We start from the raw sequence: 56,633 nt of genomic DNA, 5'->3' as shown, positions 1-56,633 counted from the left end.
GATCATCCGACCGTTATGGGGTTCTGTCCAGAGGGCGCTTTCGTGACCGTCACCACTTCGGCACCAATCCGTAACTTACGGTCGCGTAGGTAGCATTGCGCCATGACTTCCGCGCCCGACGCCGCCGAGAGCCAGTCCCCCTCCGCGCCGCCCGCAATTGCGGCGGTCGCCGCCGTGGCCGCGCCCCTCAAGCCCAGACTCCGCGGCTGGCTGCACGCCGGGATGTTCCCCGCCGCCCTCCTCTCCGGCGTCCTGCTCACCGCCCTCGCCGACAGCCCCCGCGGCCGTCTGGCCTGCGCCATTTACACGCTGACCGCATGCCTGCTCTTCGGGGTCAGCGCCCTTTACCACCGCGGCAATTGGGGCCCGCGGACCGATGGCGTGCTGCGTCGGCTCGATCACGCCAATATCTTTCTGATCATCGCGGGCACCTATACGCCGCTGACCATGCTGCTGATGCCCGGCTCCCGCGGACAGGCGCTCCTCTGGGCCGTCTGGGCGGCCGCCCTGGCCGGAATCCTCTTCCGGGTCTTCTGGGTCGGCGCCCCACGCTGGCTCTACACCCCCTGCTACATCGCCATGGGCTGGGCCGCCGTCTTCTTCCTGCCCGATTTCCTGCGCACCGGCGGCGTCGCCGTCCTCGTCCTCGTCATCGTCGGCGGGCTGCTCTACAGCGCCGGTGGCGTGATCTACGGCCTCAAGCGCCCCAACCCCTCACCTCGGTGGTTCGGCTTCCACGAGGTCTTCCACTCCTTCACCCTGGCGGCCTTCGTCGTCCACTACGTCGGCATCTCGCTGGTGGCTTATACGCACGCCTGAGGACCCCGGCCCGCGCGGCCGGCCGCCCGATATCCCCGCGCCCCCATGGCCGCGGCCTTCCCGGCCGCGGCCATGTGCCGTTTCGAGACCCTCACCGCACACGCCCCCACCCCCCGTACATCACGCACGGTAATCATTCCCACGCCCCAGCGTGACACACCCCACTGACAGCGAGGGCTGCGAGTCCGGAGAGCAGGGAGCGCTCTGGCCGCCGGAGCCGCGATCCGGGGCGCCGTCCCCGTACGGCCCCGGCCGTGGCCTCCCGGGCGCCCGATGCCTGACAATGCTGCGCATGGTCTCCGCACGTACCCCTGCCACCGCGCCGCCCGGAACACCGAAGATCGGGCTGCGGGAGCGGAAGAAGATCCAGACCCGGGACGCGATCCGGCGGGCCGCCTACCGGCTCTTCGAGGAGCAGGGGTACGACGCGACCCCCATCGACCAGATCGCCGAGGCCGCCGATGTCTCGCCGAGCACGGTCTTCCGCTACTTCCCGACCAAGGAAGACATCGTGCTCACGGACGAGTACGACACCGTGTTGGAGGCCGGGCTGCGGGCCCGCCCCACGGACGAGCCGATGGTCGAGTCGATGCGGCGGGTCACGGTCGAGGCGCTGCGCGAGCTCACCGCCACGGACCGCGGCGAACTCGTCCAGCGCACCCGGCTGATCCGTGACGTACCCGCCATCCGGGGCCGTACGGCGGAGAACACCGCCCGCGACACCGCGTTGATCAGCGCGGTGCTGGCGGAGCGCACCGGCCGCCCGGCCGACGATCTGGAGCTGCGGGTGATCAGCGCCGCGCTCCTGGCCGCGCTCCAGGAGGCGATGCTGAGCTGGATCGCGGGCGGTGAGCGCGCCGAACTGGAGGCGCTGATCCACCGCACGATGGATGTGCTGGCACGGGGCCTCACGCTCTGAGGGCGGGGCGGGCCGGGGCCGGCGCGGTCTCCAGCCGGAAGAGCCGGCCGCTGTCCGCCCCGGCACGTCCCGCGGCGCCCGGCTCGGTCGGCTCGGCCGGCTCGCCCGGCTCCGTCACCTCGGCCTCCGGTTCGCCCAGGCGGGCCGCGAGCCGTGCCCGTAGGTGCGACAGCCGCGCGATACGGGCGTCCAGGTCCGCGAGCCGGCGCCGGGCCACCGCCTCCGCGGCCGGACTGCCGCCCGAGCGGGGCGCTTGCGGAAGGAGATCCGGCATCCCGTCGGCCGGCATCGTGCGCAGCAGATGGGCGAAGGCCCGCACATCACCGACCGTCAGCCCCGCGTCCCGCAGTTCGCGCACCGCCCGCAGCCGGCGGATGTCCTCGTCGTCGTACACCCGGTGGCCGGACGGTGTCCTCCGGGCCGTCACCAGTCCCCGCTGCTCGTAGTAGCGCAGCGCCCGCGGTGTCATACCGGCGGCCGCCGCGGCGTCCCCGATGCGCATCTCCCCCTCCTTCGCCGCTGTGTTCAGCCCAACCGCACGGGGCGCGGCCGGCCGTTGTCGCGCGGGGCCCCGTCGTTGTGGCCGCCGCCGTCGTCGTCGTTGCGTCCCGTCGTCGTTCCGCGCCCCCCCGTGGAGCACGGCCGTCTTCCGCGTCTCCCCGTTCAGTACGTCCTCCTACCGCGGCTCCCCGTTCAGTACGTGCTCGATTCCTGCCGCCCCATGGAGCAGTTCTTCGTCCGTGCCGGATCCGCCGATGAGTTGGAGTCCGAGCGGCAGCCCGTTGGCGGCGCGCCCGGCGGGCAGGCTGAGGGACGGCAGCCCGGCGTTGCTCCACGGCAGGCACATGATCGAGGTGCCGGTGGTGGTGAGGCCGTGGGGCGCGGGGCCGGTGGCCGAAGGGGCGATCCACAGGTCGACACCCGCCGCGGCCCGGTCCGCCGCGAGCCGGGCGCGGAAGGCGCGCCGCCGTTCCCGGGCCGCCTCGTAGGCCGCGTCCCCGATCGTCCGGCCCTCCTGGATGGCCGCTGTGGTCTGCTGCCGGTAGCGGTCGCCGAAGCGGGCGAACCAGTCCTGGTGCGCACGGGCGACTTCGTAGCGGTTCATCGTGTACAGCTGCTCGACGATCTGCTCGAAGTCGTCCATCACCGGCACCTCGTGGACGGTGTACCCGGCGGACCGCAGCAGTTCCTGCTGCTCCTCGAAGGCGCGCAGCGCCGTGTCGTCCGCGCGCTCCAGGTAGGGACCGGTGGGCACGCCCAGCACCGGGCGCGGCCCGGGCCCCGCCACGGCCTCCGGTCGCCACCCGTCGACCAGCACCGACGCCGCCAGGGCGACACCCGCCACGTCCGTGGCGTAGCAGCCGAGGGTGTCGAAGCTCGCGGCGTTGGGGATCACCCCGTCGACCGGTATCCGCCCGTAGCCCGGCTTGAAGCCGACCACTCCGCAGTACGCGGCGGGCCGGATCATCGAGCCGACGGTCTGTGTCCCGATGGCCAGCGGCACCATCCCGGCGGCGACCGCGGCCGCCGAGCCGCTGCTCGAACCGCCGGGCGTATGCGCGGGGTTGTGCGGATTGCGGGTCGGGCCCGGGGCCGTGACCGCGAACTCCGCGGTCACGGTCTTGCCGGCGATCAGCGCACCGGCGGCGCACAGCCTGCCGACGACGGTGGCCTGCGGGCCGCCGAGCGCCTCGGGCGGCAGCGCCGAGCCCGCGCGGGTGGGCAGCCCGTCGACCCGCACGATGTCCTTGACGCCCACGGGGACGCCATGGAGCGGGGGCCGGCCGGCGGGGTCCCGCACACCGGCGGCCGCCCGCCGCGCCGCCTCCAGGAGCCGCGCACGCCGCGCCTCCTCCGGCACGAAGGCCCGCACCTCCGGATCAGCGGCGTCGATGCGGTCGCAGGTGCGGTGGACCGCATCGACGGGGTCGTCGGCGCCGGCCCGCAGCGCCGCGGCTTCCTGGACGAGGGATCGCTTCCCGAGCAAGGCCGTCACTCTGCGAGGCTACAACCGGCCTCTGACAGTGGCGGGTTGACCGGGCTCCGCCCACGACGTCCCGGGACCGCGCCTCACAACTCCACGAGGACGGCGCCCAGATGGCGCCCCTCGGTCAGCTCGCGCAGGGCCCGCGGCGCCTGCTCGATGCCGTGCAGCCGGGAGTGCGGGAAGGTGAGGGTGCCGTCGCGCAGCCCCTCGCCGAACCGCCGGTTCCACTCCGGGATCACGTCCAGGTGGTCGTACAGGGCGACACCGCGCAGGGTGACGCTGCGGGCGAGCAGCGCGAGGGTGTCGATCTCGACGGTGTGGGCCGCACTGTCTTCGGACAGCTGGCTGGACAGCGCGCCTACGAGGGCGAGCCGGGCACCCCGGTTGGCGACGGCGATGGCGGCCCGCAACTGCTCCCCGCCCACGTTGTCGAAGAGCGCGTCGATGCCCTCCGGGGCCGCCGCCCGCAGTTGCTCCTCGATGGGGCCGGCGCCGCGGAGCACCACCGCGTCATAGCCGAATTCCTTGATCAGCCGGTCCGCCTTCTCCTGCGATCCGGTGCTGCCGATGACCCGGGCGGCGCCGCGCAGCCGGGCGATCTGGCCGGCCAGGGAGCCCACGCCGCCCGCCGCCCCGGTGACGAAGACGGTGTCCCCGGCGCGCACTTCGGCACCGCGCACCATGCCCATCCAGGCGGTGGGCCCCTGGGAGAGGTAGGCGGCCGGGTCGGGCATCAGGCCGGGGTCGCACCGGTGTACCCGGTCGGCGTCCAGCAGGGCGTATTCGCGCCAGCCGAGATGGTGTTCCACCAGGTCGCCGGGCGCGAGGCCGGTTCCCGGGGCGGCGACCACCTCGCCGAGGGCGGGTCCGTTCAGCGGCTCGCCGATCCCGAAGGGGGGCATCGGCACGGCGCTGGTCTCGTCCATCAGCGTGCGCATCACGGCGGCGACGCCCATCACGGTGTTGCGTACCAGCACCTGGCCGGGTCCGGGTTCCGGGACCGGCACCTCCACGACCTCGAAGAGGTCATCGGTGACCGGCCCCTGGGGGCGGGCGGTCAGGCGGACTTCGCGGTGTGTGCGGTGTGTCATGCGGCGAGGCTAGAACTTGACGCGCACGTCAAGGGCAACTCCGTCACTGGCCCTTGGACCCGGCGGCACCCCCCTGGACCCAGAGGCGGCCCCCTGGGAGGGCTGCTGTGCCATACCTCCCAGGGGGCCGCCGCCACGGAAGCGCCGTGAACCGTGCGCCGGGCCGGGCCGGTTCACCGGCGGGTGCTCACCCCTGGAGCCGCTCGGTCAGCTCCTCCGGGTCGGTGGTCGGCTGCTCACAGGTGAAGTGACGGCAGACGTAGGCGGCCGGCCGGCCGTCCACCAGGGGGCGGTCCTGGAGGAGCGGTACCTCGTCGGCCCCGGGGACGCCCAGCGCGACGACCGCCCCCGGGGCCGTGCCGAGCAGCGCGGCCCGGTGCAGCGCGACGGTGGCCGGCTCGCCCTGCGGGCCGACGACCGCGACCTCGCGCGGCCCGTCCAGTGCGGCCTCGGCGACGGCCAGGCCCCATCCGATGAAGCGCGGGGCCCGCCCGGCGAGCGCGGTGACGATGCCCAGGGCCCGCTCCGCGGCGTCCCGGTGGAGGCCGCTGCCGGTGAGTGCCGCATACGAGAGCAGGGCTCCGGCCGCCGCGGTCCACCCGGACGGCGTCGCGTTGTCGGTCGGGTCCTGGGGGCGGCGGATCAGTGCCTCGGCGTCGGCCGCGGTGTCGTAGAGCGCGCCGTCCTCGGCGGTGAACTGGAGCAGCACGGTGTCCAGGAAGAAGCCGGCGAACTCCACCCAGACGCCTTCCCCGGTGACCGAGGCCAGGGTGAGGAAGCCCTCCGCGACATCGGCGTAGTCCTCCAGCACACCGGAGTTGGCACCGGGGGTGCCGTCACGGGAGGTGCGGTGCAGCCGGGCGTGCCAGTCCATGTGCACGCGGACCAGCAGGTCGGCGGCGTCGGTGGCGGCCTGGATGAGGTCCGGCCGGTCGAAGTAGGCACCGGTTTCGGCGAGCGCGGCGATGGCCAGCCCGTTCCAGGAGGCGACGACCTTGTCGTCCCGCCCCGGGCGCGGCCGTTCCTCCCGCGCCGCGAGCAGCCGCCGTTTGACGGAGGCGACCCGTTCGGCGTCCACCAGGACCTCGGTGTCCGGGAGTTGGAGGACCGAGGCGCCCTCCTCGAAGGTGCCCTCCTCGGTGACGCCGTAGTACGTGGCGGCGAACTCCGCGTCCTCGTCGCCCAGTACGGCGCGCAGCTGCTCGGGCGTCCAGACGTAGTAGGCGCCCTCGACGTGCTTTCCGGTGCCGTCATCGCTGTCCGCGTCCAGTGCGGAGGCGAAGCCGCCCTGCTCGGTACGGAGCTCGCGGACCATGAAGTCGGCGGTCTCGACGGCGATCCGGCGGGCCAGGTCCGAGCCGGTGGACCGCCACAGATGGGCGTAGGTCCGGCACAGCAGGGCGTTGTCGTAGAGCATCTTCTCGAAGTGCGGCACGGTCCAGGTGGCGTCCACCGCATAGCGCGCGAAACCGCCGCCGAGCTGGTCGTAGATGCCGCCGCGGGCCATCGCCGCGCCGGTCGCCTGCACCATTTCCAGGGCCCCGGCGGACCCGGTGCGCGCGTGGTGGCGGAGCAGGAATTCCAGCACCATGGACGGCGGGAACTTGGGCGCGCCGCCGAATCCGCCGTGCACCGCGTCGAATTCACGGGTCAGCCCCATCAGGGCGCCGTGCAGCTCCTCCGGACGCGGCGGCCGCCGGTCCGCGGGCAGCGCCCCGGTCAGGGAACGTCCGGCCAGGTCGGCGACGATCCGGCCGGCGACCTCCCCGACCTCGTCGCGGCGGTCCGCCCAGGCATTGCGCACCCCGTCGAGGATCTGTCCGAAGGACGGCATGCCGTGGCGGGGCTCGGGCGGGAAGTACGTACCGAAGTAGAACGGCTCGGCATCGGGCGTCAGGAAGACGGTCATGGGCCAGCCGCCCTGCCCGGTGGCGGCCTGCACGGCCTCCATGTAGACGGCGTCGACGTCCGGGCGCTCCTCGCGGTCGACCTTGACGGCTACGAAGTGCTCGTTGAGCAGCTCGGCGGTGGCCGGGTCCTCGAAGCTCTCGTGCGCCATCACATGGCACCAGTGGCACGAGCTGTAGCCCACGCTGAGCAGCACCGGCACACCGCGCCGCCGGGCCTCCTCGAACGCGGCGGCGGACCAGGGCCACCAGTCGACGGGGTTGTCGGCGTGCTGGAGCAGATACGGGGACGTCTCATGGGCCAGGCGGTTCGGCATGGGGCCATCCTCTCCCAAGGGAGGCCGGTGAGCCGGGAGCGGAGGGAGTTGTCCACAGCCCTGCCGGAATCCGCGCGGACGCGGAACACTGTGCGTATGGCGACGATCACCGCCGGCTCGTGGAATGCCGCACCCCGCGAGGACGAGCACTGGCGCAATTTCGCCGGGGAGTCCGGCGACCCTCTCGCGGGCAAGGGCAACGGCGGCGGAGCGCTGTCCTTGCGGGGGGGGCGGGACGGTTCAGGGAATTTCCTTGTCCGCCCTTCCCTGCGCCCGGAACGGGACCTCACCTACCATGCGACACACGGAAGATTCCAGAGGAAATTCCGCCTTCCTTCCTACCCCCTCCCTCCGCAGAGGAATTTATTACCAAGACTTCGACGGCAGCCCGTGCTAGCGTCTTCATCGCTTGCAGTTGACCCAAGAATTCACCCCCACGGGAAAGGCCAGCGATGAAGATATTGAATATCGCACGTTTCGCCGTCGTCGCCGCATTCGCTTCCGCAATTGGCCTCGTCAGCCCTGGTGCGGCGTCCGCCGGCGACGGGGCCGTCAACTGGAAGAGCAAGGAACTGGGGCAGTGTCTGAGCTGGAACTCGGACGGTACCACCACGACCGCGAAGTGCACATCCGCCTACAAATGGAATGACATCGAAATCTCGCCCGGAATATGGGAAGAGGCTGCCTTCACGAGCGGTAGCCGGTGCCTGGATTACGGTAGCGACTACAGCTCCGCCATCAAGCGATGCAGCGGCAATTCCGGGAACACCCGCCAGCAGTGGCGTGAATTGAAGTACGCGAAGGGCTGGATGCTCAAGAACGTTTACTCCGGGGAATGCCTCGCCGCCCTGACCATTCAAAAGGTACGGACCGTCCCTTGCAATAAGAACGATTCCGCCCAGTACTGGGTGTAATCCTCCGCGACGGCGCGGCACGGCACAGCCCGGCAGCCGGAATCCACGCCGCAGATGCCGGCGCAAGCAGGACCCCGTGGGGCGGTGCCCCACGGGGTCCTGGCGTATGGAGCTGCTCGGTGACCCGGGCCCGGCGATCTCCGCGTCCCTCTGCTCTTGGCGCGCGTGCACCCGCTACTCCTGGTCAACGCCCCTTAAAGAACTGCGGGGTTGAGTCGACCGGGTGGTCGGCGTGCTGGAGCGGATACGGGGAAGTCTCATGGGCCAGGCGGTTCGGCATGGGTCCTTCCTCCTCCCAAGGGGGCCGGTGAGCCGGGAGCGGAGGGAGTTGTCCACAGCCCTGCCGGAATCCGCGCGGACGCGGAACACTGTGCGTGCGGCGACGATCACCGCTGGAGACTGCTGGAACTGCTGGAGGGGGATGGGCATGCCGGGCTCACTGGCTGTGCTGCGCGACGGCCATCGGGCGGAAGCGGAAGCGCTGTTGACCAGGGCGGTCGAGGAGGAGGTACGGCGCTCGGGCGGCCGGCTCGACGGGGACACGCTGCTCAGCAGGGCGCGCTCGGCGCTGGAGGAGCTGGCGGGCAGCGCCACCGAGGAGTACTCCGCGTATGTCCGGGCGCTGGACGAGGCGGCCGCCGGTCAGCCCTCGCTGGGCCGGCGGCTCTCCCGCAAGGAGCTGGGGACCCCCGCGGTGGCGACGGCCGCGGCGGCGGTGGCGGCCTGCGGCGCGGACCTCGCGTACGGCACGGGCGCGGGCGCGGCGCTGGGCGTAGGGGCGGTCGTGCTGGTCGCGGGGGCGGCGGCCACGGTCCTGAAGCTGACGGCGGGACACTGGCCGGCGGCCCACCAGGAGGCCGGGAAGCGCGGCCAGCCGGGCGGCGCCCAGCAGCTGCGGCTTCAGTGGCTGACGGCGCTGGAGGTGCGGGGCATCCGGCCGTTCCTGGACCAGCAGCGGATGCTGACGGCGGCGGCCCGCGGCGGCGGCGCGGCGTCCCCGCCCGCCGCCTCGACGCCCACCCGTGGGCCGCAGTTGCGCGGCGGGGACCGCAGCGCGGCGGCGCGACAGCGGTCCGTGCTGGAGCATTCCTTCGCCCAACTTCCGCGCCCGGACGGCCCGTTCGCGGGGCGGCGGGCGGAGCTGACGCAGATCGCCCAGTGGGTGCAGGCGGCCCGTGCGAGCACGGAAACCAAACCGACCGTGGTGGTGCTGCACGGCGAGCCGGGGTCGGGCCGCACGGCGCTGGCGGTGCGGGCCACCCACCAGCTGCGCGATCAGTTCCGTGGCGCGTGTGTGGTGGATCTGCGCAGTGACACCCCCGGTGAGGTGCCGCTGCCCACCCGGGACGCGCTGCTGCATCTGCTCAACCGCCTGGGCGCGCCGCGCGAGCAGCTGCTGTTCCGCGAACGGCCGTCCCAGGAACAGCAGGTCAAGCGGCTCAGCGAGCTGTATCACCACCATCTGACCGGCCTGCCGGTGACGGTGCTGCTGGATGACGCCGCGGATCCGGAGCAGGTGCGCACGCTGGTGCCGGAGCGGTCCGACAGCCTGGTGCTGGTCACCTCCCGTACGCCGCTGGAGCTGCCCGAGGACCTCCAGGCGTGGGTGCATCAGCTGCCGGTGGGGCCGCTGGACGCCGCGGGCACCGAGGAGCTGCTGCGGGCCACCGCCGCGGGTGGCGGCGAGGCCCCGGACGCTGCGGGCCCGTATGACGCGCGGGCGGTCGACGAGATCTCCGGGCTGTGCGCCGGGCTGCCGCTGGCGCTGCGGGTGGCGGGCTCCTCGCTCGGTACGCGCACCCCGGCCGCGCTGGCCACGGATCTCGCGGCCCATGAGGAGCGGTCACCGGTGGAGCGGGCCTTGTGGCTGCGCTACTCCGACCAGTCGGAGACCGCCCGGCGGCTGCTGCGCCGGCTGGCGCTGGTGGGCCGGGCGAGTCTGGGGGCGGCGGCCTCGGCGGCGCTGCTGGGCGTCGAACAGGCCGAGGCGGCCCGGCAGTTGACGACGCTGGCCCGCGCGGGGCTGATCGAGCATGTCCGCGGCGAGCGCTACCGCCTGCATGCCCTGGTGCACCGCTTCGCGCACGACCGGCTGGTGGACGAGGAGGAGCCGGGCGAGCGCGGCGCGGCCCAGGAGCGGCTGATCCGTGCCTATGCGGAGCTGGCCGACTCGGTCATCCGGCTGGTCGACGGCCGGACGTCCACCCGTGCCGACCGCTTCGGATCGCACGGCTTCACCTCCCTGGACGCGGCCCTCCAGTGGCTGGACGACGAGACCAGCTTCATCACCTCCGCGCTGCGCCATGCCGATCAGGGCGTGGACCAGGCGGCCGTCTCGCATCTGCTGGGCGCGCTGGCCGACTACTGCCTGCTGCGCGGCGATCTCTACCGGCTGGGCGAGCTGAGCGAGCTGACCCGGGCCGTCGGGCAGGGGCTGCTGGTCCGCTCGGTGCAGTGGCGCACGGGTGTGGCGGCCCGGCAGCTCGGCGAGCTGGACAAGGCGCGGACGACCCTGTCGTCGGTGGTGGACCTGTATTTCGAGGCACAGCATCCGGCGGGTGCCGCCCGTGCGCTGCGCGATCTGGGCATCACGCTCCAGCAGCAGGGCCATCTCACCGACGCCTCGGCAAAGCTCCGGGAGGCGCTGGAGCTCCAGTCCGGCGCGGATATGCACGGTGACCGGGCATGGACGCTGCACGCCCTGGCCGCGGTGGAGCGGGACCGCGCCCGGCTCGCGGACGCCGTCGCCATGCTGCGCGAGGCGCTGGAGCTCCACGAGGAGAGCGAGAGCGTGCACGGCCAGGCATGGGCGCACTTCCAGCTCGGCCAGGTGCATCTGCGCAGGGGCGATGTGCCGGCCGCGGAGCATGCCCTTCAGGCGGCGATGGAGCTCTACGGCCGGACGCACGACGAGCGCGGCGAGGCATGGGCGATGACGCAGCTGGCGCGCGCCCGGCTGGTGGACGGCGATCCGGGACCCGCGGTGGACCAGCTGCGGCAGGCGCTGCCGCTGCACCACCAGCACGAGGACGCCCGCGGTGAGGCTTGGACGATGTACTACCTGGGCCAGGCGCTGGAGGAGCGCGGCGAACGGGATGCGGCGCTGCGCCAGCTGGAGCGGTCCCGGACGATGTTCAGCCGGATGCAGGACGGCTACGGACTCGCCTGCGCCCGGCACCACTCGGGCCGGGTCACCCGCGATCTGCGGGCCGAGCAGACCGGCTCGCTGCGCAACAGCGGCTTCGCCCGGCAGCTGCTTCAGGATGCCCGTAAGGACTTCCAGCGGATCGGGGTGCCCCACGGGGAGGCGTGGTCCTGCCTGGAGTTGCTGATCATCGACGCCGGCAACGGCCGGGCGGCGCAGGCACTGGAGCTGGCCGACGAGGCGGCGCGGCTCTTCGCCGGCTACGGCGACCGGCGCGGTGAGGACTGGGCGCGGTTCCTGCGCTGCACGCTGCTGCCGCTCGCCTCGCCGGGCGGTTCCGTGGTGGGCGCGGCCGTCGCCCAGGAGGAGCTGGCGCAGCTGGTCCGGGAGAAGCATCCGACCCGCGACGCCAAGCTGGAGGACTGCGCAGAGGCGTTCGCGCTGCTGCTGGAGCGCGGGGTGGAGCCGGAGTCGGGCTGGCAAGCCTGGCGGCTGGGCATGGTGCCGAACCGCCACGCACGCGAGGTCATGGGCGTGCTGATCGACCCGGCCGGCGCGGAGTGACGGCCGGCGGGCCGGGGGCGGTGCCCGGTACGCAGGGAGCGATGCCGGGTACGCAGGGAACGCCGCCCGGTACGCCGGGGCGCGCCGCCGTGGCCGTGCGCGCTGACGCCCCGACGGCGCACGGGCCCGGCTCGCCGGCCGCTCGGACCGACGAGCCGCCGGGCCGGTCAGCCGGCCGTGTCCATCAGCCGGCCGTCGACCGCCACCCGGTCTCTGCGGACCACCGGGGCTCCACGGAGCGGCCGGTCCACTCGGAGCGGCCGGCCCGTGGGCCGAGCGGTCCTCGCGGTGGGCGGACCGGCGGGCCCCGCGCTCAGCCGGTCTTCGGCTCGGCGGCCGGTGCGGTGGCGGAGGCGGTGGTGCCTGCCTCGCCGCCCTCCGGCTGCTCGTCGAAGTCCACCTTCTTCATGTGCTTGTTCATGGACTTCATCAGCAGCCACACGGCGCCGCCGATGACCGCGAAGACGATGAAGCCGAGGACGCCGGGGGTCACCTTGTTCTTGTCGAAGCTGTCGGCAAGGGTGACGAAGTGCGTCAGGGCGAGGGTGCTGGTCGCGCTCATCATGGGGTCAATTGTTGCGGATGCCCGCGAAGAGGTCGTCCTCGGGGAGGGAAGTGTCCACGAGCGACTTCGCGAGCTCGTACTCCTCCGTCGGCCAGACCTCGCGCTGGATGTCCATCGGCACCCGGAACCACCCGCCGTCGGGGTCGATCTGGGTGGCGTGGGCGATCAGCGCCTTGTCACGGATCTCGAAGAACTCATCGCACGGGACATAAGTGGTCAGCGTGCGCTCACGCTGCTCGAACTGCTTCCAGCGCTCCAGCCACTCGCCGTAGGGCGAATCCATCCCGCGCGCCAGCAGCGCCTCGTGCAGCGCGACCGTACGGGGGCGGTTGAAGCCCTGGTTGTAGTAGAGCTTCTGGGGCTGCCAGGGCTCACCGGCCTCCGGGTACTTCTCCGGGTCGCCGGCCGCCTCGAAGGCCACCATCGTGATCTTGTGGGTCATGATGTGGTCCGGGTGCGGATAGCCGCCGTTCTCGTCGTAGGTCGTGATGACCTGCGGCTTGAACTTCCGGATCAACCGGACGAGGGGCTCGGCCGCCGCCTCGACGTCCTGCAACGCGAAGCAGCCGTCGGGCAGCGGCGGCAGCGGGTCGCCCTCGGGCAGCCCCGAGTCGACAAAGCCCAGCCACTCCTGCTTGACGCCCAGGATCTCCCGGGCCTCGTCCATCTCCTTCTTCCGTACCTCGTGGATGTTCTCCTCGATATACGGATCGCCCTGGAGTTTGGGGTTGAGGATGGATCCTCGCTCACCGCCTGTGCAGGTGGCGACCAGCACGTCCACCCCCTCGGACACGTACTTGGCCATGGTGGCCGCACCCTTGCTCGACTCGTCGTCGGGGTGGGCGTGAACCGCCATCAATCGCAGCTGCTCAGTCAAGACTCGATCCTCAATGAAGGGCCGGAGAAGATGCCTCCTATAGTGACCGAAGCGAGGGGGCGCTGTATTCCCAGGGGCGGGGACCCCCCGGGGGTTCATGAGTGAGGTCCCCGTATCCAGGAGGATTGATCATGACCGCGGTGCGCGACGGGCTCCCCGACGGACGCTACGGCCGTTCCGCGGATCAGCGCGCGGACCGCAAGCTCAAGATCATCGGCGCGGTGCTCGGTGCCGCGCTGCTGGGCGTGATCGGCTGGTCCGGCATCTCCTACATCACGGGCCAGGACCTCAGCGGCCGCGTGATCGCCTGGGACGCGGTCTCCGACCACGCCGTCAAGGTCCATCTCGAGGTCGTCAAGGACACCGACGCCCAGGGCGTGTGCACGCTCCGCTCGCAGGCCGAGGACGGCTCCGAGGTCGGCCGTAAGGACGTCACCGTCGACCAGCGCACGGGGCAGGTGGACACCGAGGTCACGCTGCGGACGACCAAGCGGGCGACCAACGCCGTACTCGTCGGCTGTACGGCGTCCGGCACACACTGACCAGCCGGGTCAACCGCACCGCCCGCCCCACCCGTACCACCTGGGGCCACGGCCGGCACGGGGCGTGTCGTGACCGCCTCTGACCAGGGGTGATGCGCTGCTGTGGGGTCGCTGTGAATTTCCTCTTCCCCGTTTTGTGCCGGAATTGTTAGGCTCGTGGTTTCGCCCACCTGTGAAGGCGCAAACCTTCCTGGTAGGGCGTTTGATTTATCCCCAGTACCGACGAGGAGCACCTGTGACCCAGACCAGCGAGAACGTCACCTGGCTTACCCAGGAGGCGTATGACCAGCTCAAGGCCGAGCTGGAGCACCTGTCTGGTCCCGCACGCGCCGAGATCACCGAAAAGATCGCGGCCGCCCGCGAGGAAGGTGACCTGAAGGAGAACGCCGGGTACCACGCGGCCAAGGAGGAGCAGGGCAAGCAGGAGCTGCGCGTCCGCCAGCTCACCCAGCTGCTCCAGACCGCGAAGGTCGGCGAGGCCCCGGCCGAGACCGGCGTCGTCGCTCCCGGCATGGTCGTCACCATCGCGTTCGACGGGGACCTGGACGACACGCTGTCGTTCCTTCTGGCCTCCCGGGAGTACGCGAGCTCGGACATCGAGACCTACTCCCCCCAGTCGCCGCTGGGCACCGGCGTGAACGGCAAGAAGGTCGGCGCCGAGGCGGAGTACGAGCTCCCCAACGGCAAGAAGGCGACCGTGAAGATCCTCGACGCCAAGCCGTACACGGGCTGAGGCCGAGACACCGCAGACATCGAAGCGGCCCGGAGCGTGATGCTCCGGGCCGCTTCGCCGTCCCGTACGCCGCGCGGGTCCGCCGTGCCGCAGCCGGCCGGCTTCCCTGCGCCGTACGCCGCAGCACCCGCCGAGGGCCGTCCCGCCCGCTGCCGTCCCGCCCGCTCAGGCCGCGGCCGACCGGTATTTGCGGACGGCCAGCGTCCGGAAGACCGCGATGATCACCAGGGACCAGATCACCGAGGCGATCACCGGATGCTCCATCGGCCAGGCCCCGGTCACCGACTTCGGCACCCGGGGGATGGTGTTGCCGAACAGCTCCCGGGCGGCGGCCACCGTCGCACTGAACGGGTTCCACTCCGCGACATGCTGGAGAAACGCCGGCATGCCGTTGACCGGCACGAACGCATTCGAGATGAAGGTCAGCGGGAAGAGCCAGATCAGCCCGCCGGAGGTGGCCGCCTCGGGCGTGCGCACCGAGAGGCCGATGAGCGCGCCGATCCACGAGAAGGCGTAGCCGAGCAGAAGCAGCAGCGCGAAGCCGGCCAGCACCTCGGCGAGGCTCTCGTGGGTGCGCCAGCCGATCAACAGCGCGACGACCGCCAGCACCACCAGTGTCAGCGCGGTCTGTACGAGGTCGGCGAGGGTCCGGCCGGTGAGCACCGCGCCCCGGGACATCGGCAGCGACCGGAACCGGTCGATGAGGCCCTTGTGCATGTCATCGGCGATACCCGCGCCGGCACCGGCCGTGGCGAAGGTGACCGTCTGCGCGAAGATCCCCGCCATCAGGAACTCGCGATACGCCTGGGCGTCGCCCACGGGGGCGCCGGGGATGTTGATGGAACCGCCGAAGACGTAGGTGAACAGCACCACGAACATGATCGGCTGGATCAGCCCGAAGATCACTACTTCGGGAATGCGCAGCATCCGTATCAGATTGCGCTTCGCGACCACCAGGGAGTCGCGTACGGACCGGCTGAAGCCGCCGCGCGGCCGCGGGGGCCGGACGGGGGCGGTGTCGGCCGCCTCGGTCACCGTGGTCACTTCACGCCCTCCTTGTCGGTGGTCACGTCCCCGTCCGGGGCGTCGGCCGCCGCTGCGGCCTTCCCGCGCTTCTTCTGCCGTCCGACGGAGCCCCCCTCGCCCGAGCCGGCATCCGCGGCGTCCGCGCCGTTGCCGTTGCCGTCCGCCGTCTCGGCGGCGTGGCCGGTCAGCGAGATGAACACATCGTCGAGGGTCGGGCGGCGCAGCCCGATGTCATCTATCTCCACACCGCGCAGGTCCAGTTCGCGGATGACCTCGGCGAGCAGCTTGGCGCCGCCCGTCACCGGGATCGTGAGCTTGCGGGTGTGCGGTTCGACGGTGCCCTCGCCCTTGCCGAAGCCGCGCAGGACCTCGTCGGCGACCGTGAGGTGCTCGGGGGCGTGCACGACGACCTCGACGCGCTCACCGCCGGTACGCGCCTTGAGCTGGTCGGAGGTGCCGCGGGCGATGACCTTGCCGTGGTCGACGACGCAGATGTCGTGGGCGAGGCGGTCGGCCTCCTCCAGATACTGCGTGGTGAGCAGCAGGGTCGTGCCACCGGCGACCAGTTCCTGGATGACGTCCCACAGACCCTGGCGGTTACGGGGGTCCAGGCCGGTGGTCGGCTCGTCCATGAACATCACGGGCGGGCTGACGACCAATGCGGCCGCGAGGTCGAGCCGGCGGCGCATACCGCCGGAGTAGGTCTTGGCGGTGCGGTCCGCGGCATCGCCGAGATGGAAGCGTTCCAGCAGTTCAGCGGCTCGCCGCTTGGCGTCGCGGCCGCTCATCTGGTAGAGCTGGCCGACCATCATCAGGTTCTCGCGGCCGGTCAAGTACTCGTCGACGGCGGCGAATTGGCCCGACAGACCTATGGAGCGCCGCACTTTGTCGGGGTGGGCCAGCACATCGATCCCGGCGACCACCGCCTTGCCCCGGTCGGGCTGGAGCAGGGTCGTCAGGACCCGTACGGCGGTGGTCTTGCCGGCACCGTTGGGGCCGAGCATTCCGAGGACGGTTCCTTCGGGGACGTCGAGGTCGACGCCGTCCAGTGCCCTCACGTCGCCGAAGGTCTTGACCAGACCTTCGGCGTAAATGGCGCCTGGCATAGGGGTACTCCCATGGCTTGGGTCAGTTCCAGGTCGAATATACGGTTGGCGGTCTATGCCTGCTCTGTGGGCATTTGTCCGCAACGGGACGCCATGACGCACCGGCACCCCGTAGCCGGGATGGTACGGCAAAGACGCGATACATCGCGATACAGTTTTCTGATTTTCGCGCGCAGCGGTGGAGGAAAGCGGGGGGAAACAGACGTTCGCCGACGCGTGTGGGGCGCCACGGTATACCCGTGACGCCCCATGGCCCCATCCCTTTTGCCGCATCCTTCGCGGCCGGCTCACTCCGTGACGAAGTACCCCGCCTCGCGCAGCGCCGCCCGCAGTTCGGCGCAGTGCGCCGGCCCCTTGGTCTCCAGATGCAGCTCCACCTCGACCTCGGTCAGACCGAGCCGCGGATCCGTGCGCACATGGCCCACATCGAGGACGTTCGCATCGGCCACCGACAGCACCCCCAGCAGCGTGGCCAGCGCCCCCGGCCGGTCCGTCAGCCGCAGCCGCAGCGAGAGATAACGGCCGCCGGCCGCCATCCCGTGCCGCAGGATGCGCTGCATCAGCAGCGGATCGACATTGCCGCCGGACAGCACCGCGACCACCGGCCCCTCGAAGGACTCCGGGTCGGCGAGCAGCGCCGCCACCGGGCTCGCCCCGGCCGGCTCCACCACCAGCTTGGCCCGCTCCAGACACAGCAGCAGCGCGCTGGAGAGCTGGTCCTCGGTGACCGTACGGACCTCGTCCACCAGCTCCTCGACCATCCCGAAGGTCACCTCGCCGGGCCGCCCGACCTTGATGCCGTCGGCCATCGTCGACAGCCCCTCGATCGCCACCGGACGCCCGGCCGCCAGCGACGGCGGATAGCAGGCCGCGCCGGCCGCCTGCACCCCGATGACGCGCACATCCGGCCGCAGCGCCTTCACCGCGAGCCCGATCCCGGCCACCAGCCCGCCGCCGCCGACCCCGACGAGGATGGTCCGTACCTCCGGGCACTGTTCGAGGATCTCCAGCCCGACCGTGCCCTGCCCGGCGATGATGTCGTGGTGGTCGAAGGGGTGGATGAAGACCGCACCGGTCTCGCGCGCGTAGTCCTGGGCGGCGGCCAGCGTCTCGTCCACCACATGGCCCTGGAGCCGTACCTCCGCCCCGTATTCACGGGTCGCGGCGACCTTCGGCAACGGGGCGCCGACCGGCATGAACACCGTCGAGCGCACCCCCAGCAGGGAGGCCGCCAGCGCCACCCCTTGTGCGTGGTTGCCCGCGCTCGCGGCCACCACACCGGCCGCCCGCTCCTGCGCCGAGAGCCCGGCGATCCGTACGTACGCGCCGCGGATCTTGAAGGAACCGGTGCGCTGGAGGTTCTCGCACTTGAGGTGCACGGGCGCGCCGACCAGCCCGGACAGATAGCGGCTGCCCTCCATCGCGGTGGCCCGGGAGACACCGGAGAGCATCTTGTGCGCCGCACGGATGTCATCGACCGTGATCGCGGCCGCCGGACCCTCCGCGGGGGGCGCGGTGGCGGCGGTCTCCTGCGGCGTACGCGGCGTGTGGTCGGCCATGCCGCCAGTCTCGCAGTTCGCCCACCGGAGAGCCTTTTCTGCCCGAATGGTGATCAGACGCGCGGCGGGCGAGGGTACCGCGGTGCCCGGACGACCGCCCGGGGGCTACGGGGCGTTATCGGAATGGGCAGCACAGGTACGCTCCGCGCCGGGTCCGCGTACGCTGTCCTCCCATCCATACGCACTTCCACCGAAGCGAGCTCCCGGCCATGCCCACCTCTTCGGACATGACGACCCACACCGACCCCGCTCTCCTCGACGCGCTACAGCACCAAGTGGCCGTCTTCGCCCGCCGCGCAGAACAGAGCCGGCTCGGCGGTGTCGGACAGGCGCGCAACTCCATGGACCGCGCCGCGTATCTGCTGCTCAACCGCCTGGACCAGGAAGGCCCGATGGGCGTCAAGGCCCTGGCCGCCGGTATGGGCATCGACTCCTCGACGGTCACCCGGCAGGTCGCCCCGCTGGTCGACTCCGGTCTGGTCAGCCGCGCCACCCACCCCGAGGACGGCCGCGCCGTGGTGCTCCAGCTGTCCGAGCGCGGGCAGGCCCGTCTGGAGGAGGTGCGCACCTCGCGCCGTGCGCTGATGGCCCTGGTGACGGAGCAGTGGTCCGAGGAGGAGCGCGCCGCCTTCACCACCCTCCTGACGCGCTTCAACGCCTCCCTCTGCGACATCACCGCGTCCTTGACGCCGGCGGGCCCGACGTCCTGACGCCCGCGCCCGCCGGTTGACCTGACGCGGGCCCGGCTTCCGCGCCCGCGGGCCGGATTCCGCGCCGCGGGCCCGTCCCGCCTCTTGACCGGCCGACCGCACTGCCGTGCCATAGGAGCCCAGGAGGTCGGGCGTCCGTCATCCGGGAGGCGCGATGCGAGAGCGGCGGTCGGAGCAGGAGCGCCGCCACGCCCGGGAGTTCGAGCGGTTCGTGGCGGGCGCTGCGGGCCGGCTGCTGCACACCGCCACCCTGCTGACCTGCGAGCCCGCCGACCGGCCCGCCCCGGCCGCCGAGGAGTTGCTGCTCCGCGCGCTGTCGCGGACGTACGCCGACTGGGACCGGCTGCGCGGCGACGATCCGTACGCGCACACCCGCCGGGCACTGGCCGCCCTCCCCCGGGCTCTCAAGGAGCGGGGCGCTGCCCTCGTCGCGCACACCGCCCGGCGCCACCGCCGGCCGCGCGGCGGGCTCCTGGACCGGCTGTCCCCGCAGGAACGGCTGGTCCTCGTCCTGCGGTTCCACGAGGACGTGGCCGAGGAGCAGACCGCCGCCCAACTCGGCCTGCCCGCCGAGCGGGTGCACGCGCTGTGCCTGCACGCCCTCGGGGAGATGCGCAGCCGCCGCCCCGGACCGGCCCCGTTCCCGGAAGCGGACTCCGTACCGGCACCGGGAACCACACCGGAATCCGCGGCCATCAGTCCCCCCGACCGCAAGGAGACCGAGGTACGGCGGATGCTGGCCGGGCCGCATCCGCTCGTACCGGCCGATCTGGCCGCGCGCGCCACCGCCCGCGGCCGCCGCCTCATGAGCCACCGCAGGCGGGCGCGGCACCTCGGCCGGCTGCTCGCGCTCCTCGTGCTGGCGGTGCTGTTCTGGGCGGCCGCGACCCAGCCGTGGCTGCCCCCGCCGGCCCACACCACCCCTCGCGTGGAGGGGTGGTGAACGGCAGAGCCGGCGCGCGTCCCGTCAGCCCAGCGCCTGCGTGAGGTCGGCCAGCAGGTCGTCGACGGACTCGATGCCGACCGAGAGGCGCACGAGGTCGCCGGGGACCTCCAGCAGCGACCCGGCCGTCGAGGCGTGCGTCATCCGCCCCGGGTGCTCGATCAGCGACTCGACGCCGCCCAGCGACTCACCGAGGGTGAACAGCCGCGCCCGGTTGCAGACCTCCACCGCCTCCTGCTCGCCGCCCGCGACCCGGAACGACACCATGCCGCCGTAGGACCGCATCTGCTTGGTGGCGATGTCGTGGCCCGGGTGCTCGGCCAGCCCCGGGTAGTACACCTGGGTCACCTTGTTGTGGGAGCTCAGCAGCTCCGCGATCCGCTCCGCGTTGGCGCTGTGCCGGTCCATGCGGACGGCGAGCGTCTTGATGCCGCGCATCACCAGCCAGGCGTCGAACGGGCCGGAGACCGCACCCATCGCGTTCTGGTGGTAGGCGAGTTCCTCACCGAGGGTGTCGTCGTTGACGACCAGGGCGCCGCCGACCACGTCCGAGTGCCCGCCCATGTACTTGGTCGTGGAGTAGACCACCACATCGGCGCCGAGGGCGAGCGGCTGCTGGAGGTAGGGGCTGGCGAAGGTGTTGTCGACAACGAGCTTGACGCCGGCGTCCCGGGCGACGGCGGCGAGCGCCGCGATGTCGGTGATGCCGAGCAGCGGGTTGCTCGGCGTCTCCACCCAGATCGCCTTCGTACGGGGCCGCAGCGCGGCGCGCACGGCCTGCGGGTCGGAGGTGTCGGCCACCGACCACTCCACGCCCCAGCGCTCGACGACCTTGGAGATGAGACGGAACGTGCCGCCGTAGGCGTCATTGGGGATGACGACATGGTCGCCGGGGGTCAGCAGGGTCCGCAGCAGGCAGTCCTCGGCGGCGAGGCCGGAGGCGAAGGCGAGGCCGCGGCGGCCGCCGTCCAGGGCGGCGAGATTCTCTTCGAGGGCGGTACGGGTCGGGTTGGCGCTGCGGCTGTACTCGTAGCCGCCGCGGAGCCCGCCCACGCCGTCCTGCTTGTACGTGGATACCTGGTAGATGGGAGGCACCACCGCGCCGGTCGCCTCGTCAGGCTCCTGACCTGCGTGGATGGCACGGGTCTCGAAATGCTGGTGGCGCTCTTCGCGCTTGTCGCTCATGCCTGCCGAGGGTAGTCGTCCGCGCAACCGAACTTTCCGGAACTTTCTGGTTGGCTGGATAGTGGATACGTACGAGGATCCGCACAGCGGTTCCCGTCACCGCCCGCCGCGCACCGCCCCTCGCACCCGTCGCCCACCTCTCCGCCCCACCGCAGCTCCCAGGCAGCCGTTACAAGAATTTCAGGTACAGGACACCCCACATGGACGCTCTGCTGGTTCTCTTCGCCGCGCTCGCGCTCGGCGGCCTCGTCTTCCTGCCCTGGATGCGACGCCGACGGGCCGTACAGCACACCCGGCAGGGCCTGGTGGTGGCCTCCGACCCGATGGCGGGCTACGGCTTCGTACCGCTGGAGGAGCTCGACGTCCGGCTGCCCGGCCCGGACCAGGAACTGGCCGACGCGCTCGCCGAGATGCGCCGCACGCACGACTGGCGCCCGGCCGCCGAGCTGCTGAAGTCCACCGGCGACGACTGGGAGCGGCGCTGGCAGCGGGTGCAGACGCTGGCCGGTGCCGCGGCCTTCGAGCTGGCCGCGGAGGAGGCGTCGGAGCAGCAGCGGCGCGGTACGGGCCCGGGGTACGGCGACGGCGGGCGGACCGGCGGGATCTGGCTGCGCACCTGGCGCTCGGAGGCCCCCAAGGACCCCGGCGGCGCCCAGACGCACGCCCAGTTCCTCGTCGTCCAGGCGCTGCGCGACCCGGGTTCCCAGGACTTCCGGATGATTCTGGAGGAGGCCCGTACGGTCTGCCGGGAAGCGGCGCTGCTGGCCCCCGGCAGCCCGATCCCGTACATCACCGAGCTGGCGATCGCCCGCGGCCTGCACGACCGCCCCGCCGACTACGAGGAGCTCTGGTCCAAGGTCGCCCAGCGAGCCCCGCAGCACATGGGCGCCCACCTCGCCGCGCTCCCCTACTGGTCACAGAAGTGGCACGGCTCCCGCGAGCAGGCCGAGTCCTTCGCCGAACGCGCCGCGGCCGCCGCCCCCAAGGGGACCCTCCTCCCGGCCCTCCCCCTCTTCGCGGTCTACGAGCACCTCCCCGAGGCCAACATGGTCCGCAGCCTCTACCAGAGCGCGGTCGTCGAGCGCGCCATCGAGGGCGCCCACTTCGCCCTGCGCGAAGCCCCCGCCGACCACCCCATGGCCCCGCACGTCCGCCATCTCCTGGTCTGGTTCCTGGTACGCGCCGAACGCTACGCCGAGGCCATGGAACAGCTCCGCCTCGTCGACGGCCACGTCGGCGCCGTCCCCTGGTCCTACGGCCACAGCCCCGCCGCCGAATACGCCGCCTACCGCGCCCTGGCCATCGCCGGCTGGGAACAGCTCGGCGGCACCTCCGCGGGCTTTCCGCCATCCGGGAGCTGACCCCGCCGGCCGGAATGCCCCCCGCTCCGCGGGTGTTCCCCTGAGTGCGGCCTGACCGCCCGCCGTCACCGCACACCGCACACAACGGACCGCCGACCGCCGACCGCCGACCGCCGACCGCCGACCGCCGACCGCCGACCGCCGACCGCCGACCGCACAGCATCCCCGCCCCAGCCAGGTCGTCCCTCCCCTCCTCCCACAGGAGCCTGATCCCCATGCTGTTCTCCCGCTTCAAGAACCAGCTCCCCACCCCGGAGGAGGCACTCGAAGGCCGCCCCGAGCGGGCCTTCGCCGTCCCCGACCGGCACACCGTCCTCGGCAACCCGCTGCTCGGCCCGTACCCGGACGGCCTGGAGATCGCCGATTTCGGGCTGGGCTGTTTCTGGGGCGCCGAGCGGAAGTTCTGGCAGACCGAGGGCGTCTGGACCACCCTCGTCGGCTACCAGGGCGGCCACACCCCGAACCCCACCTACGAAGAGGTCTGTAGCGGCCACACCGGCCACACCGAGGCCGTCCGCGTCGTCTACGACCCCAAGGTCGTCCCGTACACGACCCTCCTGAAGCTCTTCTGGGAGTCCCACGACCCCACCCAGGGCTTCCGCCAGGGCAACGACGTAGGCACCCAGTACCGCTCCGCCATCTACACCCACTCCCCCACCCAGCAGCAGACCGCCGAGTCCTCCCGCGACGCCTACCGCCCCGTCCTCCACAACGCCGGCCACGGCGACATCACCACCGAAATCCTTCCCGCCACCGGCCGCCCCTTCTATCCGGCGGAGGCGTACCACCAGCAGTACCTGGACAAGAACCCGACGGGTTACTGCGGGATCGGGGGGACGGGCGTGAGCTGCCCGGTGGGCGTGGCTCCGACGCCGGAAGTCACGGAGCAGTAGAACGCTCCCGCCAAGCCGGTCCAAGCGCGGGAGCCACATTGCCTCTCCCTCACTCGTTCGAGCGGAGGGAGAGGACTTGTGCCGGATAGGCTGACGCACGGGATCAGAATCACGCCCATGGGAGTAGCCATGACCGCCTCCGCCGCTGGGCAGCCACTCATTCCCCAGCCCCCTGCCACGGTTGCCGCACTGCGGCAGGCGATCAGTCAGATCGCGCCCGCAGCGCTGCCGGCCTTCACACGGGAGTTGGATCAAGCTGCCGACCAGTCCCGGCAGGGCTCCGACCTGGCACCGCTCCAGCGGTTCATCGCCCAGTGGGCCGCGTATGTCCACATCCAGCGTCAGCCCGATGCGGCAGCGGTCCTCCGCCGGTGGGAGAACACTGCCGGATCGGGCGACGCCGCTCAGGCACGGCGGGCCGCCTCCGAGATCGGCCGGATCCTGGACGAAGCCCACGCCGCCATCGGCCTCCCGGCCCGGTGACCGCTGACTGGCGCTGGGAGTCGGGGGGGCTGCGCCGCATGGACGCCGCCGGCGGCTGGTCCTACTTCCTTGTGGCACGGCGCGCAACGCTCATCATCATCGTCCGCATCATGCCGCCGTTCGACGCTCTGTAAGCGTCGCCACTGAAGCATCTTGCGTGCCTGGGGTCACTTGGCACGCGAGCCCCGTAGGGACGGGGATGAGCTGCCTGGTGGGCGTGGCACCCGCCGACGGATGAGCCTCGGACTCGACCGCGAGCACCTCTCCGCACTGTGGCAGCGGCAGTGGCCCATGGGACCGCCCATCGCCCACGAGCCACGCGCTGCCGCAGGGCCGTCCCTGAAGTAGCGCGCGAGACTCCGGCGGGGACGGCAAGCATCGTCCCCGCTCGTCACAGTGCGGCGGAACAGCACCACTCCGTTCCAGGGCGAAATCCGTGGCCGGAGCGGTCCTCGCCGTCGTCACGCACCGCCTTCTCCCGGTAGGGCGAGATCCCGGGCAGTCTCGATACGAGTGCGTTCATATTCCGCAGGGTCGAGAATCTCCCATGCCGCCTGGCCGATAGCCAGAACCCCGCGGGCCGGCAGGGGCACGTCACCGATGCGCGGGTTCTCCCTCAGCTGGACTGGGCGCCCGATGTCGACGCCGTCGAATAGGGCATGCGAGTCGTCGACGAAATACATCCGCTGTGGCATGAGCGTTCCGGTGTGACCGCTCGGCATCATGCCGGACAGCTGGAGGTCCCCCATTCCCCATGCACGGGCCAGGCGCTCGCGAGCCCGCACCAGGAGTCGAGGGCGCCAGGTGGCGAGCGGCAGCGCCCCACTGATGCCGTTGAGGAAACTGAGGAGTCGTGTCGCAGAGGCGGTGAGGGTCCAGTCCAGGGAGGGAGAATCCATCGTCACCCGCAAAGTGGCAGGGCCCGTCCACGTGAGCCCGATCCGGCCATATCCGGTGTGGTCGCAGGCCGCGCCGTAGTACCTGGGGCATGCGGTGTGCAGTCGTGGCCCGTCGACGTAAATCGACCAGCTGCCGTTCGGGTCGCGATGCCACAACGTGCGGTAGGGGCCGAAGGAGTTCTCCGGGAAGACGCGCAGGGCGAGGACATGACCGGAGTCAAAAGGCAGCCCGAAGACACCCCAGCCCTTGACGTATTCGTGCCGAGGCCATGGTGCCTGGCCCCGTACAGGCGGGATATCGGACAGCGCGGAGGAAAGGTCGAGCATCTCCATCACCCCGGCGAGTTCGGCCTGTGCCCCAGCTCAAGGATAAATGGGCCACGACCGGATCCGCTCGGGTTGCCACCGCCGCGCCGATGTCATCGCAAGGTCCGCGTGCGCAGGGTCCTGCCGGTCATCACCCGCCACGGCCCCCATGGCAGCGCCTACGGCTCCGCCTAACGGCTGGTCGTCGGCGCACCGCCGCGCAATTGGGACGTGTCGGCCAGCCTGCAGAATTGCAACTATCACGGCAACCACCGCCACCAGCAGCACCTTTCAACCAGCAAAAACCCGAACGGGTACTGCGGGATCGGGGGGACGGGTGTGAGCTGCCCGCCCTGCCACCGGACAGCCGCTCATGCCTCCGATCCTTTCGTATCGAACACGTATACCCGGACGGGATCGAGGTGGAGCTCGTACGGGCCCATGCAGTCAGCGGCGAGGGTGGCGACGAGGGCTCCGCACCCACAGGCCATGTTGCGGCCCCCGGTGCCGAGCGGACCGCAACAGCCCTGGTGCCGGCCACTCTGCTCCAGCCGTCGCAGAGCCGGCACGTCGTCGGGATGCACGACGACCGTGTTCCTCGTGCCGGCCGACGTCCAGTCGGTCAGCTCGGGCGGCATGAGCAGTTGGCGCGGATTGTGCGGCCGAGGCTCGCCTGCCGGCGGGACGAAGGGTGCGCCCCACGGCTCGGGATCCATCGCATAGTGCCCTCGTGGCACAGCGGAGGGTGCGAGACGTGTCGCCTTGTCCCGATCGACGTCACGACCCGAGACCTCCGGCACGAAGGGCAGCTTCACCAAGTCCGAAGTGAGTTCGGCTCCGCACCTCGCGCAGAAGAAGACCGTCATACAAGCCGTTGTAGCGGACACGCGCCGGCCGGCGCATCCTCGATCCCGACGAGACAGCGGCACCGAAGCGGGCAGTCCCTCGCAGGGACGGAGAGCACCAGCAGTACCTTTCGGACGCCAAAACCCGGGCGGGTCCTGCGGGTACCGCGGGACCCGGGGGAGGGCTGTCCTGTCCCGTCGGCGTGGCCAAGGCCGACGGCTGACGTCGCCGTGTGGGCTTTGGAAGAGCGCCGGCGGGTCCGGCTCGGCGAAATCGGTAGCCAGCAGCGGCCTGGAGTCGCGGAAGCCGCGGGTGCTACGGAATGAACAAATCGGCCAGATAGGTCGGCTTGGCCTCTATCTCCGCATAGCGGCCGGTCTCCTTCGACCAGGCGACGTTCCCGGCGGTGAGTGCATGGAAGTCCCTGACGCAGCGGAGCGCGTCGGCGATGACGTCGTCGGCGAGGCCGGAACGCGCCAGTCGCTCGGGCAGGACCTGTTCGAGATCGAGGATGCGCTGGACGTATCCGGCCTGCATCACGGCCACTCGCTCCACCGCCTCCTGGAGGCTGCACCGGTGGTGGTGGCAGATCACCGTGACGGCGTTGAACGCGTAGTCGTGGGCGCGTTCTTTGGGCAGCGAGTAGAGATCGTTAATGCAGGCGTTCGCGTAGATCACTGCCTCTCGCATGTCCGCGAAGGCTGGATTCGCATGCAGTTGGTCGGGCAGGTCCACACCGATACCGATTTCCACCAGGTCCAGGACCGCATCGAATGCGAATGAGGCACGACGGTGGGCGAGATATTGCTGCAGGCCGGGTACACGCCCTTCCTCCCGGTGAATCATATCGGCTCGGTAACTGTCGAAATACCACAACAGGTGCGGGACAAATCTTCGTTGCCATGCGGAGGAACGGACGGCCACGGTACGGCGCCACAGATCGGCCAGGGAACGCGCCAGTCGCCCACTCGCGACGTTTCCGTCGAATACGGCGAACAACGGACCGAACGCGTCCCGCCACCGCTCGGGTTGGTAACCGCGCACCGGGTCGTCGTCGAACTGGTCGTCCAACTGGAACAGCCACGCGTTCCACTGGGTGATCAGTGTCAGCGCCGCCTGTGAGGCGTTGGGGCACAGCCACGCGGTGAGCCGGTCCACACGAGTGCGCTGCACATGCCGGCGCGCCTCTTCGGTGGGCACCAGACCGAACTCGTCCAGCCACGCGTCAGCGGCCGCGGTGGCCTCCTGGAGTTCCGGATTGAGCACTGCCCGTACGGGTATGTAAAGGTCCGGTATTCGGAAATTTTCCATACGTCAGCTCGCTCTCGGTAATTCTCTGCCATTCGCGGCATCCAGCGACATTGCCGATGCGGCATGCCAAGGCCCGCATGGAGCATGACCAGGCAGTCCCAACCACCGATGTAAATTACCCTGCCGGTCGATGACGTTCGACAGAGGTCTCGTTTCTTTGGCCTCGTCGTCTTGCGCGGGCAGTACCGCGGACGGGAAATTCGATGGGTCGTCGTGGAGGCAAGTGGCGTGCGATCCCGGACAGTTGAGGATATTTCCGGTCGGGCCTGGGTCAGCTGCGGCGGTCGGGCTTGTCCAGCCGGGCCAGGAGCAGCGCGACGTCGTCACCCAGGCCGTGCGCCTCCTGCGTACCGGCGAGGAGGGCATCGACAACGGTCTCCAGGTCCGCTGTGGGAGCCCCTCGCAGACCTTTGAGAAACCTCTCGTAGCCCTGGTCGATGTCCTTGTTCACGGCCTCGAGGAGGCCGTCGGTGGTCAGCGCGAGCACGCTGCCCGGAGCGATGCGCAGGCGGGTGGTCGGGTACCGCTGCTCCCGGTCGATCCCCAGAGGGAGGCCGCCGGGGACCTCCAGGAGGCGCGGCGGCTTGCGGGGGGGTGATCAGCGCTGGGGCCGGATGGCCCGCCCGGCACACCTGGAGCCTCCCGTCGGAGGGGGTGAGCGCGATGTAGCAGCACGTGGCGAACAGGGCCCTGTCCGGGTCGGTGTTCAGCTCGGCCAGCAGGCGGTTGGTGCGTTCCAGGACGGCCGCAGGCGGGTGCCCTTCGTTCGCGTAGGCGTGCACGGCGGTGCGCAGCCGCCCCATGAGAGACGCGGCGTGAACGCTGTGTCCCTGCACATCTCCGATGACCAGAGCCACGCCGCCGTCGGGCAGGCTGATGGCGTCGTACCAGTCCCCGCCGATCCACATGCCGGAGGTGGCGGCCTGGTAGCGGGCGGCGATGGTCACACCCGGCACCGTGAGCGGCCCGCGCGGCAGCATGCCGCGCTGGAGCTCGGTCGCGAGCGCGTGTTCCGACTCGTACATGCCGGCTCGCTCCAGTGACTGGGCGAGCAGTCCCATGGCGGCGACCAGGAGGGCCCGCTCCTCGGGCAGAAATTCCTGCGGCTCGGGGAAGCTGACGAGGCAGGAACTGACGCGACCGCGCGAGTCCGTGAGCGGCAGTGCCGCCCACGCCCGGCGGGCCGACTGCTTGAGGGGCGCCAGGTGCGGATGGCCGGTGATCAGCGCGTCCGCGGAGCCGATGAGGACGGGTACCCTGCGGTCGAGCGACTCCTCGACGAGTGAACGGACCGTGGCGTCGAGGACTCGTATGGAGTCCTCCCCCTGCTCGTCGTCGGCGCACGAGGCGACGACGGACAACCCGTCCCTCTCCGGGGCGATCACTGCCAGGGCGCCCGCTCCGAAGGTACGCAGTCCGGCCTGCGCGGCGGCCATGATGTCCTTGACCGTCACCGCGGCGGCCAGAGCCGCGGTCAGCTCCTGCATCCAGCGGTCACGGGTGGCGCGCTCGTACAGCCGCAACCTCTCCGCTTCGTGGCGCTCACGGACGGCCGTGGTGTCCATGACCACGCCGACCATGCGGGCCGGCAGCCCGTCGGCGTCGGGCAGGACGCGGCCCCGGGCTTCCAGGGACCGGTACCGACCGTCACCGGAAGATACGCGGTACTCGATCTGGTAGTTACCGCAGGATTCCGCTATCAACCCCAGCGCATCGCGCACATCGGCCAGATCGGACTCGTGCACTGCGGCCAGGAAGCTCGAGATGTCCGATGGGCCGTTCTCGGGCATGCCGTGCAGTGCGAGGGTGACCGGATCGCAGCTCACCTCGCCGGTGGAGATCTCCCAGCAGAAGAAACCCGCCTGCACGATGCTCGCGTTGGCCTGGAAGGCGCCGGGATCGCCCTCGTCCTCCCGGAAAACAGCAGTACGCACCGACCCGACGTCTTTCACGGCATCTCCCTGCGGCGGCGTGCTCTACCTCGCTCCGAGGAGCCGACCGGGCTCGAGCGTATGGGCCACGCAGTGTAACGGGTGACCGATGGAAACCAGCCAGCTAGACGACTCGCGAGCCTGCGGTACTGCGACACCATTCCCTCCTAGATGCGAACGGGCTCTTGCAGCAGAGAGTGCTCCCGCCCTTCCAGGGAAGATCGCCGGACCGACCCGGCTGTGGCCGGATCGTGCGCATGGTATTGACTTCCTGGATCTTGCGCTAGACGTCCCACCCGGCAGACCGCGTCGGCCGGGCCAGGCGAAGCCGGTAGAGAAGCGGCAGCCGCGTTGCCGGTCCGCCGTGCCGTGGAGCAACCGCCGTTCACCAGGAAAACCACCTCACCAGCTCTTATCTTGGTGAAGACGGCAAGAACGTGAGTGATGGCGCGTGCCATCCCGTGCGCACGTGCCCATCCACGCTGTGGGGACGGTGTGCGAGGTGGATTCTGCGCAGGCGGGAGGCCGGCCTGGTAGGCGGTCTACGTCGCCACCGTTCGTAGTGGCCGAGCCGCCCTCCGGGCCCCCGCTCGCCACCGTGCTCATCGATCCCGACGGGCGGGTCCAGCGCTGGAGCGACGGCGCACGGGCACTGACCGGCTATCCGGATCAGGAGGTCATCGGCCGGGACGCGGCGCTGCTCGCCGACCGGACGAGGCTACGGGGAGGTGCACTCGTCCAGGCACTGCTGCGTACCGCCGGCGGCGAGCACACCGACTGGCTCCGCTGCCGCGACGGCACCTGCCGCAGCGTCACCTGGCACCCCGTGCCGGTTCCGCTGGCGACCGGTACGGGCCTACTCGCCGTGGCGGTGCCCCAGGCGCAGGTGACCAGCCAGGGCCATGCGGTCACGCTCGACCGTCTTCTGCATTCCTCACCCGTCGGCCTGGCGGTAATCGACACGGAACTGCGCTTCCTGTACGTCAACGAGGCGTACGCCCGCGTGCATCGCACCCCCGTCGAACAGCATCTGGGCCGCTCCGCCCTCGAAGTTCTGAACCTGCCCGATCCGGAAGCGATGGAAAAGTTGCTGCGCCGCGTGGTGGACAGGGGAGAGACCATCGAGAACCTCCGGGTGGCGGCCAACAGGCCGGACGGCGATCCGTACGAGGTCGTCGCAAACCTGTTCCCGCTTCAACGGTCCGACGGCACAGTCATGGGCGTAGGAGGCATCGTCTACGAGTTGACGGACGGCGGAGGGGAACTCCTGGACACGGCCCACGGGCGGCGCAGGCTGGAACTGCTGGGCCGGGTCAGTGCCCGGCTCGGCCAGGGGCTGGACCCGCGAACCGTCGCGACCGAGCTGGTAGCGGCCTGCGTTCCGGCATTCGCCGAAGCTGTCGAGGTCGATCTGCTGGAGAGCGCGGCGCAGCCGACCGCCGATTCCTTCGATACCCGTGCGGCGGAGTCCGGCGAGCAGCCCGCTGACCCACCGGGGCCTCTCTTCCACCCCCTGAATCTCACGTCAGGCGCCAGCAGGCCACGTCCCGAGGACGAGCTGCCGCAGCCACGTCCGACGCTCCGGGCCGCCGCCCAGTGCGTCAACTCGGCGCAGCCGGTGGCATTCGAGACCGCGGAGAAGAACGGGGCCGCACTGCACGGCATGGCAGTGCCACTGATCGCGGTCGGCAGGATGATCGGAGCTGTGACCTTCCTGCGGCAGGTGGATGCCTTCAGTTCCGAGGACACGCTCCTGGCGCGCGAGATCGCGGCCCGTACCGCCACCGCGATCGACAACGCGCTGCTCTACCGACGCGAACGGCTGGCCGCTCTCGCGCTCCAGCGCCACCTGCTCCCCACTCAGCTGCCATCGGCGAAATGGTTCCAACTGGCGTACCGCTACCGCCCGGCCGAAGACGACACCTTGGCCGGGGGCGACTGGTACGACGCGGTGGCGCTCCCCGGCGGCAGGATCGGGTTGGGGATCGGTGACGTGATCGGCCACGGCGTGGGCGCCGCCGCCGCGATGGGCTGCTACCGCTCCTCGGTGCACGCGCTACTGGCCGTGGGGCTGCCGCCAGGCCAACTGCTCACCCGCTTGGACGGGTTGTTCACCGGCAGCGACGGCGAACTCGCCGCGACGTGTACCTGCGTCGTGTACGACGGGGGTGTGGGACGCTGCCGCATCGCACTCGCCGGACACCCGCCCCCTCTGTTGGTCATGCCGGACGGATCGGTAGCAGTGCTGGAGTGCGAGCCAGGGCCGCCCGTGGGGATGGGCCTGCACGACGTGTACGCCGACCAGGAATACGCCGTCCCGCCAGGGAGCCTGATGGTCCTCTACACGGACGGGATGATCGAAGACCGCAAAGCGGTTCTCGACCTCGACCAGGGAATCGCGCTCCTGAGCCGAGCCGTCCGCGACCCGAAGGCCCCCCTGGACGAGATCTGTGACGCGATGACGGCCGTACGTCCGGCCAGCTCCACGGACGACGCCGCGCTCCTCGTCGCACGGCTGGGCCGGCTCTGAACCCGGTCGCCGTCGGGCGCCACCGCATTCCCGCCCTCACCTGCGCAGGCCGGCCCGCAAGGTGGATTAAATCGGAAATGGATTGCACGAGACGTATCGTCTCGCCTAGCGTGAAGACATGACGACGCCTCAACACCCCAAGCGTGCCCATATCGCCATGTTCTCCATCGCCGCCCACGGGCACGTGAACCCGAGTCTCGAAGTGATCCGCGAGCTCGTCGCCCGGGGGCACCGTGTCACGTACGCGATCCCGCATCTTTTTGCGGAGAAGGTTGCCGAGACGGGGGCGGAGCCCGTGCCGTATCGCACGACGCTGCCGTCGCCGGATGATGATCCGTCGGCGTGGGGGACCACGCTTCTCGATAACGTCGAGCCGTTTCTCCATGACGCGATTCAGGTGCTGCCGCAGCTCATTGAGTCCTATCGCGGGGATGAGCCGGATCTCGTGCTGCATGACATCACCTCCTACCCGGCACGCGTTCTGGCCCACCGCTGGGGAGTGCCGGCGGTGTCGCTCTCGCCGAACCTCGTGGCGTGGGAGGGGTATGAGGAGGAGGTCGCCGAGCCGATGTGGGCGGAGCCCAAGGCGACCGAGCGCGGGCGGGCGTACTACGAGAAGTTCGGCAACTGGCTGACGGAGAACGGGATCACGCAGCATCCCGACCCGTTCGTCGGCCGTCCCGGTCGTTCGATCGTGCTCATCCCGAAGGCGCTACAGCCGAACGCCGACCGGGTCGATGAGCAGGTCCACTCGTTCGTCGGCGCCTGCCAGGGGGAGCGTGCGGCGCAGGGGGACTGGGAGCGGCCCGTGGGCGCCGAGCGCGTGGTGCTGGTCTCGCTCGGCTCGGCCTTCACCAAGCAGCCCGCTTTCTACCGCGAGTGCGTCAAGGCGTTCGGCGATCTGCCGGGCTGGCATCTCGTGCTCCAGGTGGGCAAGCATGTCACCGCCGAGGAGCTCGGGGAGGTTCCCGGGAACGTCGAAGTGCGGCAGTGGGTACCGCAGTTGGCGATCCTGAGGAAGGCCGATGCGTTCATCACGCACGCCGGGGCGGGGGGCAGCCAGGAGGGGCTGGCCACTGCCACGCCCATGGTGGCCGTACCGCAGGCCGTTGACCAGTTCGGCAACGCGGACATGCTCCAGGGGCTCGGCGTGGCCCGTCATGTGCCGATGGACCAGGCGGACGCCGCCACCCTCCGCTCGGCGGTGCTGGCGCTCGTCGACGACCCGGACGTGGCGCGGCGCCTCGCGGCCATTCAGCGGGAGATGGCCGGCGAGGGCGGCACCCGGCGGGCGGCCGACCTCATCGAGGCCGAGCTGCCCGTGGAGTGAGGCAACGGCCCGTGGAGTGAGGCAACGGCCGGCGGAGCAGGACGAACGGTCGGCGGAGCGGGACGAACGGCCTGCGGCGGAGCGGCGTCGGCGTGGGGCCCGCGCGGTGTCCGTTCCGGGCGTGTTGCCGCGCCGCTGACCTCGAAGGGGGCAAGGGCTTAGCATCCCTGGAGACCGCGTGCTGGGAGCATCGTCGTGAACGAGACTGAACTGCGGCACCTGCGCCGCTGCGTGGAGCTGGCAACCGAGGCGCTGGAGGCGGGCGACGAACCGTTCGGCTCGGTGCTCGTCGGCGGGGACGGGAGCGTCCTCGCCGAGGACCGCAACCGGGTGGGCTCGGGCGATCAGACCCGTCACCCGGAAATTGAGCTGGCGCGCTGGGCCTCGGCGCACCTGTCCCCCGAGGAACGAGCGGCGGCGACCGTCTACACCTCCGGTGAGCACTGCCCGATGTGTGCCGCCGCGCACGGCTGGGCCGGGCTGGGGCGCATCGTGTACGTGAGCTCCTCCGAGCAACTGACGGCCTGGCGCGGCGAGTTGGGGATTCCCGGCCCTCCCGTACGCGCCCTCCCGATCCGGGACGTCGTGCCCGGCCTCGTGGTGGAGGGCCCGGTTCCCGGCCTGGCGGAGCAGGTGCGTGCACTGCACCGCCGCCTTCACCGCGCGCGCTGACGTGCCCTCATTCGTTCTGACGTCCCCTGCCCCGTCCTGACGCGCCCTCCCTCGTTCTGACGCGTCCTGATGCGCCCTGACGCGTCACGGTCTCACTGCTCGGGCAGCGGCTGCCCGGGTGCCGTCGCCGCATCGACGTACACCACCAGTGTCTGGTCCGGCTGTTCGGCCAGGTGGAAGGCGGTGTAGGTGTAGGCGACCGGGCCGCGTCGGGGGTGGTTCAGGCGCTTGTGGCCGCTGTGCCGGGGCTGGACCTCGTACTGGCGCCACCAGGAGCGCGCTTCCGGGCTGTGGTCGGTCAGCTCGTCGATCAGGCGGGTGTAGCGCGGGTCGGTGGGGTGGCGGCCGGCCTGGGTGCGGAGGCGGGCGAGGAGGGCGCGGGCCTCGGCTTCCCAGTCGATCACGATGTCCCGGGCCAGCGGTTCGAGGAAGACCCAGCGGACGAAGTTGGGCGGCCGCTGCGCCTGGTGGTCGATGAGCCGCGGGAAGAGTGCGGCGGCCGCCCGGTTGTGGCTGAGCACGTCGTAGGTGCCGCCGATGATGTACGCCGGGTTCGGCTGGAGCAGCGCGGGCACGGCTGCCGCGTCGGGCGGGAGCGGTTCGCGTTCCGCTGGGGCGTCGGCGGCCGTGTGTCCGGCGAGTCGGAGGAGGTGGGCGCGCTCGTGGCGGTCGAGCCGCAGGGCCGTGGCCAGGGCGGTCAGTACCTGTTCGGAGGCGCGGATCTTCCGTCCCTGCTCCAGGTACGTGTACCAGGTGGCGCTGATCCCGGCGAGTAGTGCCAGCTCCTCCCGGCGCAGTCCTGGCGTGCGACGGCGCGCGGTTTGCGGGAGGCCGACCTCGTCGGGGGTGAGGCGTTCCCGCCGGCTGCGCAGGAACGCGGCCAACTGACGGCGTTGGTCCGGCTGTAGTGGCATGGCACCTTCAGTTCCAGAATAAGTACGTTCTGGATACCAGGCTAAGAGTTCCCGAGACTCGTGGGTGAGGGCAGGGCGCGGGGCAGGCCGGGCCCACGGGCAGGCCGGGCCGCAGACCCCATGCCGCGAGACGAAGGGAAGAGCTCATGTCTGGAATTGCAGGAAAAGTGGTGGCTATTACGGGAGCCGGCAGCGGTATCGGTGCGGCGACCGCGTCGTTGCTCGCCGAGCGGGGGGCGCGGCTCGTGCTCGGCGGGCGTCGGTCCGAGCGGCTGGCGGAGGTGGCGGCCCGGATCGAGCAGGCGGGTGGCACGGCCGTGCACCTCCGCACCGATGTGACCCGGCGGGACGATCTGCACGCCCTGGTCGCGCTGGCCGGTGAGCGCTTCGGGCGGCTCGATGTGCTGGTCGGCAACGCCGGGGTGGGCACGATCTCGCCGCTCGATGATCTGCGGGTCGAGGAGTGGGACCACATGGTCGACGTCAATGTGAAGGGGGTCCTGCACGGCATCGCCGCCGCGCTGCCGGTCTTCCGCGCGCAGGGCAGCGGCCACTTCATCACCACCGCGTCCACGGCGGCCTTTCGTGTCGTCCCCGCCATGGCGGTCTACGCCGGTACCAAGTACGCGGTCCGGGCGATCTGCGAAGGGCTGCGCCAGGAGGCCGGCGACGCGCTGCGGGTGACCACCGTCTCGCCCGGGGTGACCGCCACCGACTTCGCCGAGGCGTCCACCAACAGCCGGGTCAGGGCGGAGATCACGAAGATGCGGGACGAGCTCGCCATGCCGCCCGCGGCGATCGCCCGCGCCATCGCGTTCGCCATCGAGCAGCCCGCCGGGGTCGATGTGAACGAGATCGTCGTCCGGCCCACCGCCCAGGGCTGAGCCGGGGACCACACCGGGCCCGGGGCGCGAAGCCAGGAGTCGGCGGGTGCCCAGGGGCGTTCCGGGGCGGGGTGCGCGGCCGGGTCATCTCCGCTCCGTACAGCGGGGATTCGGTTCCCGTACGGCGTGCGGGATGCGGGGGTGATTGGATGGCCGGCAGGAGTGAGGAGAGGTTGCCGTGCCCCGTACAGGCTCAGCCGGCCGTAGTGCCGGTGTGGATCCCGAGCAGCTCTGGTCGCAGGCCGAACGCCCGCGACGGGGGCGGCCGCCGGCCCACAGCCGCGCCGCGATCACCACCGCGGCCATCGCCCTCGCCGATGCCGAAGGGCTCGCCGCGGTCACCATGCGCGCGGTCGCGGCCCGGATCGGGGCCGGCACGATGTCGCTCTACAGCTACGTCCCCAACAAGGAGACGCTGCTGGAGCTCATGATCGACCAGGTGAGCGGCGACCACCGGCTGCCGGCCGCGCCGTCCGGCGACTGGCGGGCCGATCTCCGGCAGTTCGCCCGCGAGCAGCGCACGATCATGCGGCGCCACCCGTGGCTGCCCGCGGCCCTGTCCGCACGGCAGACGCTCGGCCCGAACGCGCTCGCCGCCCTGGAGTACGCCCTCGCCGTGCTCGCCCCCGTGGGGCTGGAGGCGCCGGCCCGGCTGGAGACCTTCAGTCTGCTCACCGGTTTCGTGGCCAGCCATGTGTCCTACGAACTGGCCCAGGAACGGGCGGTCGAAGCCGGCGGCCGCCCGTCCGGTGAACTCCTCGACGCCCAGGACCGCTACCTCCGGTCCGTCGCCGTGGACGGCCGGTATCCCCGACTCGCGGAGGCCCTGGCGGTGCCGAGCCATGACTCGGCACCGCAGGCCGTCTTCGACCGCCTTCTCGACCGGATGATCAAGGGGCTGACGGCGGGGGTGTGACGGCGGGCGTGTGACGGCAGGGTGTGCGGCAGCCCGGCGGTCAGTGGCCGGCCCGGGGTGACGCCGCCCCGCCCCAGGGACCGAAGGCGGTCAGGAAGCGGTCGCGGAAGGTGTCCATCCGCCAGACCGGGGTCTTCGGGCCGGGCTTCAGGCCGTCCTGCCAGTTCCAGCCGGAGATCCGGTCCAGCACGGCGGGGTCGTGTGCGACCAGCGCGACCGGCACGTCCCGGCTGGCGTTCTCGCCGGTCACCGTCGGGACGGGCTGATGGTCGCCGAGGAAGACGAGCACGGTGTTCTTGTTGCCGTACTTCTCCATGTACGAGATGAGGCTGTGCAGCGAGTACTGGATGGCGCGGCGGTACTCGTTCCGTACCTGTGCGGGGTCCTTCCACACCTCCTTGGGGTCCTTGCCCGCCTTCTTGATGCCGTTGTAGACGGAGCCGTCGCCGAGTTCGTCCCAGCCGATCATCTTGGGGATGGGTGCCCAGGGGTTGTGGCTGGAGACGAGGATGATCTCCGACATCAGCGGCTTGTGATGGCGCTTGCCGTGCTCCAGGCGTTCAAAGGCCGACAGGCTGTATTGGTCGGGCACCCGCGACCAGCTGAACTGGGGGCCCCGGTAGCCGAGATGGTGGGTGTCGTAGACGTGGTCGAGGCCGTAGAACTTGCCCTCCGGCCAGGAGCGGGTGACGCCCGGCATGATGCCGGCCGTGCGCCAGGCGCCGGAGCGCTTGAAGGCGTCGGTGAGGGGCATCCGGTCGCTGGAGGTGACGGTGCGGTAGCGCTGCTGGTTCTTGATCCACAGGCCGGACATGAAGGTGGAGTGGGCCAGCCAGCTGCCGCCGCCCGCTGTGGGTGAGGTGAGCCAGGCACTCCGGGAGGCGAACCCGGCCTTGCGCAGCCGCTTGGTCCCGTCCTTGAGCACCGCGTCGACCTGCGACGCCATCGCCGGGTCCGCGATCGCGCTGCGGCCGTAGCTCTCGATGAAGGTGAAGATGACGTCCTTGCCGCGCAGTCCGGTCAGCAGCTGGTCCGGCGGGGTGTCGCGGAAGGCGTCGGCGCGCGCTTCCTTGGCGAACACCTGCTGGTCGGCCAGGCTCGCGCGCAGCCGCTGCGCACTGTCCCGGACGAGGTCGGCGGTGTTGGTGGCGGCGACCGGGACCCCGGCGAGCTGGACGCCGAGCGCCGCGCAGGTGATCCAGACGGTGCCGAGCACGAGGGTGGTACGGGTCGCCACGGCGCTGTGCCGTACCAGGAGGCGGCTGAGCCGGACGACCGCCAGCGTCATGAGGACGAGCAGGGCGAGCACGAGGAGCACGACGCCGGCCACGGCTCCGATCGCGCCCGCCTGCCCTATCGAGTCCTTGAGGAACGACTCGGCGTCGTCGAACAGGATCCAGTCGAGCACCGGGTCGAAGGGCCGCGCGAGCACCGAGTAGAAGCCCATGTCGAGGCAGTTCAAGAGGGTCCGCAGGCCGAGGCCGACCCCGGCGATCACCGCCGCCACCCGCCGCGCCCTCGGCGGCAGGAGCAGCAGCAGGGCCGCGCCGAAGATGCCCTCCACCGGGATCCGCAGGAACTCGCCGGGCGTGAGGCGGGTGAGCTGGTTCGGCAGGAGCAGCGCACCGAGCACCAGCACGGCGGCCAGCGCGGTGACCGTCCACCGCACGGCCCGCGCGACGGCCGGATACCGGTCCCGCCGGCCGCGGCGGGCGACGGCCTCGACGTCGGCGGGGGTCTCGACTTCCGCGGCGGTCTCGACGTCCGGCGTGTGATCCCGAGGAGCGTCCGGCGTCTCCTCCAGAGAACCGTCCGGCGTCTGCTCCAGAGGACCGTCCGGCGTCCGCTCCGGAGGACCGTCCGGCGTCTCCTCCAGAGGACCGTCCGGCGTCTCCGGAGGACCGTCCGGCGTCTCCGGAGGGCCGTCCGGCGGCGGGGCCTCCGTCGTGGTTGCCTTCGTCGAGTTCGGCGGCTGGCTGAGGCGCGTGGAGTGCGGCAACCCGAAGGTCCTTCCGTGCGAGGCCGGTGGTGGCACGGCGGACCGGAACCGGGGATTCGGCCGCCGTTATCTGTACGTGCGGCCGGGGGCTTCGGTTCAATCCCGTTCCGCATCGAGGTCCCGCGCGGGCAGCCGGTTCACCACCCGTCCTACAGTCGCCTGTCATGGAGTGGATCGAGCGGGTGGGAAATCTGCGGCAGTGGACGCACAACGGAACCCGTGCGCCGCACAAACCCCTGTTGCTGCTCTATGCGTTGGGGCGGTTCCAGCGGCAGCCCGACGGCTCGCTGCGCTACTCGGACATCGAGCGTGATCTGGCGGAACTGCTACAGGACTACGGTCCCGCGCACCGGACCTCGCCCTCGTACCCGTTCCACCATCTCATCAGTGACGGCGTCTGGGAGGTGCGCACCGACGACGGGGAGGCCAGTCCGGGCACCGGGGTCCGGGTGTTGCGGGAGAGCGGTGCGCGGGGGCAGCTCGTCCCGGACCTGCGCGCCGCGCTGTCCACGGACCCGGCGCTGCTCGGGCGGTTGGCGCAGCTGCTGCTGGACAGCCACTTCCCGCCGTCGCTCCACGCGGACCTCACCGCCGCCGTCGGACTCGACCTCGAACCGGTGGCGGCGGTGCGCACCGCCGGCCCGGCGGCCGAGCGCCGGCGCGCGGCCGAGCTGCGCAGGCAGGTACTGGTGGCCTACGAGTACCGCTGCGCCTTCTGCGGGTTCGACGGGTCGCTCGGCCGGGTGCCGGTCGGGCTGGAAGCCGCCCATGTCCAGTGGTGGGCCTTCCAGGGGCCGGACGACCTCGCCAACTGCCTGTGTCTGTGCTCGCTGCACCACAAGCTGTTCGACCGGGGCGTACTCGGCCTGGACGGCGGCCGGCGGATCGCTGTCTCCCGGGAGTTCGTGGGCCATGGCGCCGCGGCCCGTGCCCAGGTGCTCGCCCTCACCGGCCAACCGCTCATCGGCCCCCAGAGCGGATGCCCCAGGGTGGCCCCCGAGCACATCCGCTGGCATACGGCGCAGGTGTTCCGCGGTGCGGCGCGGATGGCCGAGCACGCCTGACCGGAGCGGTCCGGCCGGACGTCGCGGGCGGCCCTCAGACCGCGGCCGGCTGCTCTTCCGTCCCCACCGGCTCCGCGGGCGAAAGGCGGATGCGGCGGCGCTTTGCCACGAGCACCGCGGTGCGGGTGAGAACCATGGCCAGGGACATGAAGACAAAGGCATTGGAGTAGACGTCCGGACCGCTGAGCTCATTTTCGATGCTGAAGCGGATCAGGCCCTCGGCGAACCAGTGCTCGGCGCCATAGGCGAAAAGGACGCGGGCGCTGGAGAGGACGATCCAGACCAGGGCGTAGCCGAATCCGCCGATGGTGTAGATCTGCCCGTCGGCGCCGCGGTGGGCGGGGAGCAGGACGCCGGCGACCAGACCGCAGATCACGCCCACGCCGACGCCGATGAGCTGGAAGGACGGGGCATTCCCCGAGGTCGGGAACGAGTCCACGAAGATCGCGATGATGACGGCGACCGCGAGTACGGAGCGCAGCATGCGCATATTGGTGACCCGGCGGCGGCCCAGGTCGGTCGCCAGGATGATGGTGAGAATGGAGACGCTGGCAATCAGCGCGATAACGAACTGACTCAGGTGGTTCATGGAATTCCGGGGCCTTTCCGCAATGCTGCGAGGTGTGTTGCTCCGGCGGTTTCTGCGCTGTCCGCCGACCGCCGTCAACGACGTTATGGCGACCCCTTGTTGTGGGGGTACGACCGGCCGGTGGATTCAGCTGTCCACCGGTCGGTGGACAGCGCGGCCGGGGCGGAAGCCGGGGTGATAGGACTGGGGCCGCGGTGGCACGATGGCGCCCGCGCCCCGGTGCGGGGCCGTTCGGATGCAGGGGGATGGACACGGTGACGCGTGAGGCGCGGCGCGCGCCCGACGCACGGGTGCGTTGGTTCGGGCTGTGGGACAGCTACTTCGTGATCTGCTATCTGGTCACCACGGGGCTGGTGTTCACCTCCGCCGTACCGCAGACCGGGCGGCTGATCGCCATCGGTGCGCTGACGCTGGCCGTGCCCTGGTACGCGGGGATCGGGCGGCCGTTGATGCTGCGTCATGACCGGGACCGGCGGAACGCGGTCTTCGCCGGCGGGCTCTTCGGGCTGTTCGGGCTCGCCACCGCGGTGGATCTGACGAGTGCGTTCGCGCTGTTCGCGCTGGTCCCGATGCTGATGATGAGCCTGGACACCCGGCCGGCCGTGGTGGCCGGCGTGCTCGGCAATCTCGTCCCCGTCACGATGCTGTGGCTCCAGGGCGGCGCCACCGCCCCGCTGATGCTGTTCGTGCTGCTGGCGTCGCTGCTCGGGATCGCGCTGTCCGTGCTCCTCGGGCTGTGGATCAAGCGGGTGGTACGGCAGAACCGGGAGCACGCCGAACTCATCGAGGAGCTACGGCGGAACCGCGAGCAGGTGGCCCGGCTGTCGCACCAGGCCGGGATCTCCGCCGAGCGCGAGCGGCTGGCGCGCGAGATTCACGACACCCTGGCGCAGAGCCTGACCAGCATCATCAGCCTGGTGCAGGCGGCCGACGCGGAGGTGGAGGGCGCTCCCGCCGTCGCCCGGAAGCACCTCGCGCTGGTCGGGCGGATGGCCAAGGAGAGCCTGGCGGAGGCCCGTTCCTTCGTCGCCGACCGGACGCCCGCTTCGCTGCGGGAGAGTTCCCTGGCGCAGGCGCTGCGGCGGCAGGCGGACGGGCTGGCCGCGCAGACCGGGCTGCTGGCGCGGTTCACCGTCGACGGGGACGAGCGGCCGCTGCCGATGGCGGTCAATGTCGTCCTGCTGCGGGCCGCGCAGGAGGCCGGCACCAATGTGCGCAAGCACGCCGATGCCCGTGCGGTGGACCTGGTGCTGCGGTACGGCGAAGGGCACGTCGGGCTCCAGGTCACCGATGACGGCAAGGGGTTCGACGCGGCGGAGGCGGAGCGTGGTGCGGCACAGGGCGGGCCGGACGGGCCCGGCGGCGGGGACGAGGACGGCGGGTTCGGGCTGCGGGGCATGGCGGCCCGGCTGGCGGAGATCGGTGGGGCGATGAGCGTGCTGAGCGAGCCGGGAGCGGGCACCGTCGTCGAGGTGACGGTGCCCTTGGACGAGGCGGCGGGACGCCCGGAGGAGCCGTCGGCACCGCGCCCCGAAGTGGCGGAACGGCGGACGGAGGCGGCACATGAAGGGCGTTGAGGACCCGGCCGTGGTGCGGGTGCTGCTCGCGGACGATCATCCCGTCGTCCGCGAGGGCCTGTGCGCCATGCTCGAATCCGACCCGGGCATCGAGGTCGTGGGGCAGGCGGGCTGCGGTGAGGAGGCCGTGACGCTGGCGGAGCGGCTGACCCCGGACCTGGTGCTGCTGGATCTGCGGATGGGCGCGATGGACGGGGTCGCCGCCACCGGCCACATCCTGCGGCGGTCGCCGCGCACCAAGGTCGTCATCGTCACCACCTACGAGGACGACGGCGACATCCTGCGCGCCGTGGAGGCGGGCGCGGCCGGCTATCTCCTCAAGGGCAGTTCCCGGGCGGAGCTGATCGACGCGGTGCACGGTGCGGCGCGCGGGGCGACCGTGCTGACGCCGTCGCTGGCCCCCAAGCTGTTCCGGGCGCGGGCGGTGGAGGCGCCGCTGCTGTCCGGCCGGGAGTGCGAGGTGCTGCGGCTGGTCAGCCAGGGGCTGACCAATGCCGAGATCGGCCGGCAGCTGTTCATCGGTGAGGCGACGGTCAAGACCCATCTCCTGCGGGCGTTCAAGAAGCTGGAGGTGTCGGACCGGACCGCGGCCGTGATCACGGCGCTGGAGCGCGGGTTGCTGGCGTAGGGCCACGCCCAGGCCCTGGTCCCGGGCCGGCCCTGGGCCCGCTGCCCGCTGCCCGCCGGCCGCCGGTCCGTCGCGTCAGCACCCGCGTCGTGGCGCCGTAACCGGGCCCGATCTCCAGGGTGTCGGCGCCCAGGGGGACGTCTTCGAGCGCCCAGGGCAGCAGGTCCTTCTCCACCGCGCGGGCCCACATCCGGGAGTTGCACACCCACTGGTGATAGCGATTCATGGAGGTCATGCGGCGAGCGTAGGGAGCGGCCGCGGTGGCCACCACCACGCGACAGGGGGACATGTTGTATCGCAGGACGGACAGCGCTGAACGGCCGGACGAGAGCGCGGTGTTGGACGCGGTGGAGCCGCCGGCCGGGCGCGCGGCGGCGGACGGTCAGGTGGCGCCGCCGGGGCCGCCCGCGGGGCGGCGGTCGTCGTCGGGAGCTTCGCGATGGACCGGGGGCAGTGGTTCGCCCGCCATCGCCATGAGCACCATCAACTGGCCTGGGCACGGCGGGGAGTTCTGGCCGTACGGGCCACCGGCACCACCTGGGTGCTGCCGCCCTCCATGGCGCTGTGGATTCCGGCCGGAACCCGCACGCCACCGGCGCCGCCGGCCGGACGCTGGCGCGGGCGTTCGTGGCGGACACCGGTATGCCGTACGGGCAGTGGCGCACCCGGATCCGGCTCCAGGCGGCGATGCCGCTGCTGGCCGGCGGCGCGACGGTGGTGGCGGTGGCGGCCCGGGTGGGCTATGCCTCCCCGAGTGCCTTCGTCGCGGCCTTCCGACGGGCGGTCGGGGTGCCGCCGGGCGCGTACTTCGCCCCGTGACGGCGGAGGGCTGACGGCTCACGGCTCACGGCTCACGGCTGACGGCGCGTGCCCGCCGCCGTGACCGTCGTCGGCCGCCCCCTACGTCACCCCTCCCCCAGCCGGGCCCGGTCGGCCGCCGCTCTGCCCTGGTGCCAGCCGTCGGCGTCGCGGACGCCGCGGAGGCGGACCGGGGCGGTGTCGGGGAAGAGGGCGCCGGTGGTCCGCTCGACGGCGAGGGCGCGGGCGGCGAGGACCGGGAGGAGGTCGGGGGCCGTAGCGGCGGACTCGGCGGTGGCGGCGGCCGTGGCGTCGGCGGTGGCCGCCGCGAGCCGGTCGCGGATGCGGTCGGCGTAGGCCACCAGGAAGGTCTGGCGGAAGTCCCGGGTGCGGCGGGCGCGGCCGCGGGCATGGACGGCGTCGCCCGCGCGGTTCATCGCGGCGGTGGCCTGGAGCAGCAGCGAGGTGTAGAGCATCTCGGCCGCCTCCAGGTCGGACGCGAAGCCGATGAGGGTGGAGAAGCCGACGTCGGCGGCCCAGACGGCCTGGCAGCGGTTGGCGGCCGCGACCGCGTCGAGCAGCAGCGCCTTGGCCTGTTCGTAGGGGCCCTCGATGCCGATACGGACCGCTGACGGGCCGTCGGTCCGGCCGCCCGGGGCGCCGTCCGCGCGGTCGAGGAGCGCCTCGTCGATGCTGTGCCGGGCCATCAGCTCCTGCGCCTTGGCGGACAGCGCCTCGGCCTCCTCGGCGTAGTCGGTCGCCTCGGCCTTGGCGAGCAGACCGCGGATCCGCCCGAGGGCACGTGCCGCGGCGTCACCGGCCGGCCCGCTCCTGGCGCCTGGCTGCGGCGGGGCCGGCAGCGGGGTGATCCGGGGCAGCCGGGCGAGCAGGCGCAGCGCGGCCAGCACGTCGTACGCGGTCTCGAAGCGGGAGGAGCGGCGGCGCCGGGCCAGGGCGTCGAGGTAGCCGGTGTCGGCGGGCCACCAGACCTCGGCGCCGAGGTGCCGCAGCTGCTCGGCCCAGCGCGGGTCCGGAGCCGGGCGGCCGGCCGGCGTCCGGGCCGCCTCGGCCGCGATGGCGTCGACGACCAGCGCCACGAGGGCGGTGTCGGCGGCCTCGCGCCGTACGATCCGCGCCAGGTCGGCGGGGTGCCAGCCGCCCGCCCAGCACTGCCGCACGCCCGCCACGGCGGCCTCGACCACCGCCGCGCTCACCGCCGCCCAGCCGGCCCCGTCCGCCGCCAGCATCGAGGCACCCGCCTCGATGGCGTCCTCGGCCCGTTCGCCGTCCGGCGCGTAACGGACGCTGCCGAGCACCTGCCCGACCAGTTCACCGGCCGACGGCGACGGCCCGCCGCGCCCTTTTCCTCCGCGCTCACTCACCCGTTCACTGTACGGAGGGCCCGCCGGCGCACTCCCGGGAGGCGGTCGCCGGGCCCCGGCCTCAGAGCCGCACCTGGTAGAGGCCGAGGGGCCGCTCCGCCCGGTAGCCGAGGGCGGCGTTGACCGCCCGCATCGGGGCGTTCTCGTCCGCGACCGTCGTCTCGATCTCCCGTACGTCCGGCCGCCGCGCGCGCAGGTACTCCAGCATCCGCAGTTTGACGGCCCGGCCGAGGCCACGGCCGCGGTGGGCGGGGACGACGACGGTGTCGTACTGCACGGCCTGTACGGAGTCCGGGGTGGGCAGCATGAGTTCGGTGTAGCCGGCCACGGCGCCGTCGGCCTCCGCGAGGGCCGCCACGGTCAGCAGCACACCGCCACGGTCCAGGACGACCCGGGCCGCGGCCCGTATCCGCTCGGCGTCCCAGGGGTCGTGCTGTGCGTCCAGGTCGCCGGCCGGGGCGTCCTCCATGGCGTCATGGGCGCGGGCGTGGGCGGCGGCATGCTCGTCGGGGACGACGCCGCTCCAGGTGGCGAAGCGATAGCCGGCGGGGAGCGCGACGCCCGTGGCCGGGGTGGGGGCGGTCCGCACGTCCTGTACGTAGGCCACCAGCGGCAGCGCGCACTCCGCGCCCCGGGCGACGGCGAACCGCTCGCCCGCGCCGCCGCGCTCCGCCAGGGTGCTCACGGAGGTACGGCCCTCGGCGGCCAGCCTCGCGCGCACCGTCTCCCACAGCGCCCGGCCCACCCCGCGGCCGCGCCGGGCGGGGTGCACCGTCAGGGTGTCGAGGAAGGCGGTGCCGGCGTTCTCCTCGGTGTCGTGGAGGCGGAGCAGGGCGACGCCCGCGTAGCCGGTGGCGCCGCCGGGGGCCGGCAGCGCGACGGGGACGGCGCGGCTGTGCAGGGAGGGGATCCGCAGCCGGCCGGCCTCGGCGGCCCGTTCGAGGGCCGGGCCGCCCGGCCGGTCGTGGGCACGGGCGGCGGCGAGCACGGTGAACCAGGCGTCGGTGTCGATGTTCATAGGGCGGACCGTACGCAGCGACGATGCCCGGCGCGCCGTATTTTCGGCGCTCCGGGCATCGGTCGCTTCGAGCGGTGATGCGAGCGGTGGGCGGTCAGGTCACCCGGCAGTCCCGGCGGTCAGGGTGCCGGGCCGGCCGTTCCTAGCAGGCCGTCACTGCACCGCGCTGCCGGCCACCCACTGCGACCAGCCCATGTTCCAGCCGTTCAGGCCGTTGTCCGGCTTGACGCTCTTGTCGGGGGAGTTGACGACGTCGACCACGTCACCGGTCTGCGAGTGGTCGAAGAACCAGGCGCCGTCCGTCTTGGGGTCCTTGGCTCCCTTGGCGTCCTCCAGGCCGATGCAGCCATGGCTGGTGTTGGCCTTGCCGAAGATGCCCTTGCCCCAGTAGTTGCCGTGGATGAAGGTGCCGGAATTGGTCAGGCGCATGGCGTGCGGCACATCGGGGATGTCGTACTCGCCCTTGCCGTTGTGCTTCTTGAAGCCGACCGTCGAACCGTTCATCCGGGTCTGCTTGAACCGCTCGGAGATGACCATCTTGCCGTTGTAGGTGGCGTTCTCGTCGCTGCCGGCCGAGATCGGAATGGTCTTGAGGGTCCGGCCGTCCCGCACCACGGTCATCTCGTGCGCCTTGGTGTCGACGGTGCTGATCTGCGAGTGGCCGACGTGGAAGCTGACGGTCTTGTTCTGGATGCCCTTGACGCCCGGCGACGCCTCGACGCCGTCCAGGCCGAGCTCCATGGTGACCTCGGAGTTCGCCTTCCAGTAGTTCTGGGGACGGAAGTCCAGCCGCTTGTCGTTGAACCAGTGGCCGACGACCCGCTGGTTGCTGCTCGACGCGACGTTGATCGCGGACTGCACGTCCGCCTTGTTCTTGACCGGCTTGTCGAAGTTGATCGACACCGGCATGCCGACGCCGACGGTCGAGCCGTCCTCCGGCGTGAAGTTTCCGATGAAGCTGTTCGCCGGGGCGACGGTGGTGAAGCTGGAATTCTCCACCGCCTTACGTCCCTGGGAGTCCACCGCATGCGCGGTGACCTTGTACTTCGTCGAGCGGCTCAGCGGCTGGTCCGGCTTCCAGGAGCTGCCGTCGGCGGACAGCGTCCCCTCGACCGGCTGCTTGGTCTCGACCGAGGTCATGGTGACATCGGTGAGTTTCCCGTCGCTGACCGTGACACTCGCGTCACTGTTGACGCCCGTGTCGGTGGCGCCGTCCTCCGGGAGGATCGTGATCTTGGCGTCGGAGGCGTCCTTCGCCGCCGCCTCGTCCACCTGGCGGATGTTCTCGTGCCAGGTGGCGTCAGCGCCGTCATGACCTCGGTCGGCCGCACTGCTGCCGCCACACGCCGCAAGCGTGAGTACGCCCCCGAGCAGCGCGGCGCTGGCTATGAAGCCCTTCCGGCGCTTGCTGTCCGTCATCACACGTATCTCCATTGCTACCGATTTCGCACGTTCCCCGAGCGAGCAGCCAACTGAACGCCGGCTCATATGGACGCCTGGCATTCCGGCCGACGCCATTTGAACGCCTTTTCCTTTTCGCCCGTTCCATGCCTCCACAAAGTGTGGGGAAGGCCACTTATGGCCTGGACCGGTCAAAAGGGTGATCATCCGGCGCGGGCGCACCGCCACGTAGTCGGCCCCCGTACGGCGGGGAGCCATACGGGGGCCGTGGTCATCGGGGGTTCCGGTCAGCCCTCCCCGTCCGCGTCGTCCGCCAGATCCCACTCCGCCGCGTCCCACTCGGCGTCCGGGTCGTAGTCGGTCAGCTCCTCGCTGCTCCAGGATGCCTGTGCGAGTTCGGCGCCCGGCACCTTGGTGACGAGGTCGAACGGGTCGATCAGATGGGCCAGCGCCTCCGCCGGGTCCTCCCGGACCGTCTCCAGCGACTGTCTGCGCTCCTCGCCGGGCAGCGAGGGGTCCCCGTCGATGTGGTCGACGGCGGCGCCGGTCAGCCGGGCCGCGTCGGTGACCTCCATGATCAATTCCACATGAAGGCGCACAAACCGTGATGTCTCACCATTGCTCATAGCACGGAGGTTAGGCATGGACGGCTCCCGACTTCCCCGCGACCCGCGGCGGTCATTAACATCTGAGGTCAACGGCCAATTCGCCGCACCCACAAGGGGGATCGCTGCCGTGACCGCACGACGACCACTGCTGACCGCCGCGGCCGCGGGATCGGTGCTGTTCGCCCTGGGGTTCGTGCCGTCCGCCAATGCCACCGCGGGGCATGACGGTGCGTCGGATTCCGCGCTGCGGGTGGCGTCCGCACCGCACGGTCCCGGCCCCGCCGACCGCGCGGTCAGCGGGGCACAGGAGGCCGTCAACGGGTCCACGGCGGCCACCTCGGACGGCAGCGGATCCGGTGCCGGAGCCCGCCCCGCCGGCCGGCCGCACTTCCTCGCCGACACCGGCAGCCCGGACACCACGCCGTATGTGATCGGCGGCGCCGCCTGTCTCGCGCTCGGCGCCGGCCTGGTCAGCTACTCCGTCCGCCGCACCCGCGACGAGACCGGCTGAGAGACGGGGCCGGCCGAGAGACGGGTCCCGGCCGGGACCCGCCGTCGTCAGGCCAGCACGCCCGTGACCGGCTCCACGGCCGCCACCAGCTTCCCGTCCCGGACGAACGCATACGCGCTCTCCAGGTCCGGCGCCAGGAAGCGGTCCTCGCCCGGCCCCTGGATGCCCGCTCCGCGCACCGCGTCCAGTACGGCGCGGGTGGCGGGGGCCGGCGTCAGACCCTCCCGCATCTCGATGGCACGGGTCGCCGCATAGAGCTCGACGGCGATGATCCGGGTCAGGTTGTCGACCGCGGTGCGCAGCTTGCGCGCCGCCGACCAGCCCATCGAGACATGGTCCTCCTGCATCGCGGAGGACGGGATGGAGTCCACCGACGCGGGCGCGGCCAGCCGCTTCAGCTCGCTGACCAGCGCGGCCTGGGTGTACTGGGCGATCATCAGCCCGGAGTCGACACCCGGGTCACCGGCCAGGAAGGCGGGCAGCCCGTGCGAACGGTTCTTGTCCAGCAGCCGGTCCGTACGGCGCTCCGCGATCGATCCGAGGTCGGCCGCGGCGATGGCCAGGAAGTCCAGTACGTAGGCGACCGGCGCACCGTGGAAGTTGCCGTTGGACTCGACCCGGCCGTCCGGCAGCACCGCCGGGTTGTCGACCGCGGCGGCCAGCTCCCGGTCCGCGACCAGCCGGGCGTGGTCGAGGGTGTCCCGGCCGGCGCCGGCGACCTGCGGGGCGCAGCGGATGGAGTAGGCGTCCTGGACGCGCGGGGCGTCGTCCTGGTGGTGCCCGGTGAACTCCGAACCGGCCAGCACCTTGGCCATGTTGGCGGCCGCGGCGGCCTGCCCGGGGTGCGGGCGGATGGCGTGCAGCTCGGGCGCGAGGACCTTGTCCGTGCCGAGCAGCGCTTCCAGGGAGAGGGCCGCGGTGATGTCCGCCGAGGTGAACAGCCGGGCGAGGTCGGCGCAGGCCATCACGAGCATGCCGAGCATGCCGTCGGTGCCGTTGAGGAGGGCCAGGCCCTCCTTCTCGCGCAGTTCGACGGGCTCGATGCCGTGCGCGGCCAGCAGCTCGGCGGCCGGCCGTACGACGCCGTCGGGGCCTTCCGCGTCGCCCTCGCCCATCAGCGTCAGCGCACAGTGCGAGAGCGGCGCCAGGTCGCCGGAGCAGCCGAGCGAGCCGTATTCGTGGACGACGGGGGTGATGCCGGCGTTGAGGAGGGCGGCCATCGTCTCGACGACGAGCGGGCGGACGCCGGTGTACCCGGAGGCGAGCGTCTTGAGCCGCAGGAACATCAGCGCGCGGACGACCTCCCGCTCGACCCGCGGGCCCATCCCGGCCGCGTGCGAGCGCACGATGTTGCGCTGGAGCTGGACGCGCAGCTCGGGGCTGATGTGGCGGACGGCGAGGGCACCGAAGCCGGTGGAGACGCCGTAGACGGGGTCGGGCTTGGCGGCGAGTTCATCGATGAAGGCGCGGGAGGTGGCGACGGCCGCGAGGGCTTCCTCGGACAGCTCGATCCGGGCCGCGCCGCGAGCCACCGCGATGACGTCCTGTGCGGTCGTGCCGGACGTCCCCAGCACCACAGTGTGCATATCCATATTCAGGCACCCTAGAGACTGAATCGCCGGATGTCACCACCGGATTTCAGGATCACCCCTTACCGATCTCGGCAACGGACCCACGTCCGGACCCGCGTCTCCGCACGGGCGGACCTCCTCACCTCCGGAAGCGCCGGCGCTCCGGTCCCGTCCGCCGGTCCGGGGCGTCCGCGAGCCGGACGACCGGGTCGTCCTTGCCGCCGTGCCGCCCGGCGATCACCGGCTCGCCGGACCGCGCCGCCTTGGCCTTGTACTGCGCGGCGTCCGCGAGCCGGAAGAGCCGGCGGGCGCTGCGCACCGGGCCGATCGGGTCCCCGGTCGAGGCGACCCCGACCGCGACCCCCTCACCGAGGTCCAACTCCCCTGCCCGGTCGCACAGTTCACCGGCGACCTTGACCACCTCGTCGGCCGGCGGCCCCACCGCGAGCAGACAGAACTCGTCACCGCCGAGCCGGGCGACGAGGGTGCCCGGCAGCATCGCGCCGCACAGCGACAGCACCGAGCCGAAGCGCTCCAGCAGGCGGTCGCCGACCGCATGGCCGCGCGAGTCGTTCACCCGCTTCAGCCCGTTGAGGTCGCACACCACCAGGCTGACCACCACCTCGTCCCGGCGGTGCAGCTCCAGCGCCTCGTCCAGCCGCATATCGACGGCACGGCGGTTGGCGAGGCCGGTCAGCGCATCGGTGAAGGCCAGCCGGCGGGCCTCCGCCAGCCGCTCGGTCTGCGCGATCCCGGCGGCCGTCACCGCGGCGAGCACACTCGCGAAGTCGGCGTCCGCCCGGCCGAAGACCGGCTCCCCCGTCCGCCGCGCGACATACAGCTCACCCCAGGCCCGCCCGTGCAGCACGATCGGCGCGACCACACAGCAGCCCCGGCCGCGGCGGCGCAGTGCGGCCATCCGCTGGCGGTTGCCGCCGCCGGCCCCGGCCGGGCCCTCCTCCGGCACCCGGGACGCCGGGCCGGGCGCCCCCTCGGCGGTCTCCACCCAGGCGCTGGGCTCACCGCCGCCCGCCCACTGCTCGTGCAGAAAGCCGACGATCTCCGGGAATTCATGGACGGGGTAGCTCTCGTCGTCCGGGAACTCCTCCTCGCCCTCGGCGAGTTCGCCGGTATTGACCAGCACCCGGAGCTTGCCCAGCTCGCGCTCCCATTTCGAGATCGCCGCGAAGGAGCCGCCCAGGGCCTGGCGCACCCCCAGCGCCGCGGCGTGCGCCGATTCTCGCGGCGTGTGCGCGGCCGCCATCGCCTGCGCCAGCTCCACCACTGCCCGCAGCCTCGCATCGCCCTCGCCCGTCACCGGATCCTCGCATTCCGTCACCGTGAGCACGCTCTGTACTACAGCGTAGGAATGTTTAACCCCTTTCGCCCCTTTCCGTGCGCGATCGACACCCGGGCGTTATGCGCGTCGTCCCTGGTCGGAGGTCGGGGGAAGGGGGTGAGAGGGGTTGGGGAGGGGTGCGGGCGGGATACGGGAGGGTTCTTACGGTGAGTAATCGTACGGGGACCGGGGGTACGCGGGGAGGGGCGGGCGGCGGGCGCTACGGGCACGGCGGGGGCGTTACGGCCTCGACGCGGGCGTTACGGCCACGGCCACAGCGCGGGCGCTACAGCCTCGGCGCGGGCGCTACGGCCACGGCGCGGGCGCTACGGCCCCGGCGCGGGCGCTGCGGCCACGGCGCGGTCGCCACGGGTCGCCCCCCGGCCGGCGGGCAGCGGTTTCCCTCTCCCCCCCCCCGGGCCCCGGGCCCAACCCACCCACCGCCACCACCTCCCCGCCCGCTGTCACTCCCCGGGCCACTCCGGATCCCGCTTCTCGTTGAAGGCCGCCACGCCCTCGGCCCGGTCCCCGGAGAAGGCCACGCTGCGCCAGGCGCCGTCCTCCAGGTCCAGGCCGGCCCGCAGGTCCAGCCCGTGCCCCAGCCGCATGGCGCGCTTGGCGGCCCGCAGGCCGACCGGCGAATTGCGGGCGATCCGGGCCGCCAGCTCCAGCGCCTCGGCCCGGTCCTGCCCGTCCGCCGCCAGCTGGTCGACCAGGCCCAGCCGAACGGCCTCGGGCGCCGGCACCCGCCGCGCGGTGAACACCAGCTCGGCCGCCCGCGCCGCGCCCACCCGGCGCGGCAGCAGCTGGGTACCCCCGCCGCCCGGGATGACCCCCACCGACACCTCCGGCAGCCCGACCACGGCCGTACCGTCGGCGACGATCAGATCGCAGGCCAGCGCCAGCTCGAAGCCGCCGCCGAGCGCGAAGCCGTGCACCGCGGCGATGGTCGGCACGGGGAGTTCCAGGACGCCCGTGTAGGCGGCGCGGGTGTGCGGGCGCTGGCGCATCAGGTCGGCGTCCGTGAAGGAGTTGCGCTCCTTGAGGTCGGCGCCCACGCAGAACGCCCGCTCATGGGTGGAGCTGAGAACCACCGCCCGTACGGAGCGGTCCGCGGCCAGCTCGGCGCACGCCTGCGCCAGGCTGTCGGCCATCGCCGTCGAGACCGCGTTCATGGCCTTGGGGCGGTCCATGACCAGCTCCGCCACGAAGCCGTGCCGCTCGACGGCGACCCAGCCGTCCGCACCGAACAGCTGCCGTTCCCGTTGCATACAGCCCTCCCTGTTAACGGTCGTTGACCTGACAGGGGGATCATGTCAGCCGGCGGCCCGGAGCAACAGGACGGACTTCGGGCTGTGGAAAACCGGCTGTGGACAAGCGGGCGCGGCACGGTACCGGCCCGGGGCAGGCCGCATCCGCCGGTGCCCCGGCCGTAAACCGCGCCGCCTCAAGTCGCGCCGCCTCAGACGCGCCACCTCAAGCCCCGCCGGTTCAGTCCCGCCGGCTCAGCAGCCAGGGCTCGACGACGCCCAGGCCGCGCACCGGGCGCTGCCACATCGGCTGGAGGGCGAAGCGGTACGTCGGGGGCGGGGCGCCGGTGCCCTCCTCGGCCGCCTTCTCCGCCGCCGCGGCATCGGCCTCGGAGACCGGGGCGTCACCGATCCGGCCCAGCTCCTCGGCGAACGCCTGGTCCACCAGCACGGTGTCCTTCGGCGCTATCGACGTCAGACGGCTGGCGAGGTTGACGGTCGTCCCGAACACATCGCCCATCCGGGTCGTGACCGTGCCGAACGCGATGCCGACCCGCAGCTCCGGCATCGTCTCGTCATGGGCCATCGTCTCGATCAGCCGCAGCCCGATCTCGGCGGCGATCCCGGCGTCATCGGCGGCGAAGAGGACCTCGTCGCCGAGGGTCTTGATCAGCCGGCCGCCGTGCGCGGCCACCAGGTCGGAGCAGGTGGTCTCGAACGCCTCCACCAGCTCGCCCAGTTCCTCGTCCTCCAGGCGGCGGGTCAGCCGGGTGAAACCCACCAGGTCGGCGAAGCCGACGGCCAGCCGGCGGTCGACCATCTCGACGTCGTCCTGGGCCCGCACGACCCGGCCGGTGGCGGCGGCGAGCTGGCGCCGCCAGACGTAGACGAGGAACTCCTCCAGCTCGGGGAGGAGCAGCTCGACCAGCGGATAGGTGATCTCCGTACGGGTCAGGCCGGAGTCCTGGGGCTCGGTGAGGCCCTCCAGGAAGGAGTCGATCTGCCAGTCGGCCAGTCGGGCGGTGGTCTGGCCCGTGGAACGGGCGACCTGGATGGCCATGGCCTCGCTGAGCAGTCCGGCCTCGACGAGACCGGCGAGCCGGCGCAGGGCCAGCACATCGGCCTCGGTCAGGGCCTTGACCTGGCCGATGTCGGCGAAGCCCATGGCGCGCCAGAAGCGGGCCGCGAGGTCCATCGAGACGCCGGCGCCGCGGGCCGCCTGGAACGGCGTGTAGCGGCGGTCGGCGCCGAGGATGAGTTGTTCGAGGCGGACGGCGATGTTGTTCTCGTCGCCCTCGTCCCCGGCCCCTGGGGGGTCGTTGACGGGGGTGTTGCTCACTGCCTCGTCCTCGGTGTCCGTGTCGCGCGAGGCGGCGCCCGAGTCGTCGGCGGTCACCGGCCGCTCCCTGTCCGATCCCTGCGCACTGCCCTTCCGATCACTGCTCGCCGGTGGCCCGCTCCCTGGCGGACCGCCTCAACGATACGGCAGGTGTGCTCTGGCTCACTCTCACATGTCGGCTCTGACCAAGGAAGAGGCGGGCCCTCGTCGGCGCGGCGGGTGCCGTGATACAGGGGGCCGGGGGCGCGGGGCGCGGCCGGGCTCACGGCTCCGGGGAGTCGTCGCCTCCGGGCCGCCGGGACGCCGTGGCGCGCAGGTGGATGATGTCGCCGGCGCCCACCGGGTGCCGTACGCCGTTCGCGGTGGCCAGGACCAGGCGGCCGTCCCCGTCGATGGCCACCGCCTCGCCGGTGAGGGCGGTGTCCCCGGGGAGTTCGGCGCGTACGGAGCGGCCCAGGGTGGCGCAGCCCGCGGCGTAGGTCTCCTGGAGGCGGCTGGCGCCGGGGTCGCCGACGGCGGACTGCCAGGTGGCGTACCACTCCTCCAGCGAGCGGAGGACGGCGCGCAGCAGCGGGTCGCGGTCGGTGGTGCGGGCGCCCGCCAGGGCCAGGGAGCCGGCGGTGGGCACCGGGAGTTCGCCGGTGGTGAGGGAGACGTTCAGGCCGATGCCGATGACGACGCCGGAGCCGGCCCGCTCGGCGAGGATGCCGCCCACTTTGCGCTCGCCGGTGCCGGGGGTCCCGTCCGGGCCCGGGGCGTCGGCGTCGGCATCCCCGGGGCAGCTGACCAGGATGTCGTTGGGCCACTTGAGGGACGTGTCGATACCGGCCGTCCGGGACAGGGCGGTGGCGGTGGCGACTCCGGTGAGCAGCGGGAGCCAGCCCCAGCGCTGCACGGGGACGCGGGGCGTGAGGTAGACGGAGAAGAAGAGGCCGGAGCGCGGGGGCGCCGACCAGCTGCGGTTGAGCCGGCCGCGGCCGGCGGACTGCTCCTCGGCCACCAGGACGGCGCCCTCCTCGGCCTTCCCCTCGGCCGCGCGGGCCGCCAGGTCGGTGTTGGTGGAGCCGGTGGCGGGGACGACGTCCAGGGAGGTCCAGAGCGCACCGGGGCGTACCAGGGCGCGGCGCAACGCCGTGGCGTTCAGCGGCGGCCGGCTCAGGTCACTCCAGCGGCCGGCATCTTTGTCCCGGTTTTCCGGTGGTTGAGGCGTCATGGGGCCAGCCTAGGTGTGGTCAACGACGCAGTGCCGCTGAGCAGTCCCGCGGATACGCTACGAATCGGTAGCCAAACCCGTACCACCCTCAGTACGAGCACCAGTCCAGGACGAGCAGGAGCCGCATCCCGATGTCCGAGCCGGAAGCAAACATCCACACCACCGCGGGCAAGTTGGCGGATCTGCAACGGCGGGTCGAAGAAGCCACCCATGCCGGTTCCGCCCGTGCCGTGGAAAAGCAGCACGCGAAGGGGAAGTTGACGGCGCGTGAGCGCATCGATCTGCTGCTGGACGAGGGCTCGTTCGTCGAGCTGGACGAGTTCGCGCGGCACCGGTCGACCAATTTCGGGCTGGATCAGACCCGCCCCTACGGCGACGGTGTGGTGTCCGGCTACGGCACGGTCGACGGCCGCCCGGTGGCGGTCTTCTCCCAGGACTTCACGGTCTTCGGCGGGGCGCTGGGCGAGGTCTTCGGCGAGAAGATCGTCAAGGTGATGGACTTCGCGCTCAAGACCGGCTGCCCGGTCATCGGCATCAACGACTCCGGCGGCGCGCGCATCCAGGAGGGCGTGGCCTCGCTGGGCATGTACGGCGAGATCTTCCGCCGCAACACCCATGCCTCCGGTGTGATCCCGCAGATCAGCCTGATCGTCGGCCCGTGTGCGGGCGGTGCGGTCTACTCCCCCGCCATCACCGACTTCACGGTCATGGTGGACCAGACCTCGCACATGTTCATCACCGGTCCGGACGTCATCAAGACGGTGACCGGTGAGGACGTCGGCTTCGAGGAGCTGGGCGGCGCCCGTACGCACAACACCACCTCGGGCGTGGCGCACCACATGGCGGGTGACGAGAAGGACGCCATCGAGTACATCAAGGGCCTGCTGTCCTACCTGCCGTCCAACAACCTCTCCGAGGCGCCCGCCTTCCCGGAGGAGGCGGACCTGGAGACCTCGGACACGGACCGCGAGCTGGACACCCTGATCCCGGATTCGGCCAATCAGCCGTACGACATGCATGTCGCGATCGAGCATGTCCTGGACGACCACGAATTCCTGGAGACCCAGGCGCTGTTCGCGCCGAACATCCTGACCGGCTTCGGGCGGGTCGAGGGCCATGCGGTCGGTGTGGTCGCCAACCAGCCGATGCAGTTCGCGGGCATCCTGGACATCAAGGCGTCGGAGAAGGCCGCGCGGTTCGTGCGGACCTGCGACGCGTTCAACGTCCCGGTGATCACCTTCGTGGACGTGCCCGGCTTCCTGCCCGGCACCGACCAGGAGTACGACGGGATCATCCGGCGCGGCGCCAAGCTGATCTACGCGTACGCGGAGGCCACCGTCCCGCTGATCACGGTCATCACGCGCAAGGCGTTCGGCGGCGCGTACGACGTCATGGGCTCCAAGCACCTGGGTGCGGACCTCAACCTGGCCTGGCCGACCGCGCAGATCGCCGTCATGGGCGCCCAGGGCGCGGTCAACATCCTGCACCGCCGCACGCTGGCCGCGATCGAGGACCCGGCCGCGCAGGACGAGCGGCGCCAGGAGCTGATCCAGGAGTACGAGGACGCCCTGCTCAACCCGTACGTCGCGGCCGAGCGCGGGTACATCGACGCGGTGATCATGCCGTCCGAGACGCGCCGGCACATCGTCCGCGGGCTGCGCACCCTGCGGAACAAGCGCGAGGCGCTGCCGCCGAAGAAGCACGGCAACATCCCGCTCTGACCGGCGGAACCAGCGGAACCAGTGAAGGGAGCCGTTCTCGATGATCAAGGTCGTACGGGGCAATCCGACCCCTGAGGAGCTGGCCGCCGCACTGGCGGTGGTACAGGCCCGCGCGGCGGCCGCCGCGGCCGTCGCGCCCGGAAAGCCGGACCGCGGCACCGAGTGGTCGGACCCCGCGTCCACGGTTCCGGCGCGGGCCCGTATGCCGCATCCGGGGCCGCGGGCCTGGCGGACGAGTTACTGGCCGCATTGACCGGTTCACGCCGGGTGGCCACCGGGCCGCCAGGTCGGTGCATGGTGCACTGACTAGTCCCTTTACCCCGTGGCGCCTGAGTACGCGTACTCCGGCGCCCCGCGCGGGGTGGGGCCCGGATGGATAAAAGCTGTGGTGAGATACGCCCCAAGAGCCACCGGACAGTGGGATAAAAAAAACAGACGCG

47 protein-coding genes and 4 pseudogenes are annotated in these 56,633 nt (G+C 71.7%); 24 read left to right on the top strand and 27 right to left on the bottom strand.

Going from position 1 to position 56,633, the window contains the following annotated elements:
- Positions 1-102: 102 nt before the first annotated feature.
- Both ACFWJW_RS01560 and ACFWJW_RS01555 read left to right on the top strand, forming a co-directional pair.
- The gene (locus tag ACFWJW_RS01560; RefSeq protein WP_387233237.1) at positions 103-819 is read left to right on the top strand and encodes a hemolysin III family protein; all 717 of its coding nucleotides are present in this window, start codon (positions 103-105) and stop codon (positions 817-819) included.
- A 292-nt stretch (positions 820-1,111) separates the two neighbouring features.
- Positions 1,112-1,738 (top strand): TetR/AcrR family transcriptional regulator, encoded by a 627-nt coding sequence (locus ACFWJW_RS01555; RefSeq protein WP_387233235.1) that lies wholly within the window; start codon positions 1,112-1,114, stop codon positions 1,736-1,738.
- On the opposite strand, the gene ACFWJW_RS01550 is transcribed toward ACFWJW_RS01555, so the two are convergent.
- The 4 genes from ACFWJW_RS01550 to ACFWJW_RS01535 all read right to left on the bottom strand — a co-directional run bounded on the left by ACFWJW_RS01550 (position 1,728) and on the right by ACFWJW_RS01535 (position 7,040).
- Complete coding sequence (locus ACFWJW_RS01550) at positions 1,728-2,240, bottom strand: MerR family transcriptional regulator (protein ID WP_387233232.1); 513 nt, start codon at positions 2,238-2,240, stop codon at positions 1,728-1,730. The genes ACFWJW_RS01555 and ACFWJW_RS01550 overlap by 11 nt on opposite strands.
- Before the next feature lie 174 nt (positions 2,241-2,414).
- Positions 2,415-3,734, bottom strand: coding sequence for an amidase (locus ACFWJW_RS01545; protein ID WP_387233229.1), 1,320 nt, complete (start codon positions 3,732-3,734; stop codon positions 2,415-2,417).
- Between the two features lie 74 nt (positions 3,735-3,808).
- Complete coding sequence (locus ACFWJW_RS01540) at positions 3,809-4,816, bottom strand: MDR family NADP-dependent oxidoreductase (RefSeq protein ID WP_387233226.1); 1,008 nt, start codon at positions 4,814-4,816, stop codon at positions 3,809-3,811.
- Positions 4,817-5,003: 187 nt separating this feature from the next.
- Entirely contained in the window at positions 5,004-7,040 is a 2,037-nt protein-coding gene (locus ACFWJW_RS01535; RefSeq protein WP_387233223.1) for a thioredoxin domain-containing protein, read from the bottom strand.
- Between the two features lie 452 nt (positions 7,041-7,492).
- On the opposite strand from ACFWJW_RS01535, the gene ACFWJW_RS01530 reads away from it, so the two are divergent.
- Positions 7,493-7,954 carry a hypothetical protein gene (locus ACFWJW_RS01530; RefSeq protein ID WP_387233221.1) on the top strand — a complete coding sequence of 154 codons (462 nt, stop codon included), beginning with the start codon at positions 7,493-7,495 and terminating at the stop codon, positions 7,952-7,954.
- Positions 7,955-8,381: 427 nt separating this feature from the next.
- On the top strand, positions 8,382-11,663 hold the full coding sequence (locus tag ACFWJW_RS01525) for a tetratricopeptide repeat protein (protein ID WP_387233218.1): 3,282 nt from the start codon (positions 8,382-8,384) through the stop codon (positions 11,661-11,663).
- Positions 11,664-11,976: 313 nt separating this feature from the next.
- On the opposite strand, the gene ACFWJW_RS01520 is transcribed toward ACFWJW_RS01525, so the two are convergent.
- Together ACFWJW_RS01520 and mca are read right to left on the bottom strand one after the other, a co-directional pair.
- Complete coding sequence (locus ACFWJW_RS01520; protein ID WP_387233215.1) at positions 11,977-12,228, bottom strand: hypothetical protein; 252 nt, start codon at positions 12,226-12,228, stop codon at positions 11,977-11,979.
- A 4-nt stretch (positions 12,229-12,232) separates the two neighbouring features.
- On the bottom strand, positions 12,233-13,105 hold the full coding sequence (gene mca / locus ACFWJW_RS01515) for a mycothiol conjugate amidase Mca (RefSeq protein ID WP_387233212.1): 873 nt from the start codon (positions 13,103-13,105) through the stop codon (positions 12,233-12,235).
- Positions 13,106-13,236: 131 nt separating this feature from the next.
- Between mca and ACFWJW_RS01510 the strand changes: the two genes are divergently transcribed.
- Complete coding sequence (locus ACFWJW_RS01510; RefSeq protein WP_387233210.1) at positions 13,237-13,647, top strand: DUF4307 domain-containing protein; 411 nt, start codon at positions 13,237-13,239, stop codon at positions 13,645-13,647.
- A gap of 235 nt (positions 13,648-13,882) precedes the next feature.
- On the top strand, positions 13,883-14,380 hold the full coding sequence (gene greA / locus ACFWJW_RS01505; protein ID WP_387233207.1) for a transcription elongation factor GreA: 498 nt from the start codon (positions 13,883-13,885) through the stop codon (positions 14,378-14,380).
- A 165-nt stretch (positions 14,381-14,545) separates the two neighbouring features.
- On the opposite strand, the gene ACFWJW_RS01500 is transcribed toward greA, so the two are convergent.
- From ACFWJW_RS01500 to ilvA, 3 genes are all read right to left on the bottom strand, one after another.
- On the bottom strand, positions 14,546-15,424 hold the full coding sequence (locus tag ACFWJW_RS01500; RefSeq protein WP_387233204.1) for an ABC transporter permease: 879 nt from the start codon (positions 15,422-15,424) through the stop codon (positions 14,546-14,548).
- Positions 15,421-16,512 carry an ATP-binding cassette domain-containing protein gene (locus tag ACFWJW_RS01495; RefSeq protein ID WP_387233202.1) on the bottom strand — a complete coding sequence of 364 codons (1,092 nt, stop codon included), beginning with the start codon at positions 16,510-16,512 and terminating at the stop codon, positions 15,421-15,423. The genes ACFWJW_RS01500 and ACFWJW_RS01495 overlap by 4 nt, the downstream gene beginning before the upstream one ends.
- Positions 16,513-16,799: 287 nt before the next feature.
- The gene (gene ilvA / locus ACFWJW_RS01490) at positions 16,800-18,071 is read right to left on the bottom strand and encodes a threonine ammonia-lyase (RefSeq protein ID WP_387233200.1); all 1,272 of its coding nucleotides are present in this window, start codon (positions 18,069-18,071) and stop codon (positions 16,800-16,802) included.
- A 209-nt stretch (positions 18,072-18,280) separates the two neighbouring features.
- Between ilvA and ACFWJW_RS01485 the strand changes: the two genes are divergently transcribed.
- Complete coding sequence (locus tag ACFWJW_RS01485; protein ID WP_387233197.1) at positions 18,281-18,781, top strand: MarR family winged helix-turn-helix transcriptional regulator; 501 nt, start codon at positions 18,281-18,283, stop codon at positions 18,779-18,781.
- A 154-nt stretch (positions 18,782-18,935) separates the two neighbouring features.
- Positions 18,936-19,451 (top strand): annotated as a pseudogene (locus ACFWJW_RS01480) (sigma factor-like helix-turn-helix DNA-binding protein); the annotation flags it as partial.
- Between the two features lie 297 nt (positions 19,452-19,748).
- Here ACFWJW_RS01480 and ACFWJW_RS01475 read toward each other — a convergent pair.
- Positions 19,749-20,909 (bottom strand): cystathionine gamma-synthase, encoded by a 1,161-nt coding sequence (locus ACFWJW_RS01475; protein ID WP_387233194.1) that lies wholly within the window; start codon positions 20,907-20,909, stop codon positions 19,749-19,751.
- Between the two features lie 200 nt (positions 20,910-21,109).
- Here ACFWJW_RS01475 and ACFWJW_RS01470 point away from each other — a divergent pair, with 200 nt between their 5' ends.
- The 3 genes from ACFWJW_RS01470 (at position 21,110) to ACFWJW_RS01460 (ending at position 23,646) form a co-directional block, all read left to right on the top strand.
- Positions 21,110-22,270 (top strand): hypothetical protein, encoded by a 1,161-nt coding sequence (locus tag ACFWJW_RS01470; RefSeq protein WP_387233192.1) that lies wholly within the window; start codon positions 21,110-21,112, stop codon positions 22,268-22,270.
- Between the two features lie 215 nt (positions 22,271-22,485).
- A complete protein-coding gene (msrA, locus tag ACFWJW_RS01465) occupies positions 22,486-23,163 on the top strand; it encodes a peptide-methionine (S)-S-oxide reductase MsrA (protein WP_387233189.1) in 678 nt (225 codons plus the stop codon).
- A gap of 129 nt (positions 23,164-23,292) precedes the next feature.
- Entirely contained in the window at positions 23,293-23,646 is a 354-nt protein-coding gene (locus ACFWJW_RS01460) for a DUF6247 family protein (protein ID WP_387233455.1), read from the top strand.
- Positions 23,647-24,107: 461 nt separating this feature from the next.
- On the opposite strand, the gene ACFWJW_RS01455 is transcribed toward ACFWJW_RS01460, so the two are convergent.
- Positions 24,108-24,878, bottom strand: a complete 771-nt coding sequence (locus ACFWJW_RS01455; RefSeq protein ID WP_387233187.1) for a hypothetical protein — start codon at positions 24,876-24,878, stop codon at positions 24,108-24,110.
- Positions 24,879-25,127: 249 nt separating this feature from the next.
- Between ACFWJW_RS01455 and ACFWJW_RS01450 the strand changes: the two are divergent.
- Positions 25,128-25,202: pseudogene (locus ACFWJW_RS01450) on the top strand (peptide-methionine (S)-S-oxide reductase); the annotation flags it as partial.
- Positions 25,203-25,222: 20 nt separating this feature from the next.
- Here the strand turns inward: ACFWJW_RS01450 and ACFWJW_RS01445 are convergent.
- The 4 genes and pseudogenes from ACFWJW_RS01445 to ACFWJW_RS01430 all read right to left on the bottom strand — a co-directional run.
- A complete protein-coding gene (locus ACFWJW_RS01445) occupies positions 25,223-25,717 on the bottom strand; it encodes a hypothetical protein (RefSeq protein ID WP_387233185.1) in 495 nt (164 codons plus the stop codon).
- A 295-nt stretch (positions 25,718-26,012) separates the two neighbouring features.
- Positions 26,013-26,963 (bottom strand): hypothetical protein, encoded by a 951-nt coding sequence (locus ACFWJW_RS01440; RefSeq protein ID WP_387233182.1) that lies wholly within the window; start codon positions 26,961-26,963, stop codon positions 26,013-26,015.
- Between the two features lie 316 nt (positions 26,964-27,279).
- Positions 27,280-27,549 (bottom strand): SpoIIE family protein phosphatase, encoded by a 270-nt coding sequence (locus tag ACFWJW_RS01435; RefSeq protein ID WP_387233452.1) that lies wholly within the window; start codon positions 27,547-27,549, stop codon positions 27,280-27,282.
- Between the two features lie 49 nt (positions 27,550-27,598).
- A pseudogene (locus tag ACFWJW_RS01430) lies at positions 27,599-28,834 on the bottom strand (SpoIIE family protein phosphatase); the annotation flags it as partial.
- A gap of 667 nt (positions 28,835-29,501) precedes the next feature.
- Between ACFWJW_RS01430 and ACFWJW_RS01425 the strand changes: the two are divergent.
- The 3 genes from ACFWJW_RS01425 (at position 29,502) to ACFWJW_RS01415 (ending at position 33,471) form a co-directional block, all read left to right on the top strand.
- Positions 29,502-31,469 (top strand): SpoIIE family protein phosphatase, encoded by a 1,968-nt coding sequence (locus ACFWJW_RS01425; RefSeq protein ID WP_387233179.1) that lies wholly within the window; start codon positions 29,502-29,504, stop codon positions 31,467-31,469.
- A 118-nt stretch (positions 31,470-31,587) separates the two neighbouring features.
- Positions 31,588-32,799, top strand: a complete 1,212-nt coding sequence (gene mgt, locus ACFWJW_RS01420) for a macrolide-inactivating glycosyltransferase (protein WP_387233176.1) — start codon at positions 31,588-31,590, stop codon at positions 32,797-32,799.
- Positions 32,800-32,988: 189 nt separating this feature from the next.
- Positions 32,989-33,471: a nucleoside deaminase gene (locus ACFWJW_RS01415; RefSeq protein ID WP_387233449.1), complete on the top strand. Its 483-nt coding sequence runs from the start codon at positions 32,989-32,991 to the stop codon at positions 33,469-33,471.
- Between the two features lie 92 nt (positions 33,472-33,563).
- Here ACFWJW_RS01415 and ACFWJW_RS01410 read toward each other — a convergent pair whose 3' ends face one another.
- The gene (locus ACFWJW_RS01410) at positions 33,564-34,385 is read right to left on the bottom strand and encodes a helix-turn-helix transcriptional regulator (RefSeq protein WP_387233173.1); all 822 of its coding nucleotides are present in this window, start codon (positions 34,383-34,385) and stop codon (positions 33,564-33,566) included.
- Positions 34,386-34,531: 146 nt separating this feature from the next.
- Here ACFWJW_RS01410 and ACFWJW_RS01405 point away from each other — a divergent pair, with 146 nt between their 5' ends.
- Together ACFWJW_RS01405 and ACFWJW_RS01400 are read left to right on the top strand one after the other, a co-directional pair.
- A complete protein-coding gene (locus ACFWJW_RS01405) occupies positions 34,532-35,269 on the top strand; it encodes an SDR family oxidoreductase (RefSeq protein WP_387233171.1) in 738 nt (245 codons plus the stop codon).
- A gap of 178 nt (positions 35,270-35,447) precedes the next feature.
- A complete protein-coding gene (locus ACFWJW_RS01400; protein ID WP_387233168.1) occupies positions 35,448-36,185 on the top strand; it encodes a TetR/AcrR family transcriptional regulator in 738 nt (245 codons plus the stop codon).
- A gap of 40 nt (positions 36,186-36,225) precedes the next feature.
- Here ACFWJW_RS01400 and ACFWJW_RS01395 read toward each other — a convergent pair whose 3' ends face one another.
- Positions 36,226-38,184 carry a sulfatase gene (locus ACFWJW_RS01395; RefSeq protein ID WP_387233165.1) on the bottom strand — a complete coding sequence of 653 codons (1,959 nt, stop codon included), beginning with the start codon at positions 38,182-38,184 and terminating at the stop codon, positions 36,226-36,228.
- 164 nt (positions 38,185-38,348) lie between these two features.
- On the opposite strand from ACFWJW_RS01395, the gene ACFWJW_RS01390 reads away from it, so the two are divergent.
- Positions 38,349-39,248, top strand: a complete 900-nt coding sequence (locus ACFWJW_RS01390) for a phosphorothioated DNA-binding restriction endonuclease (RefSeq protein WP_387233162.1) — start codon at positions 38,349-38,351, stop codon at positions 39,246-39,248.
- Positions 39,249-39,282: 34 nt separating this feature from the next.
- Here the strand turns inward: ACFWJW_RS01390 and ACFWJW_RS01385 are convergent, their stop codons facing one another.
- On the bottom strand, positions 39,283-39,837 hold the full coding sequence (locus ACFWJW_RS01385; RefSeq protein ID WP_387233159.1) for a hypothetical protein: 555 nt from the start codon (positions 39,835-39,837) through the stop codon (positions 39,283-39,285).
- Between the two features lie 245 nt (positions 39,838-40,082).
- On the opposite strand from ACFWJW_RS01385, the gene ACFWJW_RS01380 reads away from it, so the two are divergent.
- From ACFWJW_RS01380 to ACFWJW_RS01370, 3 genes and pseudogenes are all read left to right on the top strand, one after another.
- On the top strand, positions 40,083-41,414 hold the full coding sequence (locus tag ACFWJW_RS01380; protein ID WP_387233156.1) for a sensor histidine kinase: 1,332 nt from the start codon (positions 40,083-40,085) through the stop codon (positions 41,412-41,414).
- Entirely contained in the window at positions 41,401-42,042 is a 642-nt protein-coding gene (locus ACFWJW_RS01375; protein ID WP_387233154.1) for a response regulator, read from the top strand. Before ACFWJW_RS01380 ends, ACFWJW_RS01375 begins: the two co-directional genes overlap by 14 nt.
- Before the next feature lie 439 nt (positions 42,043-42,481).
- Positions 42,482-42,861: pseudogene (locus ACFWJW_RS01370) on the top strand (AraC family transcriptional regulator).
- A gap of 86 nt (positions 42,862-42,947) precedes the next feature.
- On the opposite strand, the gene ACFWJW_RS01365 reads toward ACFWJW_RS01370, so the two are convergent.
- From ACFWJW_RS01365 to ACFWJW_RS01350, 4 genes are all read right to left on the bottom strand, one after another.
- Positions 42,948-44,156 (bottom strand): DUF2786 domain-containing protein, encoded by a 1,209-nt coding sequence (locus ACFWJW_RS01365; RefSeq protein ID WP_387233447.1) that lies wholly within the window; start codon positions 44,154-44,156, stop codon positions 42,948-42,950.
- Between the two features lie 127 nt (positions 44,157-44,283).
- Positions 44,284-45,240, bottom strand: a complete 957-nt coding sequence (locus tag ACFWJW_RS01360; protein ID WP_387233151.1) for a GNAT family N-acetyltransferase — start codon at positions 45,238-45,240, stop codon at positions 44,284-44,286.
- 153 nt (positions 45,241-45,393) lie between these two features.
- On the bottom strand, positions 45,394-46,659 hold the full coding sequence (locus ACFWJW_RS01355) for an Ig-like domain-containing protein (protein WP_387233148.1): 1,266 nt from the start codon (positions 46,657-46,659) through the stop codon (positions 45,394-45,396).
- A gap of 269 nt (positions 46,660-46,928) precedes the next feature.
- Positions 46,929-47,216 (bottom strand): hypothetical protein, encoded by a 288-nt coding sequence (locus ACFWJW_RS01350; protein WP_387233145.1) that lies wholly within the window; start codon positions 47,214-47,216, stop codon positions 46,929-46,931.
- A gap of 160 nt (positions 47,217-47,376) precedes the next feature.
- Between ACFWJW_RS01350 and ACFWJW_RS01345 the strand changes: the two genes are divergently transcribed.
- Positions 47,377-47,760: a hypothetical protein gene (locus ACFWJW_RS01345; RefSeq protein ID WP_387233142.1), complete on the top strand. Its 384-nt coding sequence runs from the start codon at positions 47,377-47,379 to the stop codon at positions 47,758-47,760.
- Between the two features lie 47 nt (positions 47,761-47,807).
- On the opposite strand, the gene hutH is transcribed toward ACFWJW_RS01345, so the two are convergent.
- The 5 genes from hutH to ACFWJW_RS01320 form a co-directional block, all read right to left on the bottom strand.
- Positions 47,808-49,352: a histidine ammonia-lyase gene (hutH, locus tag ACFWJW_RS01340; protein WP_387233140.1), complete on the bottom strand. Its 1,545-nt coding sequence runs from the start codon at positions 49,350-49,352 to the stop codon at positions 47,808-47,810.
- Positions 49,353-49,470: 118 nt separating this feature from the next.
- Positions 49,471-50,595: a diguanylate cyclase domain-containing protein gene (locus ACFWJW_RS01335; protein WP_387233444.1), complete on the bottom strand. Its 1,125-nt coding sequence runs from the start codon at positions 50,593-50,595 to the stop codon at positions 49,471-49,473.
- 539 nt (positions 50,596-51,134) lie between these two features.
- Positions 51,135-51,941 (bottom strand): enoyl-CoA hydratase/isomerase family protein, encoded by an 807-nt coding sequence (locus ACFWJW_RS01330; RefSeq protein WP_387233137.1) that lies wholly within the window; start codon positions 51,939-51,941, stop codon positions 51,135-51,137.
- 220 nt (positions 51,942-52,161) lie between these two features.
- A complete protein-coding gene (locus tag ACFWJW_RS01325; protein WP_387233135.1) occupies positions 52,162-53,316 on the bottom strand; it encodes an adenylate/guanylate cyclase domain-containing protein in 1,155 nt (384 codons plus the stop codon).
- Positions 53,317-53,521: 205 nt separating this feature from the next.
- Positions 53,522-54,472: a biotin--[acetyl-CoA-carboxylase] ligase gene (locus ACFWJW_RS01320; RefSeq protein WP_387233132.1), complete on the bottom strand. Its 951-nt coding sequence runs from the start codon at positions 54,470-54,472 to the stop codon at positions 53,522-53,524.
- Between the two features lie 131 nt (positions 54,473-54,603).
- Here ACFWJW_RS01320 and ACFWJW_RS01315 point away from each other — a divergent pair, with 131 nt between their 5' ends.
- Positions 54,604-56,193: an acyl-CoA carboxylase subunit beta gene (locus tag ACFWJW_RS01315; protein ID WP_387233130.1), complete on the top strand. Its 1,590-nt coding sequence runs from the start codon at positions 54,604-54,606 to the stop codon at positions 56,191-56,193.
- A 40-nt stretch (positions 56,194-56,233) separates the two neighbouring features.
- The gene (locus ACFWJW_RS01310; protein WP_387233127.1) at positions 56,234-56,446 is read left to right on the top strand and encodes an acyl-CoA carboxylase epsilon subunit; all 213 of its coding nucleotides are present in this window, start codon (positions 56,234-56,236) and stop codon (positions 56,444-56,446) included.
- Positions 56,447-56,633 lie beyond the last annotated feature (187 nt).

This window comes from Streptomyces sp. NPDC127097, from assembly GCF_042724075.1.
Taxonomy (GTDB): domain Bacteria; phylum Actinomycetota; class Actinomycetes; order Streptomycetales; family Streptomycetaceae; genus Streptomyces.
This window is presented reverse-complemented; position numbering and strand designations above follow the sequence as displayed.

Coding starts and splice junctions, on each gene's coding strand:
- ACFWJW_RS01390 (WP_387233162.1), top strand. CDS start 38,349: ATGGAGTGGATCGAGCGGGTGGGAAATCTGCGGCAGTGGACGCACAAC.
- ACFWJW_RS01520 (WP_387233215.1), bottom strand. CDS start 12,228: ATGATGAGCGCGACCAGCACCCTCGCCCTGACGCACTTCGTCACCCTT.
- ACFWJW_RS01495 (WP_387233202.1), bottom strand. CDS start 16,512: ATGCCAGGCGCCATTTACGCCGAAGGTCTGGTCAAGACCTTCGGCGAC.
- msrA (WP_387233189.1), top strand. CDS start 22,486: ATGCTGTTCTCCCGCTTCAAGAACCAGCTCCCCACCCCGGAGGAGGCA.
- ACFWJW_RS01535 (WP_387233223.1), bottom strand. CDS start 7,040: ATGCCGAACCGCCTGGCCCATGAGACGTCCCCGTATCTGCTCCAGCAC.
- ACFWJW_RS01555 (WP_387233235.1), top strand. CDS start 1,112: ATGGTCTCCGCACGTACCCCTGCCACCGCGCCGCCCGGAACACCGAAG.
- ACFWJW_RS01385 (WP_387233159.1), bottom strand. CDS start 39,837: ATGAACCACCTGAGTCAGTTCGTTATCGCGCTGATTGCCAGCGTCTCC.
- ACFWJW_RS01475 (WP_387233194.1), bottom strand. CDS start 20,909: ATGAGCGACAAGCGCGAAGAGCGCCACCAGCATTTCGAGACCCGTGCC.
- ACFWJW_RS01355 (WP_387233148.1), bottom strand. CDS start 46,659: ATGACGGACAGCAAGCGCCGGAAGGGCTTCATAGCCAGCGCCGCGCTG.
- ACFWJW_RS01540 (WP_387233226.1), bottom strand. CDS start 4,816: ATGACACACCGCACACACCGCGAAGTCCGCCTGACCGCCCGCCCCCAG.
- ACFWJW_RS01525 (WP_387233218.1), top strand. CDS start 8,382: ATGCCGGGCTCACTGGCTGTGCTGCGCGACGGCCATCGGGCGGAAGCG.
- ACFWJW_RS01375 (WP_387233154.1), top strand. CDS start 41,401: ATGAAGGGCGTTGAGGACCCGGCCGTGGTGCGGGTGCTGCTCGCGGAC.
- ACFWJW_RS01530 (WP_387233221.1), top strand. CDS start 7,493: ATGAAGATATTGAATATCGCACGTTTCGCCGTCGTCGCCGCATTCGCT.
- ACFWJW_RS01510 (WP_387233210.1), top strand. CDS start 13,237: ATGACCGCGGTGCGCGACGGGCTCCCCGACGGACGCTACGGCCGTTCC.
- ACFWJW_RS01335 (WP_387233444.1), bottom strand. CDS start 50,595: ATGGCGGCCGCGCACACGCCGCGAGAATCGGCGCACGCCGCGGCGCTG.
- ACFWJW_RS01320 (WP_387233132.1), bottom strand. CDS start 54,472: ATGACGCCTCAACCACCGGAAAACCGGGACAAAGATGCCGGCCGCTGG.
- ACFWJW_RS01560 (WP_387233237.1), top strand. CDS start 103: ATGACTTCCGCGCCCGACGCCGCCGAGAGCCAGTCCCCCTCCGCGCCG.
- mgt (WP_387233176.1), top strand. CDS start 31,588: ATGACGACGCCTCAACACCCCAAGCGTGCCCATATCGCCATGTTCTCC.
- ACFWJW_RS01550 (WP_387233232.1), bottom strand. CDS start 2,240: ATGCGCATCGGGGACGCCGCGGCGGCCGCCGGTATGACACCGCGGGCG.
- ACFWJW_RS01405 (WP_387233171.1), top strand. CDS start 34,532: ATGTCTGGAATTGCAGGAAAAGTGGTGGCTATTACGGGAGCCGGCAGC.
- ACFWJW_RS01360 (WP_387233151.1), bottom strand. CDS start 45,240: ATGAACATCGACACCGACGCCTGGTTCACCGTGCTCGCCGCCGCCCGT.
- ACFWJW_RS01330 (WP_387233137.1), bottom strand. CDS start 51,941: ATGCAACGGGAACGGCAGCTGTTCGGTGCGGACGGCTGGGTCGCCGTC.
- hutH (WP_387233140.1), bottom strand. CDS start 49,352: ATGGATATGCACACTGTGGTGCTGGGGACGTCCGGCACGACCGCACAG.
- ACFWJW_RS01445 (WP_387233185.1), bottom strand. CDS start 25,717: ATGACGGTCTTCTTCTGCGCGAGGTGCGGAGCCGAACTCACTTCGGAC.
- ACFWJW_RS01380 (WP_387233156.1), top strand. CDS start 40,083: ATGGACACGGTGACGCGTGAGGCGCGGCGCGCGCCCGACGCACGGGTG.
- ACFWJW_RS01470 (WP_387233192.1), top strand. CDS start 21,110: ATGGACGCTCTGCTGGTTCTCTTCGCCGCGCTCGCGCTCGGCGGCCTC.
- ACFWJW_RS01310 (WP_387233127.1), top strand. CDS start 56,234: ATGATCAAGGTCGTACGGGGCAATCCGACCCCTGAGGAGCTGGCCGCC.
- ACFWJW_RS01410 (WP_387233173.1), bottom strand. CDS start 34,385: ATGCCACTACAGCCGGACCAACGCCGTCAGTTGGCCGCGTTCCTGCGC.
- ACFWJW_RS01315 (WP_387233130.1), top strand. CDS start 54,604: ATGTCCGAGCCGGAAGCAAACATCCACACCACCGCGGGCAAGTTGGCG.
- ACFWJW_RS01455 (WP_387233187.1), bottom strand. CDS start 24,878: ATGGAGATGCTCGACCTTTCCTCCGCGCTGTCCGATATCCCGCCTGTA.
- ilvA (WP_387233200.1), bottom strand. CDS start 18,071: ATGGCCGACCACACGCCGCGTACGCCGCAGGAGACCGCCGCCACCGCG.
- ACFWJW_RS01460 (WP_387233455.1), top strand. CDS start 23,293: ATGACCGCCTCCGCCGCTGGGCAGCCACTCATTCCCCAGCCCCCTGCC.
- ACFWJW_RS01350 (WP_387233145.1), bottom strand. CDS start 47,216: ATGGAGGTCACCGACGCGGCCCGGCTGACCGGCGCCGCCGTCGACCAC.
- ACFWJW_RS01485 (WP_387233197.1), top strand. CDS start 18,281: ATGCCCACCTCTTCGGACATGACGACCCACACCGACCCCGCTCTCCTC.